At 69.7% G+C, this 57671-nt stretch carries 37 protein-coding genes (1 of these 37 running past the window's edge); 11 read left to right on the top strand and 26 right to left on the bottom strand.

Going from position 1 to position 57671, the window contains the following annotated elements; genetic code table 11:
• Positions 1 to 248: 248 nt before the first annotated feature.
• From panC to BCD48_RS43700, 9 genes are all read left to right on the top strand, one after another.
• Positions 249 to 1130 carry a pantoate--beta-alanine ligase gene (gene panC, locus BCD48_RS43660; RefSeq protein WP_071054558.1) on the top strand — a complete coding sequence of 294 codons (882 nt, stop codon included), beginning with the start codon at positions 249 to 251 and terminating at the stop codon, positions 1128 to 1130.
• A gap of 131 nt (positions 1131 to 1261) precedes the next feature.
• The gene (locus BCD48_RS43665) at positions 1262 to 2965 is read left to right on the top strand and encodes an L-aspartate oxidase (RefSeq protein WP_071054651.1); all 1704 of its coding nucleotides are present in this window, start codon (positions 1262 to 1264) and stop codon (positions 2963 to 2965) included.
• A gap of 80 nt (positions 2966 to 3045) precedes the next feature.
• The gene (nadC, locus tag BCD48_RS43670) at positions 3046 to 3954 is read left to right on the top strand and encodes a carboxylating nicotinate-nucleotide diphosphorylase (RefSeq protein ID WP_071054653.1); all 909 of its coding nucleotides are present in this window, start codon (positions 3046 to 3048) and stop codon (positions 3952 to 3954) included.
• 17 nt (positions 3955 to 3971) lie between these two features.
• Entirely contained in the window at positions 3972 to 4724 is a 753-nt protein-coding gene (locus BCD48_RS43675) for a type III pantothenate kinase (protein ID WP_071054560.1), read from the top strand.
• Positions 4725 to 6304: 1580 nt separating this feature from the next.
• The gene (locus BCD48_RS43680) at positions 6305 to 7849 is read left to right on the top strand and encodes a sugar transferase (RefSeq protein WP_397428859.1); all 1545 of its coding nucleotides are present in this window, start codon (positions 6305 to 6307) and stop codon (positions 7847 to 7849) included.
• A gap of 543 nt (positions 7850 to 8392) precedes the next feature.
• A complete protein-coding gene (locus tag BCD48_RS43685; protein ID WP_198543645.1) occupies positions 8393 to 10054 on the top strand; it encodes a sugar transferase in 1662 nt (553 codons plus the stop codon).
• A 639-nt stretch (positions 10055 to 10693) separates the two neighbouring features.
• Positions 10694 to 12310: a lytic transglycosylase domain-containing protein gene (locus BCD48_RS52820; protein ID WP_241842452.1), complete on the top strand. Its 1617-nt coding sequence runs from the start codon at positions 10694 to 10696 to the stop codon at positions 12308 to 12310.
• Positions 12311 to 12414: 104 nt separating this feature from the next.
• Entirely contained in the window at positions 12415 to 13278 is an 864-nt protein-coding gene (rfbA, locus tag BCD48_RS43695; protein WP_071054565.1) for a glucose-1-phosphate thymidylyltransferase RfbA, read from the top strand.
• A 119-nt stretch (positions 13279 to 13397) separates the two neighbouring features.
• Positions 13398 to 14336, top strand: coding sequence for an SGNH/GDSL hydrolase family protein (locus BCD48_RS43700; RefSeq protein ID WP_071054567.1), 939 nt, complete (start codon positions 13398 to 13400; stop codon positions 14334 to 14336).
• A gap of 219 nt (positions 14337 to 14555) precedes the next feature.
• Here BCD48_RS43700 and lysS read toward each other — a convergent pair whose 3' ends face one another.
• From lysS to BCD48_RS43820, 23 genes are all read right to left on the bottom strand, one after another.
• Positions 14556 to 16073, bottom strand: a complete 1518-nt coding sequence (lysS, locus tag BCD48_RS43705; protein ID WP_071054569.1) for a lysine--tRNA ligase — start codon at positions 16071 to 16073, stop codon at positions 14556 to 14558.
• Positions 16074 to 16405: 332 nt separating this feature from the next.
• The gene (locus tag BCD48_RS43710; RefSeq protein ID WP_071054571.1) at positions 16406 to 17752 is read right to left on the bottom strand and encodes a UDP-glucose dehydrogenase family protein; all 1347 of its coding nucleotides are present in this window, start codon (positions 17750 to 17752) and stop codon (positions 16406 to 16408) included.
• A gap of 361 nt (positions 17753 to 18113) precedes the next feature.
• A complete protein-coding gene (locus tag BCD48_RS43715; protein ID WP_071054573.1) occupies positions 18114 to 19016 on the bottom strand; it encodes a right-handed parallel beta-helix repeat-containing protein in 903 nt (300 codons plus the stop codon).
• A gap of 4 nt (positions 19017 to 19020) precedes the next feature.
• Positions 19021 to 19656 (bottom strand): acyltransferase, encoded by a 636-nt coding sequence (locus tag BCD48_RS43720; RefSeq protein ID WP_071054575.1) that lies wholly within the window; start codon positions 19654 to 19656, stop codon positions 19021 to 19023.
• A gap of 90 nt (positions 19657 to 19746) precedes the next feature.
• Positions 19747 to 21321, bottom strand: coding sequence for a DUF4082 domain-containing protein (locus BCD48_RS43725; protein ID WP_071054577.1), 1575 nt, complete (start codon positions 21319 to 21321; stop codon positions 19747 to 19749).
• A 622-nt stretch (positions 21322 to 21943) separates the two neighbouring features.
• Positions 21944 to 22945, bottom strand: coding sequence for a glycosyltransferase family 2 protein (locus tag BCD48_RS43730; protein WP_241842453.1), 1002 nt, complete (start codon positions 22943 to 22945; stop codon positions 21944 to 21946).
• Positions 22946 to 23071: 126 nt separating this feature from the next.
• Positions 23072 to 23683: an acyltransferase gene (locus BCD48_RS43735; protein WP_071054582.1), complete on the bottom strand. Its 612-nt coding sequence runs from the start codon at positions 23681 to 23683 to the stop codon at positions 23072 to 23074.
• A 2-nt stretch (positions 23684 to 23685) separates the two neighbouring features.
• On the bottom strand, positions 23686 to 24681 hold the full coding sequence (locus BCD48_RS43740) for a glycosyltransferase (RefSeq protein WP_083420126.1): 996 nt from the start codon (positions 24679 to 24681) through the stop codon (positions 23686 to 23688).
• 42 nt (positions 24682 to 24723) lie between these two features.
• Positions 24724 to 25935 (bottom strand): glycosyltransferase family 4 protein, encoded by a 1212-nt coding sequence (locus BCD48_RS43745; protein WP_241842454.1) that lies wholly within the window; start codon positions 25933 to 25935, stop codon positions 24724 to 24726.
• Positions 25936 to 25971: 36 nt separating this feature from the next.
• Positions 25972 to 27213 (bottom strand): glycosyltransferase, encoded by a 1242-nt coding sequence (locus BCD48_RS43750; RefSeq protein WP_083420127.1) that lies wholly within the window; start codon positions 27211 to 27213, stop codon positions 25972 to 25974.
• A complete protein-coding gene (locus tag BCD48_RS43755) occupies positions 27210 to 28739 on the bottom strand; it encodes an O-antigen ligase family protein (RefSeq protein ID WP_198543646.1) in 1530 nt (509 codons plus the stop codon). Before BCD48_RS43755 ends, BCD48_RS43750 begins: the two co-directional genes overlap by 4 nt.
• A gap of 56 nt (positions 28740 to 28795) precedes the next feature.
• Positions 28796 to 29584, bottom strand: coding sequence for a YveK family protein (locus BCD48_RS43760; protein WP_131804241.1), 789 nt, complete (start codon positions 29582 to 29584; stop codon positions 28796 to 28798).
• A gap of 449 nt (positions 29585 to 30033) precedes the next feature.
• The gene (locus BCD48_RS43770) at positions 30034 to 33666 is read right to left on the bottom strand and encodes a fibronectin type III domain-containing protein (RefSeq protein ID WP_071054590.1); all 3633 of its coding nucleotides are present in this window, start codon (positions 33664 to 33666) and stop codon (positions 30034 to 30036) included.
• A gap of 442 nt (positions 33667 to 34108) precedes the next feature.
• On the bottom strand, positions 34109 to 35041 hold the full coding sequence (locus BCD48_RS43775; RefSeq protein WP_071054592.1) for a phytanoyl-CoA dioxygenase family protein: 933 nt from the start codon (positions 35039 to 35041) through the stop codon (positions 34109 to 34111).
• 478 nt (positions 35042 to 35519) lie between these two features.
• Positions 35520 to 35993 carry an NUDIX domain-containing protein gene (locus tag BCD48_RS43780; RefSeq protein ID WP_071054594.1) on the bottom strand — a complete coding sequence of 158 codons (474 nt, stop codon included), beginning with the start codon at positions 35991 to 35993 and terminating at the stop codon, positions 35520 to 35522.
• Positions 35994 to 36000: 7 nt separating this feature from the next.
• Positions 36001 to 37191: a class I SAM-dependent methyltransferase gene (locus tag BCD48_RS43785; RefSeq protein ID WP_071054596.1), complete on the bottom strand. Its 1191-nt coding sequence runs from the start codon at positions 37189 to 37191 to the stop codon at positions 36001 to 36003.
• On the bottom strand, positions 37188 to 38420 hold the full coding sequence (locus tag BCD48_RS43790; protein WP_071054598.1) for a class I SAM-dependent methyltransferase: 1233 nt from the start codon (positions 38418 to 38420) through the stop codon (positions 37188 to 37190). The genes BCD48_RS43785 and BCD48_RS43790 overlap by 4 nt, the downstream gene beginning before the upstream one ends.
• Positions 38417 to 39493 carry an NAD-dependent epimerase/dehydratase family protein gene (locus BCD48_RS43795; protein ID WP_071054599.1) on the bottom strand — a complete coding sequence of 359 codons (1077 nt, stop codon included), beginning with the start codon at positions 39491 to 39493 and terminating at the stop codon, positions 38417 to 38419. Before BCD48_RS43795 ends, BCD48_RS43790 begins: the two co-directional genes overlap by 4 nt.
• Before the next feature lie 4 nt (positions 39494 to 39497).
• On the bottom strand, positions 39498 to 40280 hold the full coding sequence (rfbF, locus tag BCD48_RS43800; protein WP_071054601.1) for a glucose-1-phosphate cytidylyltransferase: 783 nt from the start codon (positions 40278 to 40280) through the stop codon (positions 39498 to 39500).
• A 422-nt stretch (positions 40281 to 40702) separates the two neighbouring features.
• The gene (locus BCD48_RS43805) at positions 40703 to 41692 is read right to left on the bottom strand and encodes a glycosyltransferase family 2 protein (protein WP_241842455.1); all 990 of its coding nucleotides are present in this window, start codon (positions 41690 to 41692) and stop codon (positions 40703 to 40705) included.
• 64 nt (positions 41693 to 41756) lie between these two features.
• Positions 41757 to 43571, bottom strand: a complete 1815-nt coding sequence (locus tag BCD48_RS43810) for a lipopolysaccharide biosynthesis protein (protein WP_241842456.1) — start codon at positions 43569 to 43571, stop codon at positions 41757 to 41759.
• 95 nt (positions 43572 to 43666) lie between these two features.
• On the bottom strand, positions 43667 to 45037 hold the full coding sequence (locus BCD48_RS43815; protein WP_083420128.1) for a class I SAM-dependent methyltransferase: 1371 nt from the start codon (positions 45035 to 45037) through the stop codon (positions 43667 to 43669).
• A gap of 341 nt (positions 45038 to 45378) precedes the next feature.
• On the bottom strand, positions 45379 to 46704 hold the full coding sequence (locus BCD48_RS43820) for a glycosyltransferase family 4 protein (RefSeq protein WP_241842457.1): 1326 nt from the start codon (positions 46702 to 46704) through the stop codon (positions 45379 to 45381).
• A gap of 2322 nt (positions 46705 to 49026) precedes the next feature.
• Here BCD48_RS43820 and BCD48_RS43825 point away from each other — a divergent pair.
• A complete protein-coding gene (locus BCD48_RS43825; RefSeq protein WP_071054606.1) occupies positions 49027 to 51531 on the top strand; it encodes an ATP-dependent Clp protease ATP-binding subunit in 2505 nt (834 codons plus the stop codon).
• 289 nt (positions 51532 to 51820) lie between these two features.
• Positions 51821 to 53440 (top strand): purple acid phosphatase family protein, encoded by a 1620-nt coding sequence (locus BCD48_RS43830; protein WP_071054608.1) that lies wholly within the window; start codon positions 51821 to 51823, stop codon positions 53438 to 53440.
• A 33-nt stretch (positions 53441 to 53473) separates the two neighbouring features.
• Here the strand turns inward: BCD48_RS43830 and BCD48_RS43835 are convergent, their stop codons facing one another.
• The 3 genes from BCD48_RS43835 to BCD48_RS43850 all read right to left on the bottom strand — a co-directional run.
• Positions 53474 to 54490 carry a cytochrome d ubiquinol oxidase subunit II gene (locus BCD48_RS43835; protein WP_071054610.1) on the bottom strand — a complete coding sequence of 339 codons (1017 nt, stop codon included), beginning with the start codon at positions 54488 to 54490 and terminating at the stop codon, positions 53474 to 53476.
• The gene (locus tag BCD48_RS43840) at positions 54487 to 56085 is read right to left on the bottom strand and encodes a cytochrome ubiquinol oxidase subunit I (RefSeq protein ID WP_083420130.1); all 1599 of its coding nucleotides are present in this window, start codon (positions 56083 to 56085) and stop codon (positions 54487 to 54489) included. Before BCD48_RS43840 ends, BCD48_RS43835 begins: the two co-directional genes overlap by 4 nt.
• A gap of 445 nt (positions 56086 to 56530) precedes the next feature.
• Positions 56531 to 57671 carry the 3' portion of a PP2C family protein-serine/threonine phosphatase gene (locus tag BCD48_RS43850; RefSeq protein WP_071054615.1) on the bottom strand. Its footprint extends 401 nt past the window's final position, so 1141 of the gene's 1542 nt are visible here — the last part of the coding sequence; its start codon lies beyond the right edge, outside the window; its stop codon occupies positions 56531 to 56533.

Below are 57671 nucleotides of genomic sequence, written 5' to 3' on the forward strand. Positions count from 1 at the left end.
AAGACCGTTGGTAGTCAGTAAGACGATCAATGGCTGCCGCGAACCCGCAAGTCACGAGCCCGCAGTGCGTCCTAGATCAAGTAAGTTCGGCCTAGCCAATCGGTGGGGAAGGGGCAGTCGGTGGGGAAGGAGGGGGCACAGCTCTGTGTGGGAGTTGGGGGAGGTCACAGCGGGGGCCACGGGGGTTGCGCAGGGGTTACAGTCGTCCGCGACGTCCGGTACCGCACTACGAGGACTGGAACGGCCAGATGCCCCGTACCCCGCTCGCCGATCCCGACGCAAGGACTCGGCCCGCACTCGCCAGCACCCGCACGGAGCTCGCCGCGCTGCTCGCCCGCCCCGCCGGGCGCCGGGCGGTGGTGATGACCATGGGCGCGCTGCACGAGGGGCATGCCACCCTCATCCGCGCGGCCCGCCGCGAGGCCGGCCAGGTCGTCGTCACGATCTTCGTCAACCCGTTGCAGTTCGGCCCGCACGAGGACCTCGACCGCTACCCGCGCACCCTCGAGGCCGACCTCGAGGTATGCGCCCGGGAGGGCGTGGACGTCGTGTTCGCCCCGGCGGCCGTGCACGACCCGGCTCCGCTGGTGACCGTGAGTGCCGGGCCGCTCGGCGACGTGCTGGAGGGGGCGAGCCGGCCGCGGCACTTCGACGGTGTCCTCACGGTCGTCGCGACGCTGCTGCACCTGGTCCGGCCGGAGCTGGCGTTCTACGGCCGCAAGGACGCCCAGCAGCTGGTCTGCATCCGCCGGATGGTCTCGGACCTGGCCTTCGGGGTGAAGATCGTCGGCGTGCCGACGGTCCGGGAGCCGGACGGGCTCGCGCTGTCCAGCCGCAACGCCTACCTGACCGCCTCCCAGCGGTTGTCCGCGCTCGCGCTCTCGCGGGCGCTCGCGGCGGGCCTCGCCGCCAGCGGTGACGGCCCCGACGCGGTCATCGCCGCCGCTCGCGCGGTGCTCGCGGCCGAGCCGGGCATCGAGGTCGACTACCTCGTCCTCGCCGGGCCCGACGACCTCAGCCCCGCCACGACCGGGCCCGCGCTGCTGCTCGTGGCGGCCAGGGTGGGCAGCACCCGCCTGATCGACAACATCGAACTCGTCCTTCCGCCCGCCGCCGAGCCAGAGGCCTGACCATGACCAGCAACCCTTCACCCTCGGCCTCGGCGCTGCCCGCTCTGGCGGGCCAAAGGGTGCGCGAAAATGCTTTTCCTTCGCGCACCCGGCGGCCCTTGTCCCTGGAGTCACTGGCGGGCCTGCCGCCGTTGCCGGTGCTGCCCGCGCGGCTCGGCGCGCCGCGGGCCGGCTGGACCAGGCACGCCGACGTGGTGGTGATCGGCTCGGGTGTGGCGGGGCTGTCCGCCGTGCTGCGGGTACGCGCGGCGCTGCCGGCCACCCGGGTGCTGCTGGTCACCAAGGCGCTGCTCGACATGGGCTCGACCCGCTGGGCGCAGGGCGGGATCGCCGCGGCGCTGGCCGCCGAGGACTCGCCCGACGACCATCTGCGCGACACGCTGGTCGCGGGCGTCGGGCTGTGCGACCCGGCGGCGGTGCGGGTGCTGGTCGACGAGGGCCCGGCCAGGGTCCGCGAGCTCGCCGCGCTGGGCGCCCAGTTCGACCGGACCGCCAGCGGCGAGCTCTCGCTCACCCGGGAAGGCGGTCACCTGCGCGACCGGATCGTGCACGCGGGCGGTGACGCCACTGGCCTGGAGGTGGAGCGTGCGCTGATCGCGGCGCTGCGCTCCGACGAGGCCGTCGAGGTCATCGAGCACGCCCTCGTCCTCGACCTGCTCACCGACGCGGACGGCCGCGTCGCCGGCGCGACCCTGCACGTCCTGGGCGAGGGCAGCCGCGACGGGGTCGGAGCCGTCACCGCCAGGGCGGTGATCCTCGCGACCGGCGGAATGGGCCAGATCTTCGCGTCCACGACGAACCCGCCTGTCTCCACCGGAGACGGGGTCGCGCTCGCTCTGCGCGCCGGCGCGGTGGTCACGGACCTGGAGTTCGTCCAGTTCCACCCCACGGCGTTCTGGGCTCCCGGCGCCGAGCCGCTCGCCGTGGGGCAGCGGCCGCTGGTGAGCGAGGCGATGCGCGGCGAGGGCGCCGTCCTCGTGGACGCGGCCGGCGAGCGGGTGATGCCCGGCGTGCATCCGCTGGCCGACCTCGCGCCGCGGGACGTGGTCGCGAAGCAGATGTCGCGGGTGATGGCCGCCCAGGGCGTCGACCATCTCTATCTGGACGCCCGTCACCTCGGTGAGGAGACGATCCTGCGCCGGTTCCCGACCATCACCGCCCAGTGCCGCGCCCAGGGTGTGGACCCGGTCACCCAGCCGGTCCCGGTGGCACCGGCGGCCCACTACGCCAGCGGCGGGGTACGTACCGACACCTGGGGCCGCACCAGCGTTCCCGGCCTCTACGCCTGCGGCGAGGTGGCCTGCACGGGCGTGCACGGCGCGAACCGGTTGGCGTCGAACAGCCTGCTCGAGGGCCTGGTCTTCGCGGCGCGGATCGCCGAGGACCTGGCCGGCGGGCTGCCCTCGCCGGGCGAGCCCGCGCTGGCTGTGGTCGAACGCGGCTCCGCCGGGCTCACCGACCCGGCCGAGCGGGGCGACCTCGCACGGGTGATGACCGACGGCGCCGGGGTGCTGCGCGCCGCGCCGAGCCTGCTGGCCGCCGCCAAGGCGCTCGCGGCCATCGGCGACGTCCGGGTCACCGGCTCGACCGTCACCGCCGGGCCGGACGCCTGGGAGATGAGCAACCTGCGGACCGTCGGGACAGCGCTGGTCGCCGCCGCGGCGGCGCGCACGGAGACCCGCGGCTCGCACTGGCGCGAGGACTTCGCCGAGGCGGACGACGACTGGCGAGGGCATCTGCTGGTCCGGCTGGACTCGGACGGGGCGCTCGGCGTCACGTTCGAGCCCGCGGCGGCGGGCGGGGCGACCCCTGTCGAAGGAGAGAAGGCATTGTGAGCCCCAGGATCGCCGCGAAGCACGCCGTCGCTCCGGCCCACTTCCTCACCGACGCCCACGCCCCCGCCGCGGCGTGTGAGATGGGCCTCGGGTTGTCGGACGCGACCGAATCGGCCCTCGCCGCCGCCGGCCTCGAGCCGCTGGCCGTCGCCGACGTGCTGTCCCGGGCGCTCGCCGAGGACCTGCCGGCCACGAGCGGGCTGGGTGTGGATGCCACGTCGGCCGCCACCGTGCCCGCGGACCTGGTGGCCACCGGCCGGGTCGTCTCCCGGGCACGCGGCGTGGTCGCGGGCCTCCCGGTGGCCGCGGCCGTGTTCGAGGCCGTCGTCGGCCTCGCCGTCGAGGTCACGCCGACCGCGGCGGACGGCGACCGGGTCGAGCCCGGCGACGAGGTGCTGCGGGTGCGCGGTCCGGTGCGCGGCCTGCTGACGGCCGAGCGCACCGCGCTGAACCTGCTGTGCCACCTGTCCGGGGTGGCGACGGGGACGCGGGCCTGGGTCGACGCCATAGCCGGGACGGGCGCCGCCGTGCGGGACACCCGCAAGACGCTGCCGGGGCTGCGTGCGCTGGAGAAGTACGCCGTGCGTGCCGGCGGCGGCGTGAACCACCGGATGTCGCTCGTGGACGCGGCGCTGGTCAAGGACAACCATGTGGTCGCGGCCGGCGGGGTGGCGGCCGCGTTCGCCGCCGTGCGCGGGGCGTTTCCCGACCTGCCCGTCGAGGTCGAGTGCGACACCGTCGAGCAGGTCGCCCAGGCCGTCGAGGCGGGCGCCGACCTGATCCTGTGCGACAACATGAGCACCGACGAGCTTCGCGCGGCGGTGGCGCTGGCCCGGCCGGCCGGGGTCCTGCTGGAGGCCAGTGGCGGCCTCACCCTGGCCGTCGCGGCCGAGGTGGCGGCCACCGGCGTCGACTACCTCGCGGTCGGCGCCCTCACCCACTCGGTCACGGCGCTCGACCTGGGCCTCGACCTCGCTCTCGACGCATAGGGAAAACGGTCGCACTGATGCTGCTGACGATCGACATCGGCAACACCAACACCGTCCTCGGCGTGTTCGAGGGCGAGACGCTGGCCGACTCGTGGCGGGTGCGCACCCAGCCGAACGCGACGGCGGACGAGCTGACGCTGGTCTACCGCGGCCTGCTCGGCGACTACCAGATCGACGGCGTGTCGGTGTGCTCGACGGTGCCGGCGGCGCTGCGGGAGATCCGCCGGATGGCGGCGCGGATCTTCCGGCACGTACCGGTGGTGGTGGTCGAGCCCGGTACTCGCACGGGAGTGCCGATCCTCATCGACAACCCCAAGGAGGCCGGCGCCGACCGGATCATGAACACGCTGGCCGCGCACCACCTGCACGGCGGGCCGACGATCGTGGTCGACTTCGGCACGTCGACCAACATCGATGTGGTCTCCGCGCGCGGCGAGTTCCTCGGCGGCGCGCTCGCGCCCGGCATCGAGATCGCGCTGGACGCGCTCGCCTCCCGGGCAGCCCAGCTGCGCAAGGTCGAGCTGGTGCCGCCCCGGTCGGTGATCGGCAAGGGCACCGTCGAGGCCCTGCAGTCCGGCATGATCTACGGCGTCGCCGGGCAGGTGGACGGGCTGGTACGGCGGATCAGGGCCGAGCTCGGCGTCGAGGCGACCACCATCGCGACCGGCGGTCTCGCCCCGCTCGTCATCAAGGAGAGCGAGACCCTCCAGATCCACGAACCCCACCTCACGCTGATCGGCCTGCGGCTGGTGTTCACCAAGAACATCTGACGTGCCGCCGATGCGCTCCCTCCCCTCGGCCGGCCGGCTGTCGGCTAGCTGGCCGGTCCGGGGTCCGGGGTCCGGGGTCCGCGTCCGGATCCGGGGTCTGGGTCCGCCGGCCCTCCCGGACCGGCGAAGCCCGGGTTCCTCCCGGTTGGCCGCCGAAATCCATAACGGTCTTTTCTGGCAAAGCCGCCATTCCGGGGCCGATCACCCGCGCCGCCGGTTCGCGGGTAGCCGACGCGATACCGCACCAACGCGCGGCACCCGGCCCGGCATACTCGCCAGGCCGGCCACACCGAGAAATTCCCTGTTTTGGAGTCATCTTCACGACATATGCCCAGGGTCATGCCTCGGCGGAATTCGCGTGCCGGCTCGCGCTGGCACGCGCCGTCACACAGTGAGATCGGGGATCCAGCCAGGCGCGCCACGCCACGCGCCACACCCAAAAGTGCCGGGTCGGGACCACTTCGGGACCATGTGGCCCAGGCGGACCAGACCAGTCGGCGCGACGGAATTTGCCGTAACAACACCAAGAACACTACGCCGCGCCGCTAGAATTCGGTCCTAATCTCCGTTCGGCCATCATCAGACCAACGGTCACTCGATCACACTTTTCGATCGAGCAGCCGATGACCGACACACCCAGGCAATCAGATGCAGCTAGGCTCGGCGACTGACGATCATTCGCCGGGCAGACCGAAACGGCGGAAGACGCAAGGGGGGCGGGGGCCACCGTGACGGAGACGGTCGACGGCATAGACCCATTTGCGCGGGCGGAGGCCTCGGTTAGGGAGTATCCGGGCATACCGCACCTCGAGACGGCACACCGGCGCACGACGGGCCCGGACACGGCGCGCCTGCACGCGGAACACCTGAGCACGGAGCACCCTGGCCTGGGGCACCTCGGCGCAGAGCACGCGAGCACCGAGCATGTTGGCACCAGAACGGACGAGCCGAGTCAGGGCGGCCTCGGCTCATCGCCCGGCGCCAGGTCCTCTCCCGGCGCGGGCCACGTCGCCGCCGTGGAGTTGGCCGCGTCGACCGGCGTCGCGACGGATGATGCCGCCGACCGGAGTCCCGTGGAGCCCAGCACCATGGACGAGAACGCCGTAGACGATGACACCTCCAAGCCCACCGGCACCGATCCCGAGGCGACGGTGCGAGTCCCGATGCAGTGGGCGCGGGTCTCGCCGCGCACGACCGATCCACGCACCGCCGGTGCCCGCGGCGCGCGCACCGGCAGCCGGGCCAAGGGCGGCTCCCCCGCCGGCGACTCCGCCGGCGCGGCACGCCACACCGCCGACGACGACGCCTCCGGGGGCCGCGCCACCGCGGGTGACGTCGCCGACGACGACGTCACCCTGCGCATTGCCGCCAGGAACGGCATCGCGCGCGACGGTGCCACCACCGCCCGCGAGGACGGCGACGCGGAGGCGGGCCCGACGCTCGAAGGGGCCGCGGCGGAACACACCGCGCGGGACGCCCTCGAGAGCACGGTGCACGGCGCGGTCACCGGGCCGACGCTGCTCCCGCTGCCGCCCGGTGGCCTCGAAGGCCTCGGGCTCGCGACGGAGCCATCCGAACCGGTGGCCTCCATTCCCACTCCCAGGGCGGCGTCGCCGACCGGCACGCCGGCGGACGACCGGGCCGGCGAGACGGATCAGCCCGCCGGGCGTCAGGCATACCGGGCCCACATCTCGTGGGAAGGCAAATACACCCGGCTGGTGGTCTGCGCGGACCTGGCCGCGGGGGCGCTCGCGGCGGCGCTCGCCTACCTCCTGCGGTTCGGCGGCCTCGTCGACTTCGACCTGATGCCGGTGTCGCCGACGCCCTACCTGATCCTCAGCGCGGTCTTCCCTGTCGCGTGGCTCGCCGGGATGTCGCTGAACCGTGCCTACGAGGACCGCTTCCTCGGCGGCGGGACGGAGGAGTTCCGCCGGGTCGTCAACGCCGCGGTGCGGCTTACCGCGCTCGTAGCCGTCGGGTCGTACGCGACCAAGGCCGAGATCGCCCGGGCCTACCTCCTGATCGTCTTCCCCGCGGCCACGGTCCTGACGCTCGCCGGCCGCGGGGCCGCCCGCTCGCTGCTGCACCGGATGCGCCAGGCCGGCCGCTGCCAGCACAGGGTCCTCGTCGTCGGAGCCGGCGAGTCGGCGGCGTCGCTGGTGCGGCTGGCCCGCCGCGACCCGAGCGCGGGCTGGTCGGTCGTCGGCGTCTGCCTGGACCGCGCGCCCGGCCGGCACAGCCACGACCGCCTGGAAAGCGCGGGCTTCGACCTGTTCGGCGTCCCGATCGTCGGGACGTCGGACGCGCTGGAGGACGCGATCCGGCTCACCGACGCGACGACCGTCGCGATCAGCCCGCAGATCGACGGTGAACGGCTGCGCCGGGCGCTGTGGGCGTTGGAGGGCACCAAAGTCGACGTGCTGGTGTCCTCGGCGGTGACCGACGTCACAGGCCCCCGGATCCACCTGCGCCCGGTCGCGGGCCTGCCGCTCCTGCACATCGAGGAGCCCGAGCTCACCGGCACCCGCCGGCTGATGAAGGTGCTGCTCGACCGCGGGGTGGCGTTCGTCTCGCTGACGCTGCTCTCGCCGCTCCTGTTCGGGCTCTCCATGGCAGTCCGGCTGACCAGCAAGGGCCCGGCGATCTTCAAGCAGACCCGGGTCGGCCAGGGCGGCAAAGAGTTCACGATGTACAAGTTCCGCTCGATGTACGTCGACGCGGAGGCACGACTGGCCGAGGTCCTCGCTCTCAACGACCGCGAGGACGACTACATGTACAAGGCCAAGGACGACCCTCGGATCAGCCGGATCGGCAAGTTCCTGCGCAAGTGGTCGCTCGACGAGCTGCCACAGCTGCTCAACGTCCTGAACGGCACCATGTCGCTGGTCGGCCCGCGCCCGCCGCTGCCGCGGGAGGTCGCGAAGTACGCCGACGACGTGCACCGCCGGCTGATGGTCAAGCCGGGCCTCACCGGCCTGTGGCAGGTGAGCGGCCGCAGCGACCTGCCGACGGACGAGGCGGTCCAGCTCGACCTGCGCTACGTCGAGAACTGGTCGCTCGCCATGGACCTGATCATCCTCTGGCGCACCGTCTTCGCCGTCCTCAAGCGCGAAGGCGCCTACTAAGCCTCCCCACCGATCCGCGAGGGTGGTCGGGGCCCATACCAGGCCGATTGGTGGGGTCCTGGCCACTCCTCAGATGTGGTCCTGCCCACTCGGGGCGGAGATTTCCTGGTCCGGCCGGTGCCGTCAGAACTGGGCCTGGTTTCCGCCGTCTCCTCGCCCGGCGCCCGCCTGCTCGGCGGGGACGCCTGTCGCGTAAGCCCACGGGCGGGAGCCGTCGTCACGTCCCGCGCCGCCGCGGCCCGATGCTGGCCGCGCGCGGCCAGCCAGGACGATGTCCGGAAGGAGACTATTCGTCCGCCTGCGGATGAAATCCGAGAAGGATGCCTCAACGCCGGGGATCAGTCAGACGTTGGTACTTTCGACGCGCGTGTCACGTCAGCCGCCCGCGGACGGCCCGGCAGGGTACGCGTGGGCTGCTGCCCGGGGGGCTGTGTTCGGCGGAGGGGTGCGCATGGGTGCGAAGCGGGTCATCCCGCGCGCCGACCCGCGGTCGGCCGCCGCTGGCTGGCGGGCCGGCCCAGACAGCCCAGGGAGGACGCACCGGTGACCGCGACGACGACCCGCGGGCCCGCCGGGAACGCGGGCCCAGGCGACGGAAAAGGCGACGGCGAGGCGACGCTACGCGTCTCGATGCGCAACTTCCGGGCACGCCTGGCCGGCCGCCCACCTGAGCAGCGCGCCCACCCGCATGCCACCACGCGCAGCGCCGCCGAGCTCGCGGTCCTGTCGAGCACTCCGCACGAGGGGGTACGCGAGCCGTACCGGGCCCAGCTCACCTGGGAGCGCGACTACGCGCGGGCGGCGATGTTCGCCGACCTCGCCGCCTGCCTCGCCGGGACCGGTCTCGCCTACCTGATCCGCTTCGGCGGGATCATCGACTTCAGCCAGACGCCGCAGTCGTCGCGTCCCTACCTGTTCTTCACCCTCGGGCTGCCGCTCGTGTGGATCGCCGCGGTCGCCCTCAACCGGGGCTACGAGCACCGCTTCCTCGGCGGCGGGTCGGAGGAGTTCCGCCGCGTCCTGAACGCGGCCGTCCGGCTGACCGCGCTGGTGGCGGTCGCCTCGTACGCGACCAAGGCGGAGTTCGCCCGCTCGTACCTGCTGGTGGCGTTCCCGACGGCCACGGTGCTGACCCTCGTCGGTCGAGCGGTGGCCCGTGCGCGGCTGCACCGCATGCGTCGCGCCGGCGAGTGCCAGCACCGGGTGCTGGTGGTGGGCGCCGGCGAGTCGGCCGCGTCGCTGGTGCGGATCGCCCGGCGTGACCCCACCGCGGGCTGGAACGTCGTCGGCGTGTGCCTCGACCGGGCGCCCGGCCTGCACAGCTCCGAACGGCCGGACCGCGCCGGCTTCGACCTGGCCGGTGTGCCGATCGTGGGGACGTCCGACGCGCTGGAGGAGGCGATCCGGCGCACCCAGGCGTCGGCCGTCGCGATCAGCCCGCAGATCGACGGCGAGCGGCTGCGCCGGGCGCTGTGGGCGCTGGAGGGTTCCGACGTCGACGTGCTGGTGTCGTCCGCGATCACGGACGTCACCGGGCCCCGCATCCACCTGCGCCCGGTCGCCGGCCTGCCGCTCCTGCACATCGAGGAGCCCGAGCTCTCCGGCGCCCGCCGGCTGATGAAGGGCATGCTCGACCGGAGCCTCGCGCTGACAGGTGTGCTGGTCACGCTGCCGCTGTTCGTGGCGCTGGTGCTGGCGATCCGGCTGACCAGTAAGGGCCCGGCGTTCTTCAGGCAGACCCGGGTCGGCATGAGCGGCAGAGAGTTCACGATGTACAAGTTCCGCTCGATGTACGTCGACGCCGAGGCGCGCCTGGTCGGGCTGCGGACGAGCAACGAGGGCCAGGGCCTGCTGTTCAAGATGCGCGACGACCCGCGGGTGACCGGGGTCGGGAAGTTCCTGCGCAAGTGGTCGCTCGACGAGCTGCCACAGCTGTTCAACGTCCTGAACGGCACCATGTCGCTGGTCGGCCCGCGCCCGCCGCTGCCGAGCGAGGTCGCCCAGTACGAGCGGGACGTGCACCGCCGGCTGATGGTCAAGCCGGGCCTCACCGGCCTGTGGCAGATCAGCGGCCGAAGCGATCTCGACTGGGACGAGTCGGTCCGCCTCGACCTGCGCTACGTCGAGAACTGGTCGCTCGCCATGGACCTGATCATCCTCTGGCGCACCGTCTTCGCCGTCCTCAAGCGCGAAGGCGCCTACTAAAAGCCTCCCCACCGATCCGCCGGCTTGGCGCCTGTCCCGTAGGTCCTGGCTGGGAGGGACTCGGCGAGACGGATCGGCGGGGACCCCTGGCCAACCGCTCCTGGGGCCCACATCACGTCGGAGTAGACGTGGCCGCCGAGCCAGGCCAAGGGAGGCGGATCGCAGACCTCCCAGATCACGACCTCCCAGATCGGCTCCCAGACCTCCCCGATCGCTAACCTCCCAGATCGGCTCTGCCGATCCGGCAGGGACCCCGGGGACCCCTGGCCAACTACTGCTGGGACGACACCACGCTGGGGCAGGCGTGGCCGCCGAGCCAGGCCAGCCACAACGGCGCTCGGGCATCCGGACGACACCGGCGGAGAAACCGCCAAGGCGGCCCCATCCCGGCAGACAGTTCACTCGGCTTCCATGTTTCGTGCCCAAAGGGGTCGTTCCCGGTAAACGAGGTCCGGTACATTCGCCGGGTTGACGCGGCGCCTCAGGCCATCGGCGGCGGTCGGTACGACTCGGTCGGCACGGCTGGTCGTCGAGGCCGGCCGTCGCGTGCCCGGGCTACGCGGCCGGGGGGACGACCGGGACGGGGAGACAGTGGCGAACCGGACAGGTGGGGCGACAGGCGATGGCCAGACGGACGTGGTGAGCGAGACGCCGGCGCCTTCCCCACCGTCGACGCCGCGGACTCCCGCGGCGCCCGCGCGCCCCCGGCATCGGCACCGGCGTGCCAAGCCGGCTCGGCAGGGCAGGCGGCAGGGCAACCGCACCCTCAGCCTCACCCGCGTCGTCGCCGTCCCGGCGGTCGGCCTGCTGCTCCTGCTCGGCGGTGGGCCCGCGAGCCCCCACGATGACGAGGCCGCCTCAAGCTCCCCCAGAAACCAGCCTGTACGGGGCGACAACTACCCCATGCCGCCGCTCACGCCAGACGGCGACGACGGCGACGATGGCTCGGTCCTTGTCACCGCGAGCCCCAGCCCCGGCGACGAGGTCGGCACGGACGCGCTGGCCGCCGCCGCGGTCGGCGACGGCGACGGCGGGCTGGTCCGCCTCTCCGGCGCCAACAAGCGGATACCTGACAAGATCCTCGCCGCCTACCAGCGGGCCGTCGCGACGATGGGCGGCGAGCTGCCCGGCTGCCACCTGCGCTGGGAGTTGCTCGCCGGCATCGGCAGGGTCGAGTCGAACAACGCGAATGGACGCTCCATCACCGCCGACGGCGCCGTCACGCCGACGATCCTCGGCGTAGCGCTGGACGGCAAGGGTGGCCACGCGCTGATCCGCGACACCGACGGCGGCTCGTTCGACCACGACAAGGTCTACGACCGCGCGGTCGGCCCGATGCAGTTCATCCCGAGTACGTGGAAGACCAGCGGCCGCGACGGCAACTCCGACGGCCGCAGGGACCCGAGCAACATCAGTGACGCGGCACTCGCCGCCGGCGGCTACCTGTGCGCCCGTGGCCGGGACCTCACCGATCCGGCGCAGCTGCGGGCGGCCATCTTCTCCTACAACCCGTCCGACGCCTACGTGCGCGCCGTGCTCGCCTGGATGGACGGCTACATCAACTCCAGCCCCACCACGGTGCCCATCCCCGTGGTCCCCCTCACGCCCAGCCCCGGCTCGAGCAGCTCCCCTGTCCCGGCCGTCACGCTGGCGGCGGGGCTCCCCTCCCCGTCGGCAAGCGTGAGTGCGAGCGCGAGCCCCACCAGCGCGGCCTGCGCCACGATCACCGTCACCACCAGCAGCCTGGCGGCCACCGTCAACCAGTCCGCCAGCGGCACCGCGCTGGACGTCACCGGCACCTACACCGCCGCGGCCGCGGGCGCCACCGGCAACGTCTCGATCCACGCGGAGGCCCGCGCGTCCAGCGGCGGCGCCCCGCTCGCGCAGGCGGACACCAGCGTGCCGGCCCAGCCGGCCGCGGGCGCCACGCCGCTCGCGCGCCTGAGCCTCCCTGCGGCCACCGGCGGCTCGGTCACGGTCACCCTCACCACGACCCCGGCCGGCTGCGCGGCGCGGACGCTGACCACCGTGGTCGTCACCGGCATCCCCACCGCGACGCCAACCCCGACGCCGTCGTCGACCCCCAGCTCGTCGCCCAGTTCGTCGCCGACCTCCAGCCCGGCGCCGTCACCCACGCCGGCCGCGACCACCTCGAGCCCGGCCGCGGCCGCGGCCACTACGGCGCCGCCAAGCGCCACCCCAAGCCCGGCCACCTCGACGCCGAACGCCACGCCCACGTCGACGTCCCGCGCGTAAGGCTTGCCCGACCACTTCCTGGCCGTCGAGCCAGCGCCGAGCCATCATGGCGGAGAGCCGCGATGCTGAAAGTCGCACGGGTCCTCAAGGATTGGAAGGACGGTATGAAAGGCATCATCCTGGCCGGCGGCACCGGCTCCCGCCTCTACCCGATCACCCAGGCCGTCTCGAAACAGCTGATGCCGGTCTACGACAAGCCGATGATCTACTATCCCCTCTCGACCCTCATGGCCGCGGGTATTCGCGAGATTCTGATCATCACCACACCCGCGGACCAGGACCAGTTTCGCCGCCTGCTCGGTGACGGAGACCGGCTTGGCTGCCGTTTCGAGTATGCGGTGCAGGACCAGCCGCGCGGGCTGGCCGATGCCTTCATCGTCGGCGCGGACTTCGTCGGCACCGACAAGGTGTGCCTGATCCTCGGCGACAACATCTTCTATGGCGCGGGGCTCGGGACGCAGCTCAAGCAGTACACCAACCCGAACGGCGGCGTCGTCTTCGCCTACCATGTTTCGGACCCGGAGCGCTACGGCGTCGTCGAGTTCGACGACGGCCGCCACGCCGTCTCCATCGAGGAGAAGCCCGAGAAGCCCAAGTCGAGCTATGCCGTTACCGGTATCTACTTCTACGACAACGACGTCCTCGAGGTCGCCAGGCAGACCAAGCCCAGCGCCCGTGGCGAACTTGAGATCACCGCGGTCAACCAGGCGTACCTTGACCGCGGCCAGCTCGGCGTACACGTGCTGGACAGAGGCACCGCCTGGCTCGACACCGGGACCTTCAACTCCCTGATGCAGGCAAGCCAGTTCGTCCAGGTCATCGAGGAACGACAAGGCCTGAAGATCGGCTGTGTCGAGGAAGTCGCCTGGCGCGAGGGGTTCATCTCGGATAATGATCTTGACTCGCTGATCCAGCCGCTCGCCAAGAGTGGGTACGGCGGCTACCTCCAGCAGCTCCTGACCGCCTGAGGGCATCGTCGACAAGCGGACGTAGGGCGGTCGAGAGTCGGCCCATCGACACGTACAGCAGGGTGTCCCGACCGCAACACGACGGTCGAGGACCACCGATGCGGTTACGCTGCGATACCATGCGGCTCCGCTTGCCCGCGCCGACGCGGGCTCACCGTCCCGTCAACCTAGGCGCTGTCGGCCTGTTGGCGACGCTCGTCGTCCTGCTGTCCGGCTGCCAGCCGCGTCCTCCTGCCGGGCAGGGCGAGGGCCCCGATTCCCAGGTACGGACAGGCACGAACTCGAGCGGATCCGGGAAACCTCTCACAATCGTCGCGCTCGGCGATTCCTACTCCTCCGGTGAGGGCAACGCTCCCTTCGACCTGGATGCCCCGGGCTGTGGTCGCAGCGGCGCCTCCTGGCCCAGGCTGCTCGCCCAGGAGATCGCCGGCTCCACCGCCCGATTGCTCGCCTGCTCGGGCGCGAAGACCAGCGCGTTCACCGCGTCGTTCCACGGTCAGCCACCGCAGGTCGAGGCGCTACGGGCGCTGGTGGCCAGCGGGGTGAAGCCGGACATCGTGACGATCACGATCGGCGGCAACGACGCCGGTTTCGGGCCCACGATCGTCAGCTGTGTCGTCTGGCGCTGCTTCTGGACCGGCCACGACGACCACAGCCGCGAGTACGTCACCGACCAGCTGCCCCCGCTGCTGCAGGCGGCCTACTCCCAGGTGAAGGAAGCGGCGGGCGGTGCCCGGGTCATCGTCATCGGCTATCCGGACCTGTTCCCCAGCAGCACCGCCAACACCTGCAGGTGGCTGGACAACAACGAGCGCGTCCAACTCGCCGGCCTGAACAGGGATCTCAACCGCGTGATCCGCCGCGCGGCCAGCAAGACCGGCGTCGAGTTCCTCTCCATCGACCGGGTGCTCGATGCCCACAAGCTGTGCACCAAGGACCCCTGGGTGTACCCGATCGCCGTGACCGGCGCCGGCCTGCAGGCGAGCGCCCATCCCAACACCATGGGCCAGCGCGCGATCGCGGACGCCGTCCACGCGTACCTCTCCAGAGGCAAGTAGTCCGGCTGCGGAACGCTCGCGACTGGGCGCGGGAGCGCCGTCGACGTGGTGATCCGAGACATGGAAGTCGGTGAAGTCCGCGTACTGGTCGGTAGGGCTCGCCCAGCTGCCGCCGTCACTGCCGAAGACGCACGTGTCATAGATTTTTTACCACTTGGGCCCGTATACGAATTACTGCGGTCGGCAATCCGTATACGGGTTGAGCGGACCGGGTAGCGGTCAGGCGTCGGGAGTGTCGTCCGGCTTCGGGCCCGCGGGCTCGACGGGCGTCGCCGCCGCTGCCGCCGCGTCGGCGGTCGGAATGGCGTCCTCGGCCCCGGAGCCCTTGGCGCCGCGCATCGACGGGAACAGGACGACGTCGCGCAGTGTCGGGGCGTCGGTCACCAGTGCGACGAACCGATCGATGCCGAGACCGAGACCGGACATCGGCGGCATGCCGTACTCCATCGCCTCGATAAAATCCTCCTCCAGCATCATCGTCTCGTCGTCCCCTGCCGCCCGCAGTTCGGCCTGCTCCTCCAGCCGAGCCCGCTGGTCGACCGGGTCGACCAGCTCGGAGTACGCCTTGACGATCTCCCAGCCGTTGACGACGACCTGGAACATGTCCAGCCTGGTCGGGTCGTCGTCGCTGCGCCGCGCCAGCGGCACGAGCTCGACCGGGTGCCCCACGAGGAAGCACGGCGCCACAAGCCGGGGGCGGACCGTCTTCTTGTAGAGGAGGTCGACGAGCGCCGCGTAGGAGGCGGCCTTCGTGACGTCGAGGCCGAGCACGGCGCACTTTTCCTTGAGCGTGTCGAAATCGCGGATCACCCGCAGGTCGACGCCGGTGTGCCGCTCGACCGCCTCGCGGTAGTCGATCACCGGCCAGTCGGCGCCGAAGTCGAGCTTGACGCCCTCGTACGTGACGCACCGCGTGCCGAGCACGTCGTCGAGAACGGCTAGGAGCAGCTCGCGCACGAAGCTCATGTTGTCGCGGTAGTCCCAGTACGCCGCGTACCACTCAAGCATCGTGAACTCCTGCAGGTGCGAGGGGTCGATTCCCTCATTGCGGAAGTTCCGGCCGATCTCATAGACACGGTCGAACGAGCCCGCGACCACCCTCTTGAGGTAGGTCTCCGGCGAGATGCGCAGGTAGAAGTCCTCGCCCAAAGCGTTGTGCCTGGTGATGAACGGACGCGCGGCGGCGCCGGAGGCGGCGTCGGTCAGGATCGGGGTCTCGACCTCGAGGAAGTCCGCCTCGTCCAGGAAACGGCGGATCCTGCTGATCACCCGCGAGCGGGTCTGGAACCGCTCCCGCGACTCGGGGTTCGCCAGCAGGTCCAGATAGCGGCGCCGGTATCGAGTCTCGATGTCGGCGACACCGTGCCACTTGTCCGGGAGTGCCCGGATTCCCTTGTTGAGCACGGTGAAGCCGCTCGCGGCGACGGTCCGCTCGCCCCTGCGGGTGGTGTAGACCGTGCCGGTGACGCCGACGAAGTCACCGACCCTCGCGGAGCTGTGCCACGCCTTGAACGTCTCGTCACCGAGATCGTTCCGCGCCAGCGAGATCTGCACCCGGCCGCTGCGGTCCTGAAGATGCCCGAAGACCAGGCCGCCCATCCGGCGCCACAGCACCAGCCGCCCGGCGATCCGCGCCGGGGTGCCATCGGGTGCCGTCTGGACGTCCCGGGCGACCGTGTCCGTGGGGTACCCGGACCGCGGCAGCCGAGCGCCGGACCCCTCGGGCGTGACCGTCATGCGAACCGCACCTTCTTCGCTGCTACGTCATGGACGCCGATGTCCTGAGACGTCGTCGTCCTGACCGGCCATGCCTGACCCACCAGACGCCACAACGCCACGTGACGGCCTCGGGCGCGCTGGCGCGAGAGGCCACGACCAGCGTACCGAGCGGCGCACGCAGCCCGGTACGCCCCGGAGCCGCGACCGCTCGCGATCCACGCAGGGGCTCGGTCCCGCCCGGGCCTGGGATCACGCCCGTCATGCCGGTGTGGCCCTCGGGGAACTCCACGAACGGAGCCGAGTTGAATTGTTGGGAATGTGTCGGACCGGCATTTAACCATCCGGGTCAACTACGCGTTCGGCCGCCCGAGTGCGCGGTAGTCCCAGCCGGCCGCGCGCCAACGGGCGACGTCGAGCGTGTTGCGGCCGTCGATGACCACCCGAGAACGCACGTGCGACGCGAGCGCCACCGGGTCGATCTCCCGGAAATCGGCCCATTCGGTGAGGTGAAGCACGATATCGGCGTCGGCCGCCGCGCTGACGGCGTTGTCGGCGTAGGAAAGTTCGGGGTGCCGGCGCCGAGCGTTCGGGATCGCCGCAGGATCCGTGACGGTCACCAGGGCGCCCCCCCGGTGCAGAATCGCGGCGACGTCGAGGGCCGGCGAGTCACGGATGTCATCGCTGTTCGGCTTGAACGCCGCGCCGAGCACAGCTACTCGGCGCCCGGCGACGCTGCCACCGAGCAGCTCGGTGGCGAGGTCCGCCATCCGTGTCCGGCAGCGCAGGTTGATCGCGTCCACCTCCGCGAGAAACCCGACGGCGTCCGCGGCGCCCAGCTCCTCGGCTCGTGCCTGGAAGGCACGGATGTCCTTGGGCAGACACCCGCCCCCGAAGCCGACGCCGGCGGCCAGGAAACGGCTTCCGATGCGAGCGTCGTATCCGATCGCCGACGCCAGGGTCTTGACGTCACCGCCAGTCACGTCGCAGATCTCCGCCATCGCGTTGATGAAAGAGATCTTGGTGGCCAGGAAGGCGTTCGCCGCCACCTTGACCAGCTCGGCCGTCGCGAAGTCGGCCACCACCACCGGTGTGCCCGCCTCGATGGCGCGGGTGTAGACGGCACGCAGCATCGCCTCGGCCCGGCCGCCGTCATCGCTGGGCAGTCCCAGGACCAGGCGGTCGGGGCGAAGGGTGTCCTCCACCGCGAAGCCCTCGCGGAGGAACTCGGGGTTCCAGGCAAGCCCGACTCCCGGTGCCTCGGCCGCCAGGCGGTCGGCCAGCGCGGCGGCCGTGCCGGCGGGGACCGTGGACTTGCCAACCACAAGGGAGCCTGGACGTGGGCCGGCAGCCAGCAGCTGGCCGACGGCCGAGTCGAGATAGCTCAGGTCGGCGGCCCGCGAGCCGGGCCGCTGCGGAGTACCGACGCACAGGAAATGCATATCCGCGTCAGCGGCCTCGGCGAACGATGTGGTGAAGGTCAGCCTGCCCGCGTCGAGGTTCTTGCGCAGTAGTTCCTCGAGGTCCGGCTCGAAGAAGGGCACGGTCCCGGCCGCCAGGCTCGCCGCCTTGTGCGGGTCGACGTCGACGCCGACGACCGAGAATCCCAGCTCGCTCATGCACACCGCGTGGGTGGCCCCGAGATAGCCGGTGCCGATCACACTGATCCGCGTGACCGCGGGCACATTCCATCCTGTCATTTTTCATTCCCCCGTTGTTTCCCGAGCCGAGCCAACCGCCGATCCGCCCATGAGGCGATCTCGCAGGTGGCCCCACCTCGACATCGGCTCCCGCCACTCCGCCGAACGGTAAGGGCAAGCCCGCTTCCGCCAAGACTCAGTAGACATCAATGTGTGCCGTACACATGGGCGGGTCTTCATGACCGTGAGGTGGCGCACATTCGTCGCGAACTCGTTGCGGGCACGGCTCGACAGGCCGCGGCGCCTGCGCCGTGCGTCCGACCGCCGACCTCCTGGCGAATCGCTTGGTGATCGGTCCGAACGACTGTCACCAGACGCCCGTATGAGTTGCCTGTCGGCTCGGTCGCGACGTGGGCGTCGTTCAACCCTGGCCGCAGAGGTTCACCGCGGCGCCGGTGTCCTTCCAGACGTTGCCCCGGCTGACGAACGTCCGCTGACCACCGCCGGAGTTTCGACGATCGTTGTTACACAGGCCGAAGTGATCGGCCCTGCCAAACTGGTTGTCGACCACCTGAAGGTTCTCCGCGTCCACCCGGAGCGAGAAGCCACCACCGTTGATCCAGTTGTGGTCGATGGTGACGTTCCTGTTACCGGCGCCCGCCCACTCGAGGTAGATGCCGGCGTTGTGGTTCATCGCGAAGGGCACCAGGTCCAGGTTCGAACAGGTCACCCGCAGCCCGTCGATCCCGCGGACCTGAATCCCGTCGTAGTGCGCGTCCGGCGGCGGGTTCGGCCCATGCAGATAGTTGTTCGCCAGCGTCACGTCGGACACCGGGTCGTACGCCGACGAGATCTGGATCGCGTCCGAGCCGCCGGAGATGTCGGTGTACCGCACCACATGATGTGAGCCGTTGGCGATCGCGATACCCGTCGTCCGGACATGATCGATCGTGACGTCGCTGCCCCGGACGACGATGCCGCCCGGCGCGACGGAATTCCGGATCGTCACCCTGTTGGCGTAGATCGTCAGCGTCCCGGAGAAGGTAAGACCGTCCAGTACCGCTCCGTCGGTCTTCAGCGACCCACCCTGGTGCGGCGTCAGCCGCACCGACGGGGCCGGGCCGGTGTTCGCCGGCCCGGGCACCGCCGGGCAGAAGGCACCCGACGCGGTGGGCCGGCCAGCATGCTCCGGCGGGGCCGCGGTGGGTGAATCCCGGGTGGGCCGCCAGGTCAGGATGGCGGCGAGGATCCCGAGGGCGGCGATGGCGGCGATGGCGGCGACGACCGCCAGCCCGATCCGACCGGGACGTTTCAGCGCTGTCACCTGATCAGGACGGAGTCGGTGACCATGACCTGATCACCTTCGCTGGCGATCCAGCGGCCACACTGTAGTCCGGGATCTCGTCCTTGACGACGCTGTTGGCGGCGATGACGGCCCCCCGACCGATCTGCGCGCCAGGTAGTACGACGACATTCTGACCGAGCCATGCGCCGTCGCCGATCGAGACCGGCTGGAGGTTCCGATGCCCCTGGTCCATGATCGGAATACCGGCTCGCTGGAACTCGTGATCGTGGTCACAGATATAGACGCCCCTGGCGAACAGCACCCGCTCGCCGATCGTGACGCCGATGACCGCCGACACCGTGGCCCAACCTACGAACGAGCAGCCGTCACCGATCCGGACAATGACGTCTTCCTCGGAAGCTGACAGATCATTGGGTACCTGCAGCCAGGAGCCCGGCCCGATGAAGACACCGCTGCCAATCTCGATCCGACGGGCTCCGTGCAGGCGCAGCGGCGGCTCGATCATCGTGTGTCCGCCGAGCGCGGCGAACGTTCGAGCGATCGCCAGGGTGAAGCTCTTGCCCCTGATCCGCCGCCACAAGTCGAGTAGACGCTCCGGCGCCGCCGGGCGGATCCGGGTCCGCGTGTCGCGGCTCGACGAGCCGGTGAGACTCGGCATCTGGCTCTCCCTCCCGGGGCGGGTCTGGTCGACCCGCCCCGCCCCCTACGAGGTTTCCACGCAACGCTGCCCCGGACGCGGGGCCGGGACTCAGCCCTGGCCGCAGAGGTTCACCGCGGCTCCGGTGTCGTTCCAGACGTTGCCCCGGCTGACGAACGTCCGCTGACCACCGCCAGTGTTGCGGCGATCATTGTTGCACAGGCCCCAGTGAGAGGCCCGACCGAACCGGTTGTCGACGATCTTGAGGTTCTCGGCGTCCACCCGGACGGCGTATCCGCCACCGTTGATCCAGTTGTGGTCGATGGTGACGTTCCGGATGCCACCCCCGGCCCACTCGAGGTAGATGCCGGCGTTGTGGTTCATCGCGAAGGGCACCAGGTCCAGGTTCGAACAGGTCACCCGCAGCCCGTCGATCCCGCGGATCTGAATCCCGTCGTAGTGCGCGTCCGGCGGCGGGTTCGGCCCGTGCAGATAGCTGTTTGTCAATGTCACGTCGGACACCGGGTCGTACACCGACGAGATCTGGACCGCGTCCGAGCCGCCCGAAATGTCAGTGTACCGCACGACGTGATGCGAACCCGAAATGATCGCGATGCCCACCGTCTTCACATGATCGATCGTGGCGCCGCCCGCTGACCGGATGATGATGCTTCCGCGGACGACCGAGTTTTTGATCGTCACGTTGCTGCCATAGATCGTGATCGTCCCGGAGATATCACGACCGTCCAGCACGACGCCGTTTTCCTTGATCTGTGCGCCCGAATACGGCGTCAGCCTCGCCGAGGAGGACGGGCCGGTGTTGCCCGAACCGGGCATGACCGGACAGGTGCTGGAGAACGGGTCGGACGACGGCACGCCAGGGGCCGCGGACGACGTGGGCCCGGCGCCGCTGGTCGGCGCCGTCGTCGACGTCGGCTGGGCAGTGGTCGTGGGCGCCACCGTCGACGTCGGTGTCGACGTCGGTGTCGGCGTGGGACCCGCGGTCGGCATCGCCTCGCCGGTCGGCGTGGCGGCCGGCTGTGCCGGGACGCTCACCGACGAGAAGAGCGGGTCGACGAACAGGAAGTCGGACGTCGACGACGTCGGGAACTTCGCCTCCCGTGCGAAGAGGTAGGTGCCGTGGGTCTGCTTGACCGGACCCACCGTGCGCGGGCCATTGGTGTTGAAGTACTTCTGGGTTACCGGCCAGTGCCCCTTGGGGAAGAAGGCAGCCACGACGTACTTCTGACCGGCGGTTATCTTCACCGGCGCGGAGAATCCTGCCTGTATCCAGCCCTGCTGGCTGCCACCGTCCACCGTGACGCTGGCGAGCGCCCGGCCGTCGGAGCTGTAGAGCGAGCCGACGAACGGGCCGGCCGTGGTCGCCGCCTTCCAGAACCGTATTCCGGTGACCTGGGCGTCGGAAATCGCGTCGAAAGATGTACCTACGTTGAGTGAATACTTGACTCCGTATGACTCGATCGCGGGTAGCGGATCGTCACTCGCTACCGTCTCGATGGTCGTGACGTTGTCCTTCATCGATCGCAGGACGACCGCGGAGCACACGGCTCCCAGGAGCGCCGCCAGCAGGATGATGCCGATCGGCAGGCGGAGTCGCGCGGCCGGCTTCCGAGCCGGCCTGGTCGACGCTGTGCGATTTTGAAGGGATCTGTTGTGGCGGCCCATGAGATCTCCTCACCATCGGACCGGTCGCCTCGGAGGCGAGCAGGCCGAACGGTGTGCTTGTCGGAAACTGCTGGCCGTGATCCGTCCGAATGCGTCCCGGCTGGCGCCGATCAACGGCGTCGCTGACGGCGATGCGTCAAGCCGGCGGCGCGCGACAGCGACATCGTTCGTTCGCCTGCCATCAATGGTCCCGTCACCGCCTGTTCCAGCGACCTGCGGGCAGGTCCAGGCATAGGTACGCGGCACCAGGCCGAGCGAACGCGCTTCCCTCGGGAAACACAACAAATGGCTGTCGAGCTGACACGACTCGCTCACAGGCCGAGCTGGCCCCCATCCCCAGGCCGTCGGCCGTCGCGAACGGAATCGAAGTCACGGACGGTCATGGTGCTGGTCACGTGGCCAACGAGCACCCTACGCAGACCCGGTCAGCCGAATGGCCTTAAATGCCGGCCGGCCTCCGGAGCTGGCGTGACCCCGATGTTGGGTCTCCTTTCACTCGGGCAGACCCCTCCATGAACGTCAGAGTACTCACAGCCACGATCACCCCACTCACGCCCCCCGGCCGCGCACTCGACCTGTGTCGACGTTGTCCTTTCGTTTTTTCTCTGGAGAGAATATTGAGTCAGGGACGTTCGGGAGCGAGCCCGGCGGCATCGACGGCCGGGTAGCCCGAACGCCATTCACCACGCCTGCGCCACAGCGCGGGCCAGTCACTGCGGCGTGGTCGGCCGGGCCGAACCGCCTTGCTCAGGACATCCAGAACGGCCCGCAGCGCCACGCCAAGATCGATCATCGACAGACAGAGCCGGCGACGCCATCCCGTCCAGTGGGTGGTGGCCAGCGTGACCTTGCCGGTAAGCACAAGGACGAACTTGTTGGCCCAGTTGGAAGACGCGGCGCCGACGTGGTGCACGACCGTGGCGTCCGGCGTGATGACCGGGTCCCAGCCCTGCCCGCGGGCCCGCATGCACAGGTCGACGTCCTCGCCGTACATGAAGTAACGCGCGTCGAATCCGCCGAGCTGCTCGAAGGTCTCCCGCCGCAGCATCAGCAGGCAGCCGGTCACTACTCCCACCGTCCGCACGGTGTCCCTCCGCCAGGTGCCCAGCGACTCGGGATCGAAAAGCCGGGAGCGCCGGAACGCCGTCGTCAGGCCCAGCCCAAAGCAGACATGGCTCCAGAGGGTCGGCTGGCCCCAGCACGAACTCGGCTCCAGCGTCCCGTCGGCGCGCTCCGTCCGCCCGCCGTACACGCCGTACGCCGGATTGGCCCGGGCGAACGCGAGCAGGTTGTGCACGGCCCCGTCAAACACCACGGTGTCCGGGTTGAGCAACAGCAGGTATTCGCCGGTGGCGCGCGCGGCCGCGGCGTTCACAGCCCGGGCGAACCCCTGGTTCACGCCCGCCTCGACGACCTGGACGTCGGGGAAGCCACCCTTGACCGACGCCACGGAGTCGTCCGTCGAGGCGTTGTCGACCACGATCACCTCGGTCGCCACGCCCGCGGCCGACGTCGCCAACGACTCCAGGCACCGGACAAGGAGCGCGCCCGTGTTGTAGGAGACGATCAGTACGGAGACGTCGGCTCCCATGGTTGCCTTGCCCTTCGCGGTTCGAGCGGCCACCGGTCGGCGCCGCGATCACTAATCCAATGTCCGAGGCGCCTGGCATCGGGAACTCGCCGGGCAGGAGGTCGGGCCGCCGTGGGCATGACCGTCATGGCCCGTTCGCCGGAGGCCGCCCGCCTCGATTCAGGCAGGCTGCTCGCGGCCGGGCTCCGGGCTCGCGGCCGGGCCCGAGACCGTGCCGGACACGCCCACCGGAGTCGGAGCCTCCTCCGGCTCGGTACGCATGCCGATCACCCGGGCTGGCACCCCGGCGACGATCGAGTTGGGCGGCACCGACCTGGTGATCACAGCACCAGCCGCGATGATGCAGCCGTCGCCGACGGTCACACCCGCGAGCACCACCGTTCGGGCGCCCAACCAGACATCCCGGCCGATCCGTACATCTTTTTCGATCTTCGGTTGGTCCATGACCGGGGTACCTGGCTTGATCATGTAGTTCGAGGCGGTGATGAAGACCTCGGGGCCGAACAGTGCCTTCTCCCCGATGTCGATCTGGCCTAGGTCGTCGCCCGCCCAGAGGTAGCAGCGTTCACCGATGTGCGCGCCGGCCCCGATGGTGATCCGCTCGCCATTGCGAATCGAGACGTTCGGCGCCATGCGCACCCCCTGCCCCATCGTCACGCGAGCGCGCGGCAGGACATGCGAGTAGCCGTAGAAGTGCACGAGGCGGAACAGATGCGCCCAGACGCGAACGTCGAACACCGACCGCAGTGCGCGGACGAGTCTTTGTGCCACGGTTATCCCACCTTGATCCGGCTGCTCTCGTCCCGTTCCCAGGAGCCGAGGTCGCCGCGGGCGACCTTCCGACGGGCCAGCACCTTTGCCACCACCGATATCCCGACGTACGCGGGCAGGGCCGTCAGGAGAGTCCAGTCGGACGCGACGACGCTCAGCAGGTTGCCCGCCGGGCTGTCCTTCTCGGTCGGGCGGACGCGCCGTGGCGTGCCGGGCTCGGCTTCGCCGACCGGCTGGTGTGCCTGATCGGTAGGCGTGACCGAGGTCCTCACCGCCGCGGCCGTTTCGGTGCCGGGTCGCGGGTCGGACGGGGTCACGGCGTCCTTCGGCGCGGTTGCGTGGCCGGCCCGGCGCATCTCGATGTTGCCCGCGAAGACTCTGGTCTTCCGACGCACCAGGTCGCGGGTAGTACGGGCGGGGAAGACCGTGAAAGTGACATCCGACACGGTCCGACGCTCGCCCGGCACAAAAAGGGCATATAAGAAGTAGTCATCCGCGATCGCGGCTGGAAAAGATACGAAACGGGCCCTACCGGCCTCGCTGAGCCCAACTACCCCCGAGCCGATGTGGTCGGCTGTCACATACGGCAGTCGAGACCAGATCCGGTGGTAGCCGCGCACCAGCCGGCTCGTCCCGGTCGGGTCGATCACGACTCTCGGGGCGGCCGCCAGACATCTTCCGTCCCTCAGCGCTGCCGCTACGGCCATCAGGGCATGGCCCGTGACCTCCACGTCCGCGTCCACGTAGAAACGGGGAAAGGCGGAGACCATCTCGTCGCCGAGGTTGAGCGCGCGTGCCTTCCCTGGCTGGGGCGTCTCCAGCACCGTCACGCTCGCGGACCGCGCAAGCTGCGCCGTCGCGTCGGTGCAGCCATTGCAGACGACCACGATCTCGAGGGCGCCCGGGGGGGCGCCGGTGCGCAGCGCCGTCAGGCAGCGCTCGATAACTGCCGCCTCGTTGTGCGCCGGGATGATGACACTTGCCACATGATCGGACATCGGATCGGTTTCTCCCCCCGTCGGCCCGACGCGCGAGTCCAGTCAATCCGCCCGCGGGGCGGTGACCATGTCCAGCAAACCCTCGCGATATGCGTCCATCAGCGCGACGCCCGCATAATCCCACGTGAGATGGTCTCGACCGCGCAGCGCCCCCCGCCGCAGCCGGGCCAGCATCTCCCGGTCAGCCGCCAGCCGGGCAAGGTCCCGCGCGAGCGCGGCCACGTCTCCCGCCTCATGGATCAGCCCCTGCTCGCCGTGCGTGACCACCGCGCCGGCCTGGCGCGAGACGAGCAACGCGCAGCCGCTGGCCTGCGCCTCGTAGGTGACCAGCGCGCTGCCCTCCTCGACCGACGGCAGCGCAAGCACGTCGGCGCGTCGCAGAAAGGAAGGGACGTCATCGACGAAGCCGGCCATCCGGATCCCCAGTCGGTCGAGCGTCGGCGTGAGCAGGGCGTGGTAGCGAGGCTCGAAGGTGCCGCAGATCGTCAGCTCGGCGTCACGGCCACTCAGGCCGGCCTTCTCCCAGGCCTCCAGCAGCAGGTGAAGGCCCTTGCGGGGATCGCAGCGGCCCACGAAGACCACCCGCAGTGGTCTGTCGGCGTCCCGAGCGAGCTCACGCTCGTCCGGAGGCCCAAAGATCTCGGGGTCGAACCCATAGCGGTGCCTGGCCAGACGGTCCGGGGCGAACCCACGGGCTAGAAATGTCTCCGCCACCACCTCCGATGGCACGAGCAGACGGGCCGCGCTCGCCCACTCGGCCTCCTCGGCACGCAGCACCGCGGCGTCGAAGGCGTTCAGGGCGCCCGGAGGCAGCGGACAGCCAATCCGGTCGGCCTCCCGACCGACGACCTCGAAGGCGTGCCCGGTGTGCGTGTTGGGCACCTCGCGCATGCCGGCCGCGCCGGTGCGGCGGGCGGCCTTCAGCGTGCGCAGCGACGACGCCGGCCACGCATGCACCACGTTGTGGCGGCCGCGACTGACGACCGTCGCGACGAGCCTGTCGTGGTAGGCCCGCGCCCGGCCCACCCCGAGGACACGAGGCGGCACCCGGCGCCCGGCGACGGCCAGCGTCTGGACGACGCGCAGTCCCGCGGGCAGTGGCCGAGCGAGGCTCGCGCACATGACGTCCACGGTGATGCCCTGTCGCCACAGCGAGAGCACCTGGTAGTACGCGGTGGTCCCGATCCCGGCGCCACCGAGCGGATGCGGAAAGCTGTAGAGCACCCGCGGAGGCAGACCAATCTGGGCCTTCACTTCTCTACTCTCACCGGGCAGCCTCCGGGACCAGCCTCACGTGTCGCTTCCCAGCGCGAAGGTCAGCAGCTCGTCGAACCGTCGAGACCAGGAGTTGTGGGCGATGAAGTCAGCGCGCGCCGACGGCGGGACGGCCGGCTCGTCGATCGCTCGGGCCACCTGGTCGACGAACTGCGCGGCGTCACGGGCGATGCGCACCTCGCGGCCGAGCGCGCGCACGGGCTCCAGGTCAGAAGCCACCACGGGTCGGCCGGCGGCCAGGTACTCGAACAGTTTCAGCGGGCTCATGGCCTCGGTCAGCGGGGACGGCACATGCGGCAGCAGGCAGACGTCGGCCGCCGCGGTCATCGCGACCACGGCAGCTCGCGAGTGCAGGCCGCGGACATGGACGTTGCGGTGCGGCAGCAGCGGGGCAAGGTAGCTGGGATCGGCGCAGTGGCCGACCAGGACCACGCTTCCCTTCGGATTGGCCTCGGCCAGCGCGATCAGCGCGTCGAGATCGAGGCGCTGTCCCAGCGTGCCGGTGTAGAGCAGGATCGGATGGGCAAGCGCGGCGAACCACGGCGGCACCGGGCCGGGTGAGCTCCACTCCGCCGGCTCCACGCCGTTGGGCAGCACCAGTCCCGGACCGCGCGGATCGATGGTTCTGATGATCGCCGGCGTGACGGCGGCGACCGGCAGGGCATGTTCCGAGATCCTGCGGTAGGAGTCCCGGATCGCCTCGTGCCAGCGCGCGTGTGGGGCATAGGACGCGAAGTCGTCCCACCCGTAGTAGATCCGCCTGCGCCAGTGGTCTTGTCGTGCCGCTGCCGCATGGAACGGATGCGTCGCGATCAGGACGGGATCGCGCAGCCCATGGTCGCGGACGGCGCGGGCGACCAGGCCGTCGTAGCGCTGGTACTCCGCCGCCACATCACCCGGCTCGGCCGGGTCCGCCCGCCGTGCCCGCATCGGCGTGAGGTGACTGGTGCCCGCGTCGGCGGGGAACGAGACGCCCGGCGGGCGACCAAGCATTCGCCGTGCCCGGCGGACCAGCGTGCTGCGCCAGGGGTCGACCAGTAGCAGCCGGTTCACCCGGTTCGACGCATAGAGGTGGGCGAACAGCCGGTCGACCGAGAAGGCGAACTCGCGCCGATGAATGTCGGCCCAGGTCTCCCAGGCCAGTGTCAGAACGACGTCGGCCGCGCCGTCGGCCGGCGAGCGCCGGGCCGGCCCGCTGACGGACAGCCGACCTGCTGGCCGGCTGTCCGTCAAGGCCTGCCCCAGGGAGCCGGTCATGACCCGTTCACAGCCACCGGCACGCCGCGCGTGTCATCGGCCTCGGCGGGTGATCCGCTCGTTGCCCCCGCCTCGCGGGCGTAGACGCCTCGGTCGGCGGCGGTCAGCCGCCACAGCGCGCCGGCGCAGCCGACGAGCAGGAACAGGGTGAAAGTGACCTGCCGGTAGCCGAAGGTGTCGAACGTGGCGCAACTCGCCACAGCGGCCAGGATCCCGGCGACGATCGCCTGGCCGAGCTGACGGTCCACGGGGTCGACGGCACGCCTGCGCGCGCCGCGGGCGCAGGCGAGACCAACGACGAGCCACAGCACCACGACGGCCAGACCGAGGTAGCCGATCTCGATGATGGTGCCGAGGAACTGGTTGTCGAGGAAGAAATACTGGCCAGGGACGAACGTTCCGAGCCCCCGGCCCAGCACCGGGCGCTGGGCGATCATGTGCCACACCAAGGGGTAGTCCTCGGTGCGGCCCGCGACGCTGGGATCCTCGTTGGCCCACAGGAACAGCGCCTTTATCGTGCCCAACACGCCGGGAACCGCGACGTTGAAGAACGCCGTGAACAGCAGCAACGACGCGCCGAAGTTCAGTCGGCGCCGGTTGTCCCACCCCGCCATCATGACGATGAGAGCGACCGCCAGGCTCAGCACGGCGGACCGCGAGATGCTCAGCGGAAGGCCGATCCCGATCAACGCGACCTGCAGCCAGGCCCACTGACGTGACCGACCGGGCGAGGACGACATCGCGAAGTGCAGTGCGAGCGGCAGCACCATCGCCAGCAGCACGCCGAACTCGATCGGGTGACCGGCGGTACCCGCGACCCGGCGCAGGTTCGACCGCTCGAGGATGGCCGCCGCCGCGGCGTCCTGGTGCAGGCCCGGCGGCACGAAGTACATGCTGAGGTCACGGTCGAACAGGTACTGCACGATCGCGATCGCCGAGACGAAGGTGACTCCGAGCACCAGCCGGCGCAGCAGGACATCCAGCCGCTGTCTGTCGCTGATCCGGTCGGCGGCCAGCAAGGTCACCCCGGCCGCGGCTATCATGATCAGAGTCTGACGCTGTCCGTTGCTCACCTCGAGGGTGGTCAGCACCCTCGTGAAGGCAACCGCGTAGCCCAGCAGCAGGAACCAGATCAGCAGAAGGGTCGCGGCGCGCACCGGACTGCGTGGCGCCGGCCGGCGGTCGGTCAGCGTGGCGACCAGCCACACGCCCAGACAGAACAGGCCGGCGAACATGACCGGCGGGCCCACTCCGAGTGTGTACCGCGCCGAGATGCCGAACACCACCAGCAGCAACAGGGTCAGTGCGGAGACCGAATCCCAGCGGCAGACCATCGCGACCGGCACGATCGCGACGATGAGCAGCAGCGCGGCCGGGCCGAACGGCACGATCAGGCCGGAGACGATCACGGCCAGGAGGTAGATCCCGCCGGGGACCGCCGTTCGCCACCCGATCGGAGGCCGGCCCGTGTGAATGGCCGCCGACGCGGAGATACCGCCGGACGCCGCCTGCGGGTGATCCCCCAAGCCGGCCTCTCGAGGAGCACGACCGCCACGGTGGCCCACGTCGTGAGGGCCGCCCATCAAGCCTTCCTCAGGCCCGAGGTGTCGGCGTACGCCTCCTGGTCGTCCGACCGGGGCGCCGCCGGCGCCGGCCGTACCTGGTCACGGCCGTACGGCTGCAGCCGTACGGTGTCCGGCGAGACGTCGCCGCGGTTCTCGTCGCGCGGGGCAGGAGGCGCGCCGGCCCCCGCGGGCCGGTCGTCCTCCACGTCCCGGCGACGCCGCCAGAGGTCGACCGCCACAGCCCCGCCGATGGATGCGGCCAACCCAAGCACGGCGATGACCAGCAACAGCTTGGAACTGCCGTCTGGCTTGGCCTTGAACACGTTGGGCTGCTGCAGGACCTGCACGCTCAGCCGCTGAGCCTGGGGGCTGCGCGTCTGGAAACTGTCGACGATGTCCTGCAGCTCCTTCAGCACGCGGCCGGTGGTCCGCTCGGTCTCCTGCTGGCTCGATCCGTTCACCGCCACGTTGATGAACGAGGTCCCCGGCTGCACCTTGACCGTGAACTCGCCGTGGTAACCCTCGGCGTAGACCTTGTTGTGGATCTCCTGGCTGTTCGCCACCGCGACGTCGGCGAGCGCCATCACCTTGACCGAGTCACTGAGGTAGGCGAAGGGGTTCACGTTGATCACTGAAGCACCGACGACGCTTTGCTGCGGCCCGATAATAAGCACCGTTGTTGACGTCTGGTAAACAGGGGGAAACGATGCCGTCACAAGGAACAGCGAGATGCAGGTAACGATCACCAAGGGCAACGAAACGTACCAGCGTCGCAGCGTGGCACGGATAATATTGATCAAATCCACCTGGATCCCCCCAGAAGTCTGCTTGCGCCAGTCCAAGGTGTTCTTGGGTGCTCCAGGCCCCGGCCCTGTTTCAACCCGAACGCCGTCGTTGCCCTGGATCTCGACTGCGTGGCCATACTGCCACACACCCACCACGAGGGCGCACAGGGGACTTCGTGACGCGGCCACCCCAAACGAACGTGAATGGTGATCACCGGGTCCGCCGAGGTCGTTATGTTGCCGCTCCGACCTCGCATGGAGTCGGTCGTCCGCTGATGTGCCGACCATGCTGGCCCGGAGTTCGTCCTGGATTCCGATGTCACGGAACACGCCGCGGCCCTGGCTGTCGCATCGCCCTGCGCGGCAGCGGCAGCGGCCACTCGAAAGCCCCGGCCGCCTGACGTTGCAGGTGGTCGGCGGTGGCCCGGTGTCCCGGGCCACCACCGACCGCCAGCTGCTGCTGTCGTGAACTACAGCGGCGTGACGACCACCGTCCCGAACGAGGCATCCGCGTCGTTCGCCAGAAGCAGGACCGACCCGGCGCGGCTCGGCAGCGTGGTCGTCAGATCCCAGGTCGCCGGCTCCGGCTGGCCCACCTGCCAGACCTTGAAGCTGTAAACGCTGTTGCCATTGCCCTGTGGATCTGCACGCAACTTGTAGTTGTAGGTCGTGTCCACGGTGAGGAATCTGCTCGTCGAGGTCACAACCACGGCATTGGTGTCCAGAAGCTCCAGTCTGTTGAGCCGGAACCAGCCGAGCGCGCCGTACGGGTGCAACGTCCTGGGCTGGTTGGTGCCGCTATGGCCCGACCAGCCGACCAGGATTCCGGCGCCACCCGAGGTGGCCGAATGCACCGTGATCGGCACCGTGACCTCGTAGCCGGCCGGCCAGTCCATGCTGCCGACCCCGACCAGCCGGTCGTAACCGGGCTCGGCCGTGCGGATCGTGTCACCGGTGATCTGCCACACGCCGTCGACCACCTGGCCGCGGTCGCTGATCGCGCTGGCGCCAGACCAGCTCACGGTGTACGGGAGCGCGGGCGCGGGACCGTTGACGTTGTTCAGCGTCACGGTGTGCGTCGTCTGGTGGCCGAGTCGGTCGATGAAGGTCAGAACGACCGAGTTCGCCCCGGCGACCAGCTCCGCGCGGTCCGGCTCGGCGACGAAGTCACCCGCCGCCTCCAGCCGCGAGTTGTTGGGCCCGACACTGAGCAGCCGCGGCGCCGAGTTGTTGATCCGATACCAGAGCTGGGCAATGCCGTCGGCGTCGGTGGCCCGGCCGAGCACGCCAGCCCACTGCTGCGGGTATCCGTGGACCCCCACGTTCTGGTTGTCGCCGTAGAACGGCTGGATCTGGCCCGGCTGGCTCGTCGCCGGCGGCGCGCCGCCGTCATCGACAACCGGCGACGCGAGGTTGTTGAAGTAGTCGACGGACGCGACCGCCGCGGCACCCTGGCCGTTTCCGACATATGGGCCCATCTGGGTCACCGGCATCGTGTAGTTGAACGTGGCGTCGGTGGTCCAGCTGGTGCCGTCCACCGAGTGGCGCAGCGTCCATGCGTTGCCCTCGCGGCGGATTCGCAGGAAGACGCTGTCTCCAGCCGTGATGGTCTTGTTCAGCCGGGTCACGGCCGTGCTGCCCGTGACGGTCGCGGCGAAGAGCTGCACCGTCGTGCCGTTCGACGACTCGTCGAAACGCAGGAAGTTCGACGCGTCCTGCTTGACCAGCAGGCCGACCGTCTGCCGGTTCAGCTCCAGCTTCGTCTCGAACTTGGTCTCCACCTCGAAGTCCGTGTCCGGGGCCGGCTGGAGGAGCTGCAGGCCGGTCTTAGCGCTGGTCCACATGTCATGGGTGGTGCGCGACGGGACGTACATCGCCGCGTTGGTGCCCGTCATCGCCAGCTGGCCGTCCCCACCCGGGTTCAGCACCGTCCACAGGTCGGTGTCGAGCGGGCCAGAGAAGTCGTCCGAGGAGACGCCACCGCCCTGGGTCGGGCATGCCGTCGTGGTGAACGTGCCGTCCTGGCTACTGGCCGCCAGCCCGTCTGGGTCCGTCGAGCTGACCTTGAAGTGATAGGTCGTGGCGCACTGCAGACCGGTGGCCTGGACGAGATGCGAGGTGACGTCGGCGGGATCCTGCATGGTCTGGCCGTAGGAGGTGGTGGTGCCGTAGTCGAGCCGGGTGTCCGCCGGTCGGTTGGTGGTCCAGCTCACGTCGGCTGACGTGTTCCCTGGTGTGGCGCTCACACCGCTGATCGTCAGCGGAGACGGCGGCGGCGGCGAACCCCCGCCGGCGACGCGGAAGTAGTCGACGAGCGCCGTCATGGCCGGGTTCGGGCTTGCGTTCCCGACGAACACGCCGATCTTGGACATGTCGGTGACGAACGTGAAGGTCGTCGCCACGTTCCAGGTCGCGTTGTCAGCGGACCACCGCAGCGTCCAGGTGTCGTTCACCCGCCGCAGTCCGAGGTAGATCGGGGCGGTCGCCGGAATGACGGTGCTCATCCGGGTGGTCGGGGTGCCGTTGACGAACGTCGCGCCGAACAGCCGCTGCGCGGTCCCGTCCCAGTAGGTGTCGAACCGCACCAGCCGACCGGCCGGATCCTCGGACACCAGCCCCTGGGACTGGTTCTTGACGGTGACCGCCGAGTCGAACTTGGCCTCGACATCGATGTCCGCGTCCGGGACGTTCTGCGTCAGCCGCGGGGCGCGGTTCGGAGTCCAGAAGTCGTGTGAGACGCCGGCCGGCACCGAGAACCGAAGCCGGTCCTGCGCGACCGAGACCGTGGCGTCGCCAACCGGGTCGGTCAGCGACCACAACGAGGTGTTCAGCGACGTTCCGGAGAACTCGTCGTTGAGCACCGAACTCTGGCAGGCCGGGGTCGTGAACGAGCCAGGCGTGCCAAGCCCCTGATTACCCGCGGTGTCGGTCGAGCTCACCCGGTAGAAGTACTGGGTCGCGCAGACGAGGCCGCTGATCGTCACCGTGTGCGAGGTGACGCTGTTCGGGCCCTGAGCGGTCTGGCCGTACGAGGTCGTGGTGCCGTAGTCGACCCGTGAACTGGATGGCTCGTTGGTCGACCAGGTTACTACCGCGCCGTTCGACGTCGCCTGGGCGTCGATGTTGCTGAGCACCGGGGCCGTGGTGTCCGGTGGTGGGCAGCCGGCGGTCGTGAAGGCGGCGTCGGAGCCGGTGGCCAGGTTGCCGCCGCCGTCGGCGGACCGTACCCGGAAGTGGTACTGCGTCGCACAGGACAGCCCGACCAGCTGGACCTGGTGGGTCACCGCCAGGCTGGAGTCACCGGCGGAGCTGCCATAGCCGGTGGTGGGGCCGAACTCGACGGTCGACGAAGCGGGCTCGTCGGTCGTCCAGGTCACCGTGGCGCCGTCCGACGCCGGCGCGACCGCGATCTGGCTGATCACCGGAGGCGTCGAGTCCGCGGTCACCCGTCGGAAATAGTCCACCCGGGACGTGAAGGCCGGGGTGGGAGTCGCCGCGTTCCCAGCGAAGACGCCTACCGAGCCAAGGGTCATCGAGAACGAGAACGTCGCCGCGACGTTCCAGGACACACCGTCCGCGGACCATCGCGCCGTCCAGGTGTCTCCGACGCGGGTGAGCCGCAGATCTATCGGAGTGGTCGTCGGCACTGCCGCGTTGAGTCTCGCGGTCGGTGTGGTCCCGACGAAACTTGCCGCGAAGATGCGCTGGGTGCTCCCGTCGTAACTCTGGTCGAAGCGCACCGTGCGGTCGCCGCCGACGGCGAGCAGACCCTGCATCTGGGTCTTCGTCGAAACCGCGGAGACGAACCTGGTCTGGATGTCGGTGTCCAGGTTGCCGACCGGCTGCAGAACTCGGGGCCCATTGAGGCCGGAGCTCCACATATCGTGTGTCGTGCCGCCCGGAACCGCGATGGAAAGCGCCCCACCAGACTCGGAGACGGTGGTGTCGCCACGCGGGTCCGTCACCGACCACAGGCTGGTGTCGAGAGCACTGCCGGAGAACTCGTCGGAGACCGGCGGGTTGCCGTCGGCACGGGCGGGCGCTGTCGCGAGCGCTGTGACCGCTACGACCTGCAGGACCACCATCAGGCCAGCGGCGCCCACGCGCCAAGCCATCCGGCCGGGCGCGCGCGCCTTCCGCCGGGTCACACGTCGAGTCTCCATCGATCCCCCTGGTTCTCGCCCCATCCGGACACTGGCCAGCTGAAGGCGCCACGCCCGCGCCGAGCCCTCGTCCGGTGCCGTGCAGATTTTTCAATATAGGGCGTCGGAGTGCGATCGTCCTCAGGCGGATGGGAAACGAGGGACCGTCGTCGACATTGTGTGAATGGGCACCGGATAGAGTTTCTGGACCCGCGGTGTGGCGCCGGGGACTACCGCAGGACGATGGGTCATGGAGGCGTGGCGCCGCAGCAAGAACCGAGAGGCGTCGGGGTCGGCCCGCCACCGGGCCGAGCCCAGCACGGCGGGAGTGACGATGGCACGAAGGTGGTCGTCCAGATCGTCGGGGCGCCGCCGGCTGGGCCAGTCCGGCCGGCCGTGCAGGTCAGGAGCTGGCGGCCGTCACCGGCTCGTAGACCAGCACTGCCCCCTCGGGGATCTCGCCGCTGTCGTACTGGGCGACCAGCTCCGCTGGCATCGGCGAACCGTCACTGCCGCGCCGGAAATCGCGCAGACTCGTGCCCTCGCAGTAGGTGTCGACGTTCGGGGCCGACCTGCCCGCGCGCAGGTCGGCGGCGTTCACGGTCCGAAAGTCGATGCTGAAGCGGGTGCGGCCCGACGTGTTCGGCACCGTCGAATGCATCTGCGCGGCGGAGAACCCGATCATTCCCCCGGCCGGGCAGACGACTCGGATCTGCGGTTCCGGCCGGACCGGTTCGCGCGGCCCCGGCTGCTTGCGGGTGTCCTTGCCGACGTGCTGCGCGGCCTGCGCTCGGCCGGTCGCGTTGTAGACGTAGTAGTTGAACTCCTCCGACCCGTTGCTGATGCCCGTGTCCCAGTAGTGCGGGTGGAAGGCCATCGACGACTCGGACTCGAAGTCGAAGATCGGTAGCCACCAGTTGATCTGGGCGAGCGGCGCCGACCACCACACGTCACGATGCAGCGGGAAGGCGTAGCCGACGCCGGCGGTCAGGTAGCCGTCGCTGGTGGCGCCGCGCAGGCGGGGCACATCGATGTAGGTCTCGTCCAGATCGGCACTCTGCTGATCGACGATGTCGCGCAGCAGGCTCTTGGTCTTCGGATGATGAATGAACTTGGGCTTGACCGGCCCGAAGATCTCGACGAACTTCTCCACCGGGATCTCGTGCTGGGCTTGCTGCGGGTCGAGCGGCGCGAACGCCTCCTCGACGAGCTCACGCGCGAAGTCGGTCAGCGCACGGGTGGCGGCATTCGGAGACGTGACGAAGATGTCGCCCTGGTAGATGTGGCTCCGCCGCCTGTCATCCGGCATCGGGGAATCGGTGAAAACCGTTGTCATGGTCATCCTTGATGTTCATGTGGCGGGTCTCGAGATTTCACCGAAGACCGTGGCCACGAGGGGCCATCAGACTCAGGCGGCCGGTGCCGTCACTGTCGGACGTCGATCGACCGCAGGTCGGAAGCGTCGTGGTATGCCAGAGCAGGCGCTGCAGGAAGAGCACTCCGGCCGCTCGTGGAGTCGTTTTCCCCCTTGGCGTGCATGCTCCGTCGGCACTCAACCAGTTCGCGGCCCAGGCGGCTCGACGATCCGTACCCGCGATGCGGCGCCCGCGCGTGTCCGCCTGGGCCGGCGGCCGGACTCGTACCCTTCTTGCCCGCGACTTTCTAGGATGGCGGACGCTCGACGACCGCGCAACAGCCACCTCTCGCGGAATTCGCTGGTAGTGGCGCACGTCGCCGGTCGCGTCGGGCCGGGCAGGGCCCGTCCAGGCGGAGGAGAACGACGCCGAAAGCCGCCCGCCAGGGCGCGACCGCGATCAGCGCAACACCGGTAGTCCACCCTCGAGGTAGTCGGAGATCCGCTGGCGGGCGCTCTCGTGGAATTCGAGCTGGTCGAGGTCGTCCACCGCGACGAACTCAACCGCGGTGGACTCGTGGCTCACCCTCAGCTCGCCGCCGATGATCGTGCACGCGCAGCACACGCTGAACTCCTGCCGCCGCTCGCCGTCCGCGTAGACCATAACGTGGCCGGGATTGGAGTACACCCCGACCACGCGGTCCACCCGGACCTCGAAACCGGTCTCCTCTCTGACCTCGCGGACCACGCAGTCGACGAACCACTCGCCGATCTGCATGCCGCCACCGGGCAGGCCCCAGCGGCCGTTGTCTCGACGCCGCTCCAGCAGGATCCGGCCCCCCTCGTCGGTGACGATCGCACTGCCTCCGACGACAAGAGAGTTGGCCGCTACCTGGGACCCCACTGGTCTGACCGGATCGAATACATCGCTCATCGGGGACCTAGATGGCCCGAAGATCGGTACTCACACCAAGCTCGGCAAGCGACTCGCCAATCTCGTCGAGGTAGATCGGATTCATCACGATCACAAGTTCCGGCCGGTCCGTGGCGAGCCGGTCCGGCGCCACGATCGCATGCCCGCTGCCCGCCATGAACTTGCCGTGCTTGTAAGGATTGACGTCCACGGCGTAGTCGACGAGGCGAGCTGCCTCGCCCAGCCCCGCGAAGAAGGACACGCCCTTGGAGCCGGAGCCCCAGATCGCCACCCTGCCACCCCGCGCGCGCACCGCGCGGATCTCGTCGGACCAGTTCGCCAGGCTCGTGGCGACCGACAGGTCGAACGACGCCAGCGACGCTCGTAGCCGCTCGACATCGTCCTCGATCTCCAATGGCTCACCCGGTGCCGGAGTCGTCGACGGCTTGGCCTCGATCACCAGGTACTGGTCGTCGTACTCACGGGAGACCTCGAGCACCTCGAACCCGGTCGCGCGGAACAGGCGCGCCAGCGACCCCGCGCTGAAGTACGAGCAGTGTTCGTAGTAGACGTCCCAGTAGGCGGCCTCTTCGAGGATCCGCAGCACGTCAGGAAGCTCGAACAGCACGACGGTGTCCGGCTGGTCGCCAATGGCCTCGCGGATGGAACGCATCCAGTCGCCGACCGGCGAGATGTGCTCCATCGTGTGGCGGCAGACCACCGCGTCCGCCTTGAGGTGGGTGTACTTCGGACCGTAGTAGTCGGCGATCCAGGTGAGCCTGTCGGTCAGCTCCGGGTCGATCCGCTCAGGGTGCACGCCCGGGTCGATGCCGATCCCGGAGCCGGCACCCTGTTCGATCATGTTGACCAGGAACTCGCCCTTGCCACAGCCGAGCTCAAGGACCGACCGGTCGTGCAGGTCATACTTGTCGACCCACCGTTTGGCCAGGTCACGAGCGAACTCTCGAAACAGCGGGGAGAACGCCTGGGTCTCCTCGTAACGAGCGGAGTAGGCGGCGAGCGAGCCGTTGTAGTGGGTGTTGAACACGAATGCACAGGTGTCGCAGAAGACGATCCGCAGGTCGCCCTTGGGGAACGCGAGCGCCTCCACCTCGTCGTCCATCAACAGGCAGCTGTGCGATGCCACACCGTCCTTGGCGTAGAACGGAGTAAGGCTCGACCCGTTGCAGGCCGGGCACCGGTCGATGGGTTTGGTCACGGCACGATCCTCGGGGTCGGGACGGGGAGGATGAACTTCCCACCCCGTCGCAGGTACTCGCCCTGCTGCTTCATGATTTCGTCGGCAAAGTTCCAGGCCAACAGGAGCACGTAGTCGGGCTGCTCGACGAGCAGGGCCGCTGGCTCACGGATAGGCAGGTGCATGCCGGGCATGTACCTGCCTTGCTTGTGCACGTTGCGGTCGACGACGAACTCGACCAGATCGGTCCCGATGCCGACGTAGTTGAGCAGCGTGCTGCCTTTGGCCGCCGCCCCGTAGGCGGCGACCCGCTTCCCGCCGGCCCGTAGCGACCCGAGCAGCGCGCGCAGGTCGGCGCGGATCCGCTCGACCGCCACCCCGAAGTCGGCGTAGTAGTCGAACGTGGTCATGCCGGCGTTCGCCTCGGCGGCCAGGTAGCCGCGCACAGCGTCGCTGACATGCTCGCGCGGGCCGATGTGCCAGCGCAGCGTGCCACCGTGCAGTTCAGGGAAGTACTCGACGTCGTTGAGGAACAACCCGTGCCGACGGACCAGCGTGTCGACCGCCGTGCAGGAGTAGTAGCAGAAGTGCTCGTGATAGACGGTGTCGAACTCGCGATGCTCGACCAGGTCGCGCACGTACGGGTTCTCCACGGTGATCAGCCCGTTCTCCGCGACGAGTATTGCCATCCCGGCGACGAAGTCGTTGAGCTCGGGGACGTGCGCCATCACATTGTTCGCAATGATCACGTCAGCATTCCCGCGCTCGGCGACGATCTGTCTGGCGAGTTCGCTGCCGAAGAACTCGGCGAGTGTCGGCACGCCCACCGCCGCCGCGGCGGCGGCCTGGTCGGGTGCTGGATCGATCCCGAGCACCGGTACTCCGCGCTCGACAAAGTTGCGGAGCAGGTAGCCATCGTTGCTGGCCAGCTCCACGACCAGACTGTCGCCGTCGAGCCCGCGCCGCTCGATCAGTCCGACCGCGTGCTCGCGTGAGTGCCGCAGCAGGTGTTCGGAGAAGGAGGAGAAGTAAAGATAGTTGTCGACGAAGAGCTGCTCCGGCGGCACCTCCTCGAGGATCTGCACCAGCGAACACGCCGAGCAGAAGGCAACATCGAGCGGGAACCGCGCCTCCGGGTCGGCCAGCCCGTCCTCGGTGACCAGCGCGTCAGCCAGTGGGGTTGTGCCGAGCGAGAGGAACGGTTTGAGGCCGGTCTGTCCGCAGGACCGGCAGCCCAGCAGGTCGCTCACGAGGCGTCCGGGCCGTCGGCTCCAGTGCCCGCGGCGTGGGAGCCCGTCAGCGCCGTGAAACGCAGTGAGTCGTTGAGAACGCCCTGCTCGATCAGCTCCTGAATCCGGCGGATCCGCTGGAAGCGCGCGCCGACCAGGTCGTCGTGCGTGAGCGCCTCGGCGAGGAACGTGGTGTACAGCTCCTCGACTCCCTTGCGCACCGTCCACACCGGCTGGAAGGACGGGAAGGTGTCGGCGAACCGGTCACAGTCGACCCGATAGTTACGCTTGTCTGGGCTGGCACCGTCCGCGAAAGTGATTTTGCAGTTCGGGACGACCTCCTCGACGATCTCGGCAACGTCACGGATCCGGTAGTTCTCGCTGGTCCGGCCGATGTTGTACGCCTCCAGGTGGATCTTCTCCCGGGGAGCCTCGCAGACAGCCTGCATCGCGCGCGCGATGTCCTCGATGTGCACCAGCGGCCGCCACGGGGTGCCATCGCTCTTCATGCGCACCTCGCCGGTGGTGATTGCGTACCCGGTCAGGTTGTTCACGACGAGGTCGCCACGCAGCCGGGCCGATACGCCGTACGCGGTCGCGTTGCGCAGGAACACCGGGCTGAAGGCGTCGTCGGCGAGCTCGGCCAGACCCTTCTCAGCCATCACCTTCGACTCGCCGTACGGAGTGACCGGGTAAAAGTCGGCGGTCTCGTCGATCGGCGCGTCGCCATGTGCGCCGTAGAGGCTGCATGACGAGGAGAAGACGAACCTGGAGACCCCGGCCGCCTTCGCGGCCCGCGCCACGCTGATGGTGGCGTGAGCGTTGATGTCGTACGTGGTCTGCGGGTTGAGGTCGCCGAGCGGGTCATTGGAGATCGCCGCGAGGTGAACGACCGCGTCGAAGCCCTCAAGGTGGCTGGGCGTGATGTCACGGATGTCCGCCCGGACCGCGGGGACAGTGGGCGGCTCCGCGCCGATGGTGCAGTCGGCGAACAGGCCACTGTCCAGGCCGGCGACATCATGGCCGGCCTGCAGGAAGAGCGGGACCAGACGGGTGCCGATATAGCCGTCGTGGCCGGTGACGAGGATGCGCATGTTGTCAGGCCCAAACCTTCCACGGAGCGTTGCCGGAGTCCCAGAGCGACTGGAGCAGCCTGCGATCACGGACAGTGTCCATGCACTGCCAGAAGCCGCCGTGCCGGTAGGCCATCAGCTGACCGTCCTTGGCCAGCTCCTCCAACGGCTCCTTCTCGAACTGGGTGAGGTCGCCTTCGATGTAGTCGAAGATTCCGGGCTCGAGGACGAAGAAGGCACCGTTGATCCAGCCTTCGCCAGTCTGCGGCTTCTCCGAGAACTCCGTGATCCGGCTGTCGTCGTCGATCTCGAGGTGGCCGAACCGGGCGGGCGGGCGCACCGCCGTCAGGGTCGCCAGCTTGCCGTGCGCGCGGTGGAAGTCGAGCAGCGCGTGGAGGTCGATGTCGGACACACCATCGCCCCAGGTGAGCATGAATGTGCCCTCGGTGCCGATCCACCGCTGGAGCCGCTTGATGCGGCCGCCGGTGTTCGTATCCTGGCCGGTCTCGACCAGGCTGATGCTCCAGTCCTCGCGGTGGCCGTCGGCCTCGTGTTGGTACACGGTCCCGTCTCGGAGCGACACGGTCAGGTCGCTGGCGAGCGACGCGTAGTCCACGAGCCATCGCTTGATGTATTCGCCACGGTATCCGAGCGCGACGGCGAAATCGGTGAGACCGAAGTGCGCATAGTACTTCATGATGTGCCACATGATCGGCTGATTACCGATCTCCACCATCGGCTTGGGTTTGATGGTGGTCTCCTCGGCGAGCCTGCTGCCAAGTCCTCCGGCCAGGATTCCGATTTTCATGTCCCCCCTCACGACCCGGCGCTACCGAGGCACCGGGAGTACGACCACACAGCACGATCGCACGCCCGGTGGCTCGACAGACCGAATATGACTGAAAACCTTGGTGAATCTGTCAGACGTCATCTCGAAACATCGCCGTGACCTATACCGCGACGGTGTCGGAAGTAAGATCACGACTACTCCGGTCGGCCGGGCCCGACGCGCCATGGTGGCCAGCCGACGAGGGTGACATGGACAAGGTGGTCATGTGCCGGAGGCGGGCGGCCACGACACGATCCCGTTCGAACATTGGCACGATCCCCTATGTGTCTCAAGTAAGGGTCGAACAGCTATGGCGTAGATCACGTGGGCCGCGGCACGGGACTGCCTTCGGGCCGCTACCAGCCCTTTCGGCCGATACGCTAAGTCACACGGTGTCGACGTCACGACGCCGACAGACCACTGCGCGGCTTCTTGGTGACCGTGGCTCGAATCTCGCCAGCCATGTGCCGCCAGTAGGGCCGAGCCCAGTGGCGCGCGAGGGCGTCCAGACAGCGCCCCTGCTCGGCGAGACCCAGCTCGGCCTTCCGGACCGACGCCGCTATCTGGATGGTCATCTGCGTGAACGGCAGCGACTTGCGCTTGCGCAGCGCCGGGTCGAACCAGGCCGCACGGTCCTGGTAGTCAGGGTTCGCGTTCACCGAGTTGTCCTCGTGGAAACGCCGGTGGAACAATCGCTCTGGCACCTCCAGGAAGCGGCCACGCAACGCCATCTCCGCGAGAAGGACCACGTCCGACCCGACGAACCGGTCGATCAGTCTGGTCTCGCGCAGCACCTCCATCCGCATCACACCGAACACGGCGTGATACTCGGTGCGGGTCGCGAGGAAATGCGCCAGCCGTTCGTGCGGGGTCGGCTCCCGGAGGTCCATCCCGTCCTCGAATTCGCCCACGACCTGATCGTCCTTGTCGATGACCAGGGTCTTGGGGTAGGCGAGTACGGCTTCGGGGCCGAACTCCTCCAGCGCGGTCACGCATCTGGACACGTAGGTCGGCGCGCACCGGTCGTCATGGGCCGTCCATTTGAAGTACTCGCCTTGGGCGGCGTCGAAGGCGCGGTTGTAGTTCCAGGCGGCACCGCGGTTCTCCGGCGACCGCAGGTAGGTCACCCGGTTGTCGCGCTCGGCCGCCTCGCGGCAGATGCTCTCCGTGGCGTCCGTGCTGCCGTTGTCAGCGAGCAGGAGCTGCATGTTCGGGTAGTCCTGGGCGATCAGCGACTCCAGCGACCGCGCGAGGTAGTTCTCGCCGTTGAAGACCGGCAAGGCGACCGTCACGAGTGGGGCACGTCCCGTGACCGGCCTCAGGCCGTCGCCGCCCAACGACTTCGCCAGCGGACTGGCTGGATTCTGGTCTGGCGTCGCCGCCATGGTCATGTCGAGGTCCCTCCCCCGAGACGCGGCGTCCTCAGCCGCTCCTGGGCAACGCCTGGCTGGCTTGTCAAGCCGTCGGCGCGTTCGCGCGTCCGGCGCCGGCGAAACGCCGGAGATCTTGCAATGCGGGCGGGCGGACCAGCACCATCAGGCCGACATAGCAGATCGCGCCCACCGCGACGGACAACGACAGGTTGGCGACGGCCAGCACCCCGGCCCGCCCGACGCAGTACTGGACGCCGGCCACCAGCGCCGACATGACCAGGGTGGCCCACAGGTACGGCCAGAGCGTCCGGACCAACTCGGACTGCCGTGCGCCGATCAGCCGGAACGGGATCGCGAACCCGGGGGACAGGAGCAGCAGGATGACGATCCCATAGGCCGCCGCGACGCCGTTCACCCCCCATGGCAGGCCCGCGAAATAGCTACCGAGCATCAGCAGGCCGGAGAAGATTCCCCAGCGCAGCAGGAGGTCGGTCCGGCCTTGGCTCTGGTAGATGACCCCGACGCTGAAGCTCACCGACTGGATGCCGCCGATCGGCGCCAGGATCTGGATCAGGCCTACCAGCGTTCCCCACTTGTCGCCGAGCACGACGTGGACCAGATTGTTCGCGACGACGGCCAGCAGCGCCATCGCCGGGAAACAAATCAGAGCACTGACCGCGCAGGCTCGGAAGTAGATGCGACGAACCTCCGGATGATCGTCCTTGATGCGCGAGAGCCCCGCGAACATGACTTCCTGTAGCGCCGTCAGAACGGAGGTGACAGGATACATCAGCACGCGCTGCGCGAGGCCGTAAAAGCCGAGCGGGCCAGCTCCGAGGAATCGGCCGACGATGATCTTGTCGCCGTTCAACAGAAAGAAGTTGAAGATGTTGAAGGCGCTGAGGTTCGCGCTGAAGCCGAGGAGCTGGCGGATGTCCGCGAAGGAGAAGTGGATGCTGGGCCGCCAGGACGACGTGAACCAGACGATCAGCGTGATCACGGCATAGCCGGCCACGTTGCCGACGACCAGTGACCACACTCCCGCACCCAGGATGCCGAGCGTGATCGAGCAGACGGCGCTGAAGAGCGTGCCGATGATGTTCGCGGCGGCCACGGCGCCGAACTTGAGGTCGCGGCGCAGCAGCCACTGCTGGAGGTCGCCGGCACTGAGCATGAACAGGCTCAGACCGATCACCTGGAGGACCGGAGTCAGGGCCGAGTCGCCATAGGCCAACGACAGCAGCGGTGCGACCAGGGCAAGCACACCGGTCAGGCCGAGCCCCAACCCGAGGTTCAGAAAGAAGACGCTGCTGAGCAGATTCTGGTCGGACTCCTGCCGCTGGACCACCGCCATGCCAGTGCCAAAACCACGCACGATCTCCAGGAATGCCAGGACGACCAGCGCCATCGTCATCAGGCCGAACGCCCTGGGCTCCAGGATGCGCGCCATCGCGATCTGGACGACCAGCCGGATGATCTGCACGCCGATCTGGTTGAGCGACATCCAGCGAATCCCGTGCACCATCGAGCCGTGAGCGGGTGTCCCGTCGCGCGGTGCCGTCCGCGCCGCGCCGCCAGGTGCCGCCGGCGGCTCGGTGAGATCGACGAGACCATCGAGCCGTTCCTCGCTCCACCGGTCCCGGACCATCGCGGGTGCGTTGACGAAACGAGCATTGCTTGGGCGCAAGGTGTCCGACGAGTCGTAGCCATCGACCCGCATGAGATCCGCCGGATCAAGAAAGGTCTCGGGCGCGTCGGCGGGGAAGGCGGGGATCGCGGGGATCGTCTCCCCGGTAGGGGACGATCCAGAGGCGGCCGGAAGCGCCGCGGGCGGCCGGCCACCCGGGTTGGAGTGAGTACGGTGCCGACGCTCACGCGTCGGCTCAGCCCGAGTCACGGTTGATCACCTGGCACGGACCGAACGGATCGCGAGCAGCGACCAGACGGGTGGTGCGCGGGTGTCCTCCACACCTCGCCATCGCGGTTCAAGAGTCAGCCACCCTGCCGACGGACATGCGCGCTGCCCCCGGCGGGGGTGCTCCGATACTCATCCGTCGATCCTCCGACCGTGCCACGCGTCCCCGTCCCCCTTGGCTCCGTCAGGAGAGGAATGACCTCCGCCCGGACATCGAGCTTGTCAAGAAACGCCCGTACCTCGTCCAGGTACAGCGCGTTGGGCAGCAGTACCCGATCGATGTCCATGCCGGCGATCTCTTCGGGCGCGAGCACCCGATGTCCAGTACCGGGGATGAACGTTCCCTGCTTGTTCGGGTTCAGGTCGACGACTCCCGCGACCGCCGCCCCGGCGCCGACGACGTTGAGGAAGTTCACCCCCTTGGCACCGGCACCCCAGACCAGGACCCGCCCCGAGGTCAGATCGGGCTGGGCCTGTGCATCCGCGCCCGTGTGCCGCGCCTTGGTATCCATACCCGCCGTTGGGCCGCGGCCAGGCGTCGCCTCGCCGGCGAACTCCTTTGTCCAGCGGCCGACCACGTCGCGATAGCGGCTTCCGAAACGGCGCCCGCTCGCGACGTAGTCACCGACCGTACCCATCACATCACCCGGCGCGAGAGTGCCCGGCGCGATGTCCCGAGAGGCCCGCGCCGTTCTCGCCTCGACCCACAGGAACTGGTCACCGAACGCGGTGCCGGTACCCGTGACGTCGAACCCGGCCGCGGTGATGACGGCGGCCAGTCCGGCAGGCGAGAAGTACGTGACGTGCGGGTAGATGTAGTCCCAGGCCCCGGCCTCGCTAAGCATGAAGCCGCCGTTGGGCACCTCGAGGTACATCGACGCGTCCCGCTCACCGAGCGCGTCCCGTATGTTGCGCAGGAACGCGAGCGGGTTCTCGATGTGCTCGAGAACATGCCGGCAGACGACGAAATCTCCGGGCAGGTCGCTGTAGCGCGGACCGTAGTAGTCGACGATGAAGGCGACGTCAGCGTCCTCGGCCCGGTCGGGCCCCACATAGGTGGGGTCGTATCCCGTTCCGGACGAGCCGGCGAGCCGGCAGAGTTCCCGAAGGAAGTCGCCCTTGCCCGAGCCGATCTCGACGATCGAGCGTGCGGCGAGACCGTGCGTGTCGACGAGGCGACGCGCCAGGGCGGCTGAGAAGGCGCGGAAGGTACCCGAGTAGTGCAACGAGTTGTCGTAGTGGCCGTCGTACTCGAGCAGGTCGGGGTCGAAGGCGACGTTCACGACCGTCCCGCAGACGCCGCACAGGTGCAGGTCAAGCGAGCGTCGGACCGCTCCTAGCGCATCTTCCTCGGTCGAGCAGAGCACCCCGATGATCACCGGAGTGCGGTCCACGACGATCAGCGGCTCAAGTGCAGGGGCCTGACAGGCGGGACAGGTCTGCCGCATGTCAGAAATCCCGCGCCGGGTTGGCCACGTGGTGGTGCGCCGACGACGTGCCAGGCCTGGCTGGCGACGTCTCAGCCAGGACAGGGACGTCCGGTCTCGCCAGACTGGACACCACGGCAAGGCCTCCGGAGTAGGTGTGGGCCGGTATCGGTCGGCCTGTTCGCTGGGACGCGTTCGTCATGGTGCCAGGGCACGCCGGCCGTCGTTTCTGTCGGCCGGGCAACCTTGTCGCCGGAACCAGGCGCTTACCAGTTCCTGGCCCAAGGCCAGCGAGGAGAAGTTCGTCGAGCCGTGGGATGCCGCGCGCCGGTCGCAACCGCTGGCATCTCGGTCGCGCCCCCTCAGGCCTGCGCGACGGTGACAGCGCAGAGTAGCCGGTCGTAGACCTGGACGTACTCGCGAGCGGAATGTCGCCACGAGAGCTCGTTTTCGATGCGCTTCTGCCCGGTCAGGCCCAGCTCCTCGCGCTTCCCTGGATCGTCGATGAGCTCACCCAGCGCGTCCGCGAACGACTTCGGGTCGTCAGTGGCCGCATATATGGCGGCCCCGGCGGCGCTGACCCGCGTCTCGGTGAGGTCATAGGCGACGACTGGCAGGCCGAACGCCATGTACTCGAGCGTCTTGTTCATGGTGGAGACCTCGTTCAGCGGGCTGCGCGGGTCCGGGGAGAGGCCGACGTCCGCCGACGACAGATAATCCTTGATCATCTGATCATCGGCTCGACCGGTGAACTCGACCCAGTCGTCCAGGTCCAGCCGGCTCACCTGCTCCTTCAGGAGAGCCAGGCAGTCACCGAAGCCCATGAGCACGAAGTGGCAGTCGGCGCGACCCAGCACGTGAACGTAGTAGTCGATCGCCTCCACCAGCCCGTCGACACCGTCCTGCGGACCCATGACACCCAGGTAGGCGGCCATGTGCGCACGCCCACGGCGAAGCTCCGGGCGGGGAGGCACGGGATGCAGCTTGGCCGGGTCGGGGCCGCTGCGGACGATCGTGACATCCTCGGGGTCACGCTGCCCGCGGGTCAGCGCGATCTGCCGGTAGGACTCGTTCGTAACCACCACGTGGTCAGCGAACCGCTGGTTGCCGCGCTCCAGCAACAACAGCAGTCGGTGCAGCAGGTCACCATCCCGTTGGAAACGGGACCGGTAGACCTCGGGGCACAGGTCGTGGTGGTCGAAGACAAACTTCTTACCGAACGGCTTGTAGAACAACGCGAGCGCCCAGTATGTGTCCGGCGGGTTACACGCCTGGATCACATCGAAGCCGGTTCGCCACGCGACCATGAACGACAGAAGAAATGTGCGCAGCCAACAGTAGCCAAACTCGAGGACGTAGCTCAGCACACCCGCCGTCTGGGGCGCTCCTCGATACGTCCAGATGTGGACCCCGTCGGCGACCTGATGCCTGCGCTCGCCAGGGCCCCGTGGACAGATGACCGAGACTACGTAGCCGGCCTTGACCAGCGACTGAGCCTCCTGCCAGACCCGCCGGTCAATACGAACCGGCAGGTTCTGGACCACGATGAGCACTCGTCGCCCGCGCCGCCGGCCACCGGCACCGAGGCTGGTCACGCCCGCGCGTTCCGCGTCGAGCGTCGAATCCAGCGTGCCGGCCGAATGGCCGTTCAGCGAGTAGGCGGTCGACGGCGCGTCGATGGATGACACGAGTCCGACCTCTTCTTGCCCCACCATTCCCCCCCCAGGTGGTATGGGAGTCGCCCGCCGGCTGTCCAGCCGACGTTCACCCTTCACAAACAGGCGCGACTCCCGGGCGAAACAAATTTGTGACCCCTGCGGCGCACAGTGTCGACGACGGACCGAGGCAATACGCAACCACTCCGACGCCGGACCCGCTTGATCCCCGCTGGGAATGCTACCGCAACCGTCCGGGGCGGCAAGTGGCTTCCCTAATTCCCGCAGCGAGTGAACTGCAAAGTAACCGCGGCGTAACCGTCAGGCCCGCCCCAGGCCCGACGGCCGAGCCTCCTCGTCGTGCCACGCCTCGACCACCGGTGATCCCCACGGACAGGGTCCGACCTGCGCACTGTCTCTCGGCGACGCTTCGGAGCCGCCCCGACAGCCATGGATCCAAACGACGAGCCAACGCCAGGCGTGACGGTGGCAACGAGCCCGGACGCACAGTGCGTCGACGCTGGCGATAATTGGAAGATAACCGGATATAGGGGACCACATATCACCAGGGATGCATCGGGTGACCTCCGCCACAATGCCCAGTAGTCATGTCGTCCAGCCACACGACAGCCGGGTGCGCCGGATGTTCGGCGACCCCTTGGACGCCGCGGTTGCCGCCCACCGGCGGTCGCGAACGATCTCGTCCTATCGGCGTAGTCCGGTATGGCGTATTGCCGCCCAGTCGGCCGCGGCTGGTTCGGCAACCACGGACGCCAGCCGTCCCGATCTACCACCGGCGCACACGCCAGGTGACGACCACACCTGGAGAGCTCGCGACGACCGCACCTTTCACGTGTCCGTAGGGCCCGGCTACCAGACACCCCGCCACCATTGACCATGGATTGATCTACTCAACAACCGTTGGGATGACATAGCTATTCGCCCCCACGGCGCCACTGCTCGGTCGCGCAGGCGGGCTCGCGGTGGCACTGCGCAAGCAGCCGAACCCTGGCGGCGCGGAAGCGCGACGACCATTCAAGCAGGGGCCTTCGGCCACGCGGAATGGGTCTTGTGGCCCGCCGCCGCGAAACGATCCCGGTCGCCGTCGAAGACTGGTTTGCCCGTCCCGGCGAGGGCCGGGCTGTATCCCGGGGCGCGACGTCCGGATAGTCGCCCTGAGCGACGCCAGGAGATCCCGCCGAAGATCGTGATCGTAAGAACGAAGATCGTGACCGTAAGGGCCGGGATCAGTGTCCATATATCTACCGGGCGTCGTGGGAGCCGACCGGCGCGAGCGCTCTGTGGCCGCGGTTCCTGTGTCAGGCCGCGGTCCAGCGCGTCCAGGTGTCGCGGGCGCGGGCGGCATCGAGCACGGTGAGTCGACGGGCTGGTTACGGCGTCACGATCGTTCGGTGGGAGGTCGCTCTTGGCCAGGTCGCGGCGGCGTAACCGACGGCCGCCGCGGATGAGCCGGGCCGCGGGCCGCTCGACCCCGGCCCGGTACCGGCGGTAGGTCCACTGGAGGTCCGGATCGGTGACCGCTCGGGCATAGCGGAGCAGTGCGTCGTCTCGGCGGACGGTAGCGATCCGTCCGGCCCTTCAGGGCAAGGCCGCATGGGGAGGCCGGCAGAACCCGCCTGACCGTGCCGCCCAGTCGCCCCAGTCTCCCGAGTCGGCCGATCGGAGGTCGCTGGGTTCGCGCAACTACCGCGCCGATGCTGGGGCATTTCCTGCTAAGTCCTTGTGTCGCCCCGTCAGCTGGGTCGCCAGGCCACGTGCTCGATTGAACCGGGCAACATCCAACAATGAACCGGGCAACATCCACCAGCGTCGACGCGTTTCCCTCGCGAAGCCGATCCATTTGCAGTCCGACCACGTAGAGTATTGGTTCGATCACCCAGGGCGACTATGTGATGTGAATCCGACTGGCTGGCTCCACAGCGACATCCGGTGATCCGTAACGTACAGTAACGACTGAAGCGGAGAGGGGAGAGAGCCTCGCCTTGACTCTCCCGTGCAGCACCTGCGCCGCCGCCCCCCAGCGTCACTCGGAGGACCGGCGGCCGAGACGGCGGTCCAAGACCCTGGCACACGCCGCCCTCCACCCAGGCCTGCGCGTTTCCGCTCTCGGCGGAACGCCGTGACGGAATCATGCCTGCTCCGCCACGGTTGTCGTAGACATCGAGGTAGACGTCTGAGCCCATCGGGGCGCGACAGCGATGTCGGCCCCGTCCGCGACGAGGTGGACGGGTTCTGACGGGTAGGTTTCTGTTCGATGCGTGAGGACATGCCTCGGCGGAGCTAGCATGCGGATACCGGCTGTCGTGTGGTCGGTCGCAGCTCGAAGGAGCGCACATGTTCGAGAGATTCACCGACCGGGCACGTCGGGTCGTCGTCCTGGCTCAAGAAGAGGCCAGGATGCTCAACCACAACTACATCGGCACCGAGCACATCCTCCTCGGCCTGATCCACGAGGGTGAGGGTGTCGCGGCGAAGGCGCTGGAGTCGCTGGGGATCTCGCTCGAGGGTGTGCGGTCGCAGGTTGAAGAGATCATCGGCCAGGGCCAGCAGGCCCCCAGCGGTCACATCCCGTTCACCCCGCGCGCGAAGAAGGTCCTCGAGCTGTCCCTGCGCGAGGCGCTGCAGCTCGGTCACAACTACATCGGCACCGAGCACATCCTCCTCGGCCTGATCCGCGAGGGTGAGGGCGTTGCCGCCCAGGTGCTGGTGAAGCTCGGCGCCGACCTCAACCGGGTCCGCCAGCAGGTCATCCAGCTCCTGTCCGGCTACCAGGGCAAGGGCGAACCGGCTACGGCCGGCGGCCCGTCCGAGGGCACGCCGTCGACGTCGCTGGTGCTCGACCAGTTCGGCCGCAACCTGACCGCGGCCGCCCGCGAGTCCAAGCTCGACCCGGTCATCGGGCGCGAGAAGGAGATCGAGCGGGTCATGCAGGTGCTGTCCCGCCGGACCAAGAACAACCCGGTCCTGATCGGCGAGCCCGGTGTCGGCAAGACCGCGGTCGTCGAGGGCCTGGCGCAGGCGATCGTCAAGGGCGAGGTGCCCGAGACGCTCAAGGACAAGCAGCTGTACACGCTCGACCTGGGCGCGCTGGTCGCCGGCTCGCGCTACCGCGGTGACTTCGAGGAGCGGCTTAAGAAGGTCCTCAAGGAGATCCGCACCCGCGGCGACATCATCCTGTTCATCGACGAGCTGCACACGCTCGTCGGCGCGGGTGCCGCCGAGGGCGCGATCGACGCCGCGTCGATCCTCAAGCCGATGCTGGCTCGTGGTGAGCTGCAGACCATCGGCGCGACGACGCTGGACGAGTACCGCAAGCACCTGGAGAAGGACGCGGCGCTGGAGCGCCGGTTCCAGCCGATCCAGGTCGCGGAGCCGTCGGTGGCGCACACCATCGAGATCCTCAAGGGCCTGCGCGACCGGTACGAGGCGCACCACCGTGTCTCGATCACCGACGCCGCCCTGGTCGCCGCCGCGTCGCTGGCCGACCGGTACATCTCGGACCGCTTCCTGCCGGACAAGGCGATCGACCTGATCGACGAGGCCGGCTCCCGGATGCGCATCCGCCGGATGACCGCGCCGCCGGACCTGCGCGAGTTCGACGAGCGGATCGCCAACGTCCGCCGCGACAAGGAGTCCGCGATCGACGCGCAGGACTTCGAGAAGGCGGCGTCGCTGCGCGACAAGGAGAAGACCCTCCTCGCGGAGAAGGCGAAGCGCGAGAAGGAGTGGAAGGCCGGCGACATGGACGTCGTCGCCGAGGTGGGCGACGAGGAGATCGCCGAGGTGCTCGCCATCTGGACGGGCATCCCGGTCTTCAAGCTCACCGAGGAGGAGACGGCCCGCCTCCTGCGCATGGAGGACGAGCTGCACAAGCGGGTCATCGGCCAGCAGCAGGCCATCAAGGCCGTCTCCCAGGCGATCCGACGTACCCGCGCCGGCCTGAAGGACCCGAAGCGCCCCGGCGGCTCGTTCATCTTCGCCGGCCCGTCCGGTGTCGGTAAGACCGAGCTGTCCAAGACGCTGGCGGAGTTCCTCTTCGGCGACGAGGACGCCCTCATCCAGCTCGACATGTCCGAGTACATGGAGAAGCACACCGTCTCGCGACTGGTGGGCTCCCCGCCCGGCTATGTCGGTTACGAGGAGGGTGGCCAGCTCACCGAGCGGGTGCGGCGCAAGCCGTTCTCGGTGGTGCTGTTCGACGAGGTCGAGAAGGCGCACCCGGACGTCTTCAACACGCTCCTGCAGATCCTGGAGGACGGTCGCCTGACCGACTCCCAGGGCCGGGTGGTCGACTTCAAGAACACCGTCCTGATCATGACGTCGAACCTGGGCACCCGCGACATCTCCAAGGGCCCGGGCATCGGCTTCGCCACCGGTCAGGGCGCGGTCGACTACGAGCGGATGAAGGCGAGGGTCCAGGACGAGCTCAAGCAGCACTTCCGGCCGGAGTTCCTCAACCGCATCGACGACATCATCGTCTTCCACCAGCTGAGCAGGGACGAGATCATCCAGATCGTCGACCTCATGCTGGCCCGGGTGGACTCGCAGCTGAAGAACAAGGACATGGCGCTGGAGCTGACTCCGGCCGCCAAGGCCCTGCTCGCCATCCGCGGGTACGACCCGGTGCTGGGCGCCCGGCCGCTGCGCCGGACGATCCAGCGGGAGATCGAGGACGTCCTCTCCGAGAAGATCCTGTACGGGACGCTCAAGCCCGGCGAGATCGTCATCGGGGACGCCGAGGGCGAGGGCGAGGACGCGAAGTTCATCTTCCGCGGTGAGACCAAGCCCAGCTCGGTCCCCGACACCCCGCCGATCGACCTGGCGAAGTCCAACGAATAGGGCGGTCGGCTCAGGGTCGCTAGCGCGACCATCGCCGCTCCGCCGCCGGCGCGGAGCGCCGGCCAACGTGGTTCCGGGCTGGCGTACTAAGCCGGGCCGACTCTGGAGCCGGGGCGGTGTGGTGGCTGGGTTGGCGCTGGCTGCCGGCTGGACTGGTGGCGAGCTGCCGTCTGCGTCGGCGGCGAGTAGGGGCGAGTAAGTAGGGGCGGGAGGGCGGTCACGGACTCCGTGACCGCCCTCTGGCATGTCAGGAGAAGAGCACCAGGTTGAGAACGGGGGGCGAACGGCCGTGACGCGGCGGGTGGCGGACGGCGGCGGGGTTCATCTGACGTTCGGGGTGGACCCGGCCACGTCGATGGTCGTGTCCTGGCTTACGGACGGACCGGTATCCCGGCCGATGGCACGGTTCGCGCCGGTCGACCCGGACGCGGCCGAGGCGGGCGAGGCGTATGCGACGACCAGGACCTACCGGGACGCCGCCCGCCGAAGGATCCACGTCCAGCACGCGACGCTGGTAGGGCTGCGGCCGGGCGTCCGCTACCGCTACGAGATCTTCCCTCCGCTTGGCGGCGAGGAGCCGTCCACCGGCGAGTTCCGCACGGCTCCGCGCGCGGGCGGCACGAGCGGCACGACCGGCGCGCGCGAGGGCGCGAACGGGGCCAGCGTGGCCGGCGCGACCTTCACGTTCACCTGCTTCGGTGACCACGGCACGGACCAGGAGGACGACCCCTACGGCAGTCCGGCCTCCGGGGCGGTCGTCGCCGCGGTCGACATGCTGGCTCCGCTGTTCCACCTCGCCCTCGGTGACCTGTCGTACGCGAGCCTGCGGCGCGACCCGTCCCAGGTCTGGGCGGACTGGTTCCGGATGGTCGCCCCCTCGGCCAGCCGCCGGCCGTGGATGCCGGTCGCCGGGAACCACGAGAGCGAGCGTGAGCTCGGCCGGTTCGGGCTCGACCCGTACCAGGCCTACTTCCAGCTGCCGGACAACGGCGCCGGCGGCGACTTCCGCGAACTCTGGTACACCTTCGCCGTCGGCCGCGTCCGCTTCGTCGTGCTCTTCGGCGAGGACGCCTGCTACCAGGAGCATGGGCTGGTCTACCTGCGCGGGTTCAGCGAAGGCCGGCAGACGGCCTGGCTGGAGCGGACCCTGCGCGCGGCCCGCGCCGACCCCGAGATTGACTGGGTGATCGTCGCGATACACCAGGTGGCGGTGTCCACCGCCGCTTACCACAATGGCGGCGATCTTGGTCTGCGCGAGGAGTGGCTGCCGCTGTTCGACCGTTACGAGGTCGATCTGGTCCTCTGCGGCCATGAGCACCACTACGAGCGGACCCACCCGGTCCGCGGCGTCATACCAGGATCGCCGGTGCTGACGCCGCGCCCGGTCGTACCCGCGAACGCCACCGCCGCGTCCACCGGCGCGGCGGTGTCGCCCACGGCGCCCACGGTGCCAATGGCGGCGATGGCGGCGATGGCGGCGAGAACGGCGGCCTCACCCGGACTGGCGCTCGCCGACGAGGCCGTCGACACGACCACCGGAACCGTGCACATCATCATCGGCACCGGCGGCTCGTCGTCGCCGAGCACGGGCGCGCTGTTCGACCCGCCGGCCGGCCGGGTGGTCGTCCGGCCGGAGCCGCCGGACCCGCCGGCCGCACCCGTCCGCCGCCGATTCGGGAAGAGCCCCGTCAGCCGCCGGCGCACCATCCACGTGACGGAGGGGGCGCCGTGGCTCGCCGCGCGCTCCACCGACCACCCGTACGCCTTCGCCGCCCTCCACGTCGACCCTGGCCTCCCCGGTGGGACGACGACCATCCGGCTCACCGTCCACGACTCGCTCGCGCCGGACGAGCCGCCGTTCGACGAGGTGCTCTTCACCCGCCCCCGCCGCGACGGCGCCCCGGCCTGACCGGGGCCCCGCCGGTTCCGCCCGCCCCGCCGGTTAGGCCGGCCCCGCCGGTTCGACCGGTTCGGCTGGTTCCGGGTGGGCGAACAGCCTGAACAGCGCGACCAGCGCCGGAAGGATCACGAGCATCCCTGCGGCGATCGCGACAAGCAGGGCACGCAGGTTCGCCTCCGGCGCCGCGGCACCGTCGACCGTCGCCTGACCCACCACGATGTCCGGGTACTGTGCGACCGCCCAGCCCCACAGCACGGCGGCGGCCGCGAGCCCGGCGGCGAGCCGCGCCGCCGTGAACCGCCGCCGCCACACCAGCGCCAGCGCCCCGAGCCCGCCGACGGCTGATGCCGCTACGAGCGGTACCGACCGGGCGGCGAACCGGTCCGCGACGATCGGCGCGTCCGACCAGAGCAGCGGCAGCAGGGCGGCCGCGAGCGCGCCGGCCACCACCGCCGAGGCCAGGGCGCGGCGCCGCAGGCCGGCGACGAGGTGGGTGGTCTCCGGCCGCGCCGCCGCGTCCCGGCACAGGTAAACCGCGGCGAGGAAGGCCGTGACCGCGACCGTGAACAGCCCACAGACCACGCCGAAGGCGCCCGTCAGCGGGGCGAACGGAGCGCCACCGTCGAGGTCGCCGGTGGCCAGTGCCGCGCCCGCGACACCGAGCGAGAACGGCGTGAGCACGGACGCGGCGGCGAACACCCTGCCCCACCAGTGGTCCGGGCCCGCCGCCCCGCCGCCGTAGGCGCGGTAGACGTAGGCGGCGCCGCGCAGCACGATCCCCAGGAGCGCACCCACCAGCGGAACCTCCAGCGTGGACCCGACCACGCCGAACGCGGCCGGGAACCCGCTGAACAGGGCGACGATCACGAAGATCAGCCAGACGTGGTTGGCCTCCCAGACCGGGCCGAGGGAGCCGGCGATGAGCGCCCGCTGATCCCTGGCGTCCCGGCCGTGGGCCAGCAGGTCCCAGAGGCCGCCGCCGAAGTCCGCGCCGGCGAGCAGGGCGTACGCGGTCAGGCCGACGACCATGACGACGACGAGCAGGTCCGCCGCGCTCATCGTCCCGCCCCGTTGTTCCGCGCGGCCTGGCCGGCCTGGACAGCCGGGGCAGCCGGGGCAGCCGGGGCAGCCGGGACGACGGCGGCGACGGCCGGCGCCTCGGCGGCGGGGTCCTCGTCGCCGGGGCGCTCGGAGTCCTCCGGGCAGTCGGGATCCGGACGATCGGGATCGGGTGGGTACGGCTCGGTCGGCGGCCCTTCGGTCGGGGTCCGCGGCTCGTAGCCGGGGCCCCCGGTGGCCATCCGGCGCAGGATGAGCACGAGCGCGGCCGCGAGGCCCAGGTACAGCGCGAGCGTGCCGCCGAAGATCCAGCCGATCCCGCCGGTGGTGGTGACCGCGTCGGCCACCCGCATCCGGCCCTGGACGATCCAGGGCTGCCTGCCGCCCTCGGTGACCTCCCAGCCGGCGAGCATCGCGAGCACCGACGCCGGCCCGCTCGCCACCGCCGCGAGCAGCCACGGTCGGCCGGTGGGGAGAAGGGGCCGCCGCCCGCGCCGTCGCCGGCGCAGCGCCACCCCACCGACCAGCGCCGACAGCGCGATCAGCGCTGTGCCGAGCCCGACCATGGTGTCGAACGCGAGATGCACGATCGTGGCGTTCGGCCGCTCGTCCGCCGGTACCGCGTCCAGCCCGGTGACGACGTGGTCGGGATCGAACCCCTCCAGCAGCGACAGTCCGTCCGGAATGTCGATGCCGTAGCGGACCTCGCCGGTCTTCGGGTCGTACAGCCCGCCGATCGTGAGCGGCGCGTGGTCGCGGGTGTCGTGCAGGCCCTCCATCGCGGCCAGCTTGACCGGCTGGCGCGCGCCGACGACCCGGCCCGCCCAGTCGCCGACGACCAGCTGCAGCGGGGCGCAGACCAGCACGACGACGAGGCCCACCCGCAGGCCCCGGAGGTGGTAGGTGTCGCGGCGGCCGCGCAGCATTCCGACGGCGTAGATCCCCGCGACCACCCCGCCGGTGCACATCAGCGCGGCGAGCAGCATGTGCGCGACCTGCGGCGGCGCGGACGGGCTGCGCAGCGGCGCCAGCGGCTCGGCCGCGATGACCCTGCCGTCCGCCGTCTCCACCACCCCGTCCGGCACGTTCATCCAGGCGTTCGCGGTGATGATGAACAGCGTCGACAGCGTCCCGGCGATCGCGATCGGCCAGAGCGTCAGCCAGTGCGCCCGGGGCGAGAGGCGCTTCCAGCCGTAGAGGTACATCCCAAGGAAGATCGCCTCGGCGAAGAACGCGAAGCCCTCGAGGGTGAACGAGAGCCCGAGGGCGCCGCCGTAGCGGGCCATGAACGCCGGCCAGAGCAGCCCGAACTCGAACGAGAGCACGGTGCCGGAGACGGCGCCGACGGCGAAGAGCACGGCGAACGCCCGCGACCACTTCTTCGTCAGGGCGAGCCACGTCTCGTCACCGGTCCGCAGCCACCTGCCCTCGGTGTACAGCAACAGCCACGGGATACCGACGCCGAAGACGGCGAAGCAGATGTGGAACGCGAGGCTGAAGGCGGTCTGCCCGCGCGCGAGCGCGAGCGAGCCGGCAGCCTGGGACTCGGCGATCCGGGCGGCAGCCTCGGTGATCGCCGGTGAGCCGAGGACCATCAGCGGTCCCTTCCGAGCCGGCGGTGCCCTGACGTCCGAGCCGCGGGCGGGGCCGGCGCCATGGCGGCCGTCTGCCCCGCCTGACCGGGACAGCGGGCCGTCCCGGTTGTGTCCTGGCCGGCGTCGATGGTGACCGACTCTAGGTTCTACGCAACGTAGAAACTTCTACAAGTCGTAGAATAATCGCGGGCGCGGCTCCCGCCACCGCCCGAGGCGGGGAACACGACGAGATGCCCCACACATCACGGACGCGCCCCGAGGACGGATCACGACAGACCGGCGGTGCCGAGATCGACGGCCGTCCGGAGCCGGCGGCCGCCATGCCCGCCGCGACGGCCGGTCCGGAGACGACGAGGCCCGGCCGGGGCGGACACCTGACGGTGTCGCCCCGGCCGGGCCTCGTGGGTGGAGCGGCGGCCTCGTGAGCTGGCGGGCCGCGCGGTGTCTAGCGCGGCGTCGGCTCGGGCACCAGGTCGGCGACGACGACCGTGGTGTCGTCCCTGGCGCCGGCGAGCAGCGCCGCCTCGACGAGCGCGTCGGCGGCGCGCTCGGGCGGATCACTGGCGAGCTGGTGGAGCAGGCCGTACAGCTGCTCTGGCTTCATCACCTTGGTCATGCCGTCGCTGGAGAGCACCACCCGGTCGCCCGCCTGGACCTCCACCTGGAACAGGTCCATCTCGACCTCGTCCGCCAGGCCGATCGCGTTGAGCAGCGGGCCCCCCGTGATGGCGTGCGGGGTGGTGAGCTGACGTGGCTCGCCCCTGCCCGGCTGCAGCCAGACGGTGCTGTCGCCGACGTGCGCGACGGTGAGGGTGCGCCCGGTCGTCTCCTGCCGGCCGAGCACGACGACGTCGAGGGTGCAGGCCATGCCCCGCCAGGACGGCTCGGACTTGGGGCGCTCCCGCACCACCCGGTTCGCGCGCTCCACGGCCGCGCGCAGCCCCTCGCGGGGGTCGGCGGCGTACTGCGGCCGGAAGCCCGCGACCGTGGTGACAGCGAGCGTGGAGGCGATCTGCCCGGCCGCCTCGCCGCCCACACCGTCGGAGACGGCGAGCAGGCCGTCGACGACCACGAAGGCGTCCTCGTTCGGGCCGCCGCGCTTGCCACGCCGCGTCCGCCCGGCGGCGGACAGCCGCAACGGCGGCGCGCTGAAATGCTCAGGTTCGTCGGCGACGTACGGCCCGGGGGTCGTGACGGGCACGGCGGGCGGGGCCCCCGGGGGCGCCGGAGCCGGTGGGACGGGAGAGGCCGCGGCGGGCGCGGGCGGTCCCGCCGACGGCACGGTCGGCGCGTCCGGCGCGGGCTGTTGCCTGGGCGGCTCAGGTACCGGCAACTGGCTCGCGGAGGGCTGGACGGTCCACGCCGCCTCGTCGGCCGCCCAGGTGGTGTCCACGACATCCCTCCCGGGCGCCGAGCCCCCACCGGCCGGCCCGGCCTGGGCCGCCCCGGGATGCGGCGGCCCGCTGGGTGGCGGAGCCCAGCCGGTGGCCTCCGGGTCCCGGTCGTCGTCCGGCCAGCCGCCGTCGCCGGTGGGAACCTGCGTCGTCACGTCATCACTCCAGGCATGGTCGACGCGGCGCGCGTCA

Source organism: Pseudofrankia coriaricola (assembly GCF_001854805.1).
In the GTDB taxonomy this organism is placed as follows: Bacteria; Actinomycetota; Actinomycetes; order Frankiales; family Frankiaceae; genus Pseudofrankia.

What these genes read in the sequence shown, in the direction of transcription:
- BCD48_RS43710 (WP_071054571.1), bottom strand. Translation starts at nt 17,752, where the DNA reads ATGACAGGATGGAATGTGCCCGCGGTCACGCGGATCAGTGTGATCGGC.
- BCD48_RS43805 (WP_241842455.1), bottom strand. Translation starts at nt 41,692, where the DNA reads ATGACCATGGCGGCGACGCCAGACCAGAATCCAGCCAGTCCGCTGGCG.
- BCD48_RS43835 (WP_071054610.1), bottom strand. Translation starts at nt 54,490, where the DNA reads ATGAGCGCGGCGGACCTGCTCGTCGTCGTCATGGTCGTCGGCCTGACC.
- BCD48_RS43840 (WP_083420130.1), bottom strand. Translation starts at nt 56,085, where the DNA reads ATGGTCCTCGGCTCACCGGCGATCACCGAGGCTGCCGCCCGGATCGCC.
- rfbF (WP_071054601.1), bottom strand. Translation starts at nt 40,280, where the DNA reads ATGAAAATCGGAATCCTGGCCGGAGGACTTGGCAGCAGGCTCGCCGAG.
- BCD48_RS43750 (WP_083420127.1), bottom strand. Translation starts at nt 27,213, where the DNA reads ATGACCGGCTCCCTGGGGCAGGCCTTGACGGACAGCCGGCCAGCAGGT.
- BCD48_RS43795 (WP_071054599.1), bottom strand. Translation starts at nt 39,493, where the DNA reads ATGCGCATCCTCGTCACCGGCCACGACGGCTATATCGGCACCCGTCTG.
- panC (WP_071054558.1), top strand. Translation starts at nt 249, where the DNA reads ATGCCCCGTACCCCGCTCGCCGATCCCGACGCAAGGACTCGGCCCGCA.
- rfbA (WP_071054565.1), top strand. Translation starts at nt 12,415, where the DNA reads ATGAAAGGCATCATCCTGGCCGGCGGCACCGGCTCCCGCCTCTACCCG.
- BCD48_RS43775 (WP_071054592.1), bottom strand. Translation starts at nt 35,041, where the DNA reads ATGACAACGGTTTTCACCGATTCCCCGATGCCGGATGACAGGCGGCGG.
- BCD48_RS43825 (WP_071054606.1), top strand. Translation starts at nt 49,027, where the DNA reads ATGTTCGAGAGATTCACCGACCGGGCACGTCGGGTCGTCGTCCTGGCT.
- BCD48_RS43815 (WP_083420128.1), bottom strand. Translation starts at nt 45,037, where the DNA reads ATGCGGCAGACCTGTCCCGCCTGTCAGGCCCCTGCACTTGAGCCGCTG.
- BCD48_RS43780 (WP_071054594.1), bottom strand. Translation starts at nt 35,993, where the DNA reads ATGAGCGATGTATTCGATCCGGTCAGACCAGTGGGGTCCCAGGTAGCG.
- nadC (WP_071054653.1), top strand. Translation starts at nt 3,046, where the DNA reads ATGGGCCTCGGGTTGTCGGACGCGACCGAATCGGCCCTCGCCGCCGCC.
- BCD48_RS43725 (WP_071054577.1), bottom strand. Translation starts at nt 21,321, where the DNA reads ATGGGCCGCCACAACAGATCCCTTCAAAATCGCACAGCGTCGACCAGG.
- lysS (WP_071054569.1), bottom strand. Translation starts at nt 16,073, where the DNA reads ATGACGGTCACGCCCGAGGGGTCCGGCGCTCGGCTGCCGCGGTCCGGG.
- BCD48_RS43720 (WP_071054575.1), bottom strand. Translation starts at nt 19,656, where the DNA reads ATGCCGAGTCTCACCGGCTCGTCGAGCCGCGACACGCGGACCCGGATC.
- BCD48_RS43675 (WP_071054560.1), top strand. Translation starts at nt 3,972, where the DNA reads ATGCTGCTGACGATCGACATCGGCAACACCAACACCGTCCTCGGCGTG.
- BCD48_RS43740 (WP_083420126.1), bottom strand. Translation starts at nt 24,681, where the DNA reads ATGTCCGATCATGTGGCAAGTGTCATCATCCCGGCGCACAACGAGGCG.
- BCD48_RS43700 (WP_071054567.1), top strand. Translation starts at nt 13,398, where the DNA reads ATGCGGCTCCGCTTGCCCGCGCCGACGCGGGCTCACCGTCCCGTCAAC.